47 protein-coding genes (2 of these 47 running past the window's edge) are annotated in these 57,671 nt (G+C 41.0%); 26 read left to right on the top strand and 21 right to left on the bottom strand.

The genetic code is table 11. The features are described from left to right. Together I1A42_RS17015 and I1A42_RS17010 are read left to right on the top strand one after the other, a co-directional pair. A protein-coding gene (locus I1A42_RS17015) for a pyridoxal phosphate-dependent aminotransferase (protein ID WP_196124156.1) crosses the window boundary here: on the top strand, nucleotides 1-393 show its end. The gene continues 786 nt to the left of window position 1, outside the view; the window shows 393 of its 1,179 coding nt (coding positions 787-1,179); its start codon lies off the left edge, out of view; it ends in the stop codon at nucleotides 391-393. Between the two features lie 35 nt (nucleotides 394-428). After that, entirely contained in the window at nucleotides 429-1,217 is a 789-nt protein-coding gene (locus I1A42_RS17010) for an SDR family oxidoreductase (protein WP_196124155.1), read from the top strand. A gap of 48 nt (nucleotides 1,218-1,265) precedes the next feature. On the opposite strand, the gene I1A42_RS17005 is transcribed toward I1A42_RS17010, so the two are convergent. Further along, a complete protein-coding gene (locus I1A42_RS17005) occupies nucleotides 1,266-2,057 on the bottom strand; it encodes a TSUP family transporter (RefSeq protein WP_196124154.1) in 792 nt (263 codons plus the stop codon). Nucleotides 2,058-2,099: 42 nt separating this feature from the next. Here I1A42_RS17005 and I1A42_RS17000 point away from each other — a divergent pair, with 42 nt between their 5' ends. After that, a complete protein-coding gene (locus tag I1A42_RS17000; protein ID WP_230389605.1) occupies nucleotides 2,100-3,068 on the top strand; it encodes a LysR family transcriptional regulator in 969 nt (322 codons plus the stop codon). A 555-nt stretch (nucleotides 3,069-3,623) separates the two neighbouring features. Beyond that, nucleotides 3,624-4,280, top strand: coding sequence for a PEP-CTERM sorting domain-containing protein (locus tag I1A42_RS16995; RefSeq protein ID WP_161158498.1), 657 nt, complete (start codon nucleotides 3,624-3,626; stop codon nucleotides 4,278-4,280). Between the two features lie 299 nt (nucleotides 4,281-4,579). On the opposite strand, the gene I1A42_RS16990 is transcribed toward I1A42_RS16995, so the two are convergent. The 6 genes from I1A42_RS16990 to I1A42_RS16965 are packed head-to-tail and all read right to left on the bottom strand — an operon-like array spanning nucleotide 4,580 to nucleotide 10,737. Continuing rightward, a complete protein-coding gene (locus I1A42_RS16990; RefSeq protein WP_161158497.1) occupies nucleotides 4,580-5,026 on the bottom strand; it encodes a low molecular weight protein-tyrosine-phosphatase in 447 nt (148 codons plus the stop codon). A 26-nt stretch (nucleotides 5,027-5,052) separates the two neighbouring features. Next, nucleotides 5,053-6,165 (bottom strand): XrtA/PEP-CTERM system-associated ATPase, encoded by a 1,113-nt coding sequence (locus I1A42_RS16985; RefSeq protein WP_161158496.1) that lies wholly within the window; start codon nucleotides 6,163-6,165, stop codon nucleotides 5,053-5,055. Between the two features lies 1 nt (nucleotide 6,166). Beyond that, complete coding sequence (locus I1A42_RS16980) at nucleotides 6,167-7,636, bottom strand: TIGR03016 family PEP-CTERM system-associated outer membrane protein (protein WP_196124153.1); 1,470 nt, start codon at nucleotides 7,634-7,636, stop codon at nucleotides 6,167-6,169. Next, a complete protein-coding gene (locus I1A42_RS16975) occupies nucleotides 7,599-8,522 on the bottom strand; it encodes an XrtA-associated tyrosine autokinase (RefSeq protein ID WP_161158494.1) in 924 nt (307 codons plus the stop codon). Before I1A42_RS16975 ends, I1A42_RS16980 begins: the two co-directional genes overlap by 38 nt. Nucleotides 8,523-8,536: 14 nt before the next feature. Next, nucleotides 8,537-10,069: an XrtA system polysaccharide chain length determinant gene (locus I1A42_RS16970; protein WP_161158493.1), complete on the bottom strand. Its 1,533-nt coding sequence runs from the start codon at nucleotides 10,067-10,069 to the stop codon at nucleotides 8,537-8,539. Between the two features lie 20 nt (nucleotides 10,070-10,089). Then, on the bottom strand, nucleotides 10,090-10,737 hold the full coding sequence (locus tag I1A42_RS16965; RefSeq protein WP_161158492.1) for an XrtA/PEP-CTERM system exopolysaccharide export protein: 648 nt from the start codon (nucleotides 10,735-10,737) through the stop codon (nucleotides 10,090-10,092). A gap of 635 nt (nucleotides 10,738-11,372) precedes the next feature. Here I1A42_RS16965 and I1A42_RS16960 point away from each other — a divergent pair. The 10 genes from I1A42_RS16960 to I1A42_RS16915 all read left to right on the top strand — a co-directional run bounded on the left by I1A42_RS16960 (nucleotide 11,373) and on the right by I1A42_RS16915 (nucleotide 23,633). Then, entirely contained in the window at nucleotides 11,373-12,767 is a 1,395-nt protein-coding gene (locus tag I1A42_RS16960; RefSeq protein ID WP_196124152.1) for a TIGR03013 family XrtA/PEP-CTERM system glycosyltransferase, read from the top strand. A gap of 70 nt (nucleotides 12,768-12,837) precedes the next feature. Further along, nucleotides 12,838-13,680: an XrtA system polysaccharide deacetylase gene (locus I1A42_RS16955; protein WP_161158033.1), complete on the top strand. Its 843-nt coding sequence runs from the start codon at nucleotides 12,838-12,840 to the stop codon at nucleotides 13,678-13,680. Beyond that, the gene (locus I1A42_RS16950; RefSeq protein WP_202436535.1) at nucleotides 13,658-14,728 is read left to right on the top strand and encodes a FemAB family XrtA/PEP-CTERM system-associated protein; all 1,071 of its coding nucleotides are present in this window, start codon (nucleotides 13,658-13,660) and stop codon (nucleotides 14,726-14,728) included. The genes I1A42_RS16955 and I1A42_RS16950 overlap by 23 nt, the downstream gene beginning before the upstream one ends. A 5-nt stretch (nucleotides 14,729-14,733) precedes the next feature. Continuing rightward, nucleotides 14,734-15,960: a TIGR03087 family PEP-CTERM/XrtA system glycosyltransferase gene (locus tag I1A42_RS16945; protein ID WP_161158034.1), complete on the top strand. Its 1,227-nt coding sequence runs from the start codon at nucleotides 14,734-14,736 to the stop codon at nucleotides 15,958-15,960. After that, nucleotides 15,947-17,392, top strand: coding sequence for an exosortase A (gene xrtA, locus I1A42_RS16940; protein ID WP_161158035.1), 1,446 nt, complete (start codon nucleotides 15,947-15,949; stop codon nucleotides 17,390-17,392). The genes I1A42_RS16945 and xrtA overlap by 14 nt, the downstream gene beginning before the upstream one ends. Before the next feature lie 12 nt (nucleotides 17,393-17,404). Next, a complete protein-coding gene (locus tag I1A42_RS16935; RefSeq protein ID WP_161158036.1) occupies nucleotides 17,405-18,535 on the top strand; it encodes an acyltransferase family protein in 1,131 nt (376 codons plus the stop codon). A gap of 2 nt (nucleotides 18,536-18,537) precedes the next feature. After that, a complete protein-coding gene (locus tag I1A42_RS16930; protein ID WP_161158037.1) occupies nucleotides 18,538-20,421 on the top strand; it encodes an XrtA/PEP-CTERM system amidotransferase in 1,884 nt (627 codons plus the stop codon). A 2-nt stretch (nucleotides 20,422-20,423) separates the two neighbouring features. Continuing rightward, nucleotides 20,424-21,644, top strand: coding sequence for a glycosyltransferase family 4 protein (locus I1A42_RS16925; RefSeq protein WP_161158038.1), 1,221 nt, complete (start codon nucleotides 20,424-20,426; stop codon nucleotides 21,642-21,644). After that, nucleotides 21,641-22,801 carry a glycosyltransferase family 4 protein gene (locus I1A42_RS16920; protein WP_196124151.1) on the top strand — a complete coding sequence of 387 codons (1,161 nt, stop codon included), beginning with the start codon at nucleotides 21,641-21,643 and terminating at the stop codon, nucleotides 22,799-22,801. Before I1A42_RS16925 ends, I1A42_RS16920 begins: the two co-directional genes overlap by 4 nt. Next, nucleotides 22,791-23,633 (top strand): polysaccharide pyruvyl transferase family protein, encoded by an 843-nt coding sequence (locus I1A42_RS16915; RefSeq protein WP_196124150.1) that lies wholly within the window; start codon nucleotides 22,791-22,793, stop codon nucleotides 23,631-23,633. The genes I1A42_RS16920 and I1A42_RS16915 overlap by 11 nt, the downstream gene beginning before the upstream one ends. Nucleotides 23,634-23,674: 41 nt before the next feature. On the opposite strand, the gene I1A42_RS16910 is transcribed toward I1A42_RS16915, so the two are convergent. From I1A42_RS16910 to I1A42_RS16900, 3 genes are all read right to left on the bottom strand, one after another. Further along, the gene (locus I1A42_RS16910; protein WP_196124149.1) at nucleotides 23,675-24,529 is read right to left on the bottom strand and encodes a glycosyltransferase family A protein; all 855 of its coding nucleotides are present in this window, start codon (nucleotides 24,527-24,529) and stop codon (nucleotides 23,675-23,677) included. A 9-nt stretch (nucleotides 24,530-24,538) separates the two neighbouring features. Further along, nucleotides 24,539-25,891, bottom strand: a complete 1,353-nt coding sequence (locus I1A42_RS16905) for a putative O-glycosylation ligase, exosortase A system-associated (protein ID WP_196124148.1) — start codon at nucleotides 25,889-25,891, stop codon at nucleotides 24,539-24,541. Between the two features lie 92 nt (nucleotides 25,892-25,983). Further along, entirely contained in the window at nucleotides 25,984-27,114 is a 1,131-nt protein-coding gene (locus I1A42_RS16900; protein ID WP_196124147.1) for a glycosyltransferase, read from the bottom strand. A gap of 133 nt (nucleotides 27,115-27,247) precedes the next feature. Between I1A42_RS16900 and I1A42_RS16895 the strand changes: the two genes are divergently transcribed. Both I1A42_RS16895 and I1A42_RS16890 read left to right on the top strand, forming a co-directional pair. Beyond that, complete coding sequence (locus tag I1A42_RS16895) at nucleotides 27,248-28,276, top strand: GHMP family kinase ATP-binding protein (RefSeq protein WP_196124146.1); 1,029 nt, start codon at nucleotides 27,248-27,250, stop codon at nucleotides 28,274-28,276. A 40-nt stretch (nucleotides 28,277-28,316) separates the two neighbouring features. After that, on the top strand, nucleotides 28,317-29,051 hold the full coding sequence (locus tag I1A42_RS16890; protein WP_196124145.1) for a nucleotidyltransferase family protein: 735 nt from the start codon (nucleotides 28,317-28,319) through the stop codon (nucleotides 29,049-29,051). On the opposite strand, the gene I1A42_RS16885 is transcribed toward I1A42_RS16890, so the two are convergent. The 9 genes from I1A42_RS16885 to I1A42_RS16845 all read right to left on the bottom strand — a co-directional run bounded on the left by I1A42_RS16885 (nucleotide 29,048) and on the right by I1A42_RS16845 (nucleotide 39,691). Further along, nucleotides 29,048-29,905: a polysaccharide pyruvyl transferase family protein gene (locus I1A42_RS16885; protein WP_196124144.1), complete on the bottom strand. Its 858-nt coding sequence runs from the start codon at nucleotides 29,903-29,905 to the stop codon at nucleotides 29,048-29,050. The genes I1A42_RS16890 and I1A42_RS16885 overlap by 4 nt on opposite strands. A gap of 25 nt (nucleotides 29,906-29,930) precedes the next feature. Further along, nucleotides 29,931-31,424 (bottom strand): oligosaccharide flippase family protein, encoded by a 1,494-nt coding sequence (locus I1A42_RS16880; RefSeq protein ID WP_196124143.1) that lies wholly within the window; start codon nucleotides 31,422-31,424, stop codon nucleotides 29,931-29,933. A gap of 8 nt (nucleotides 31,425-31,432) precedes the next feature. Then, nucleotides 31,433-32,338, bottom strand: a complete 906-nt coding sequence (locus I1A42_RS16875; protein ID WP_161158048.1) for a glycosyltransferase family 8 protein — start codon at nucleotides 32,336-32,338, stop codon at nucleotides 31,433-31,435. A 4-nt stretch (nucleotides 32,339-32,342) separates the two neighbouring features. Then, nucleotides 32,343-33,383 carry a glycosyltransferase family 2 protein gene (locus I1A42_RS16870; RefSeq protein WP_161158049.1) on the bottom strand — a complete coding sequence of 347 codons (1,041 nt, stop codon included), beginning with the start codon at nucleotides 33,381-33,383 and terminating at the stop codon, nucleotides 32,343-32,345. Then, nucleotides 33,380-34,279, bottom strand: a complete 900-nt coding sequence (locus I1A42_RS16865) for a polysaccharide pyruvyl transferase family protein (protein WP_161158050.1) — start codon at nucleotides 34,277-34,279, stop codon at nucleotides 33,380-33,382. The genes I1A42_RS16870 and I1A42_RS16865 overlap by 4 nt, the downstream gene beginning before the upstream one ends. Before the next feature lie 12 nt (nucleotides 34,280-34,291). Further along, the gene (locus I1A42_RS16860) at nucleotides 34,292-35,257 is read right to left on the bottom strand and encodes a polysaccharide deacetylase family protein (protein ID WP_161158051.1); all 966 of its coding nucleotides are present in this window, start codon (nucleotides 35,255-35,257) and stop codon (nucleotides 34,292-34,294) included. Beyond that, a complete protein-coding gene (locus tag I1A42_RS16855) occupies nucleotides 35,254-37,011 on the bottom strand; it encodes an arsenate reductase/protein-tyrosine-phosphatase family protein (RefSeq protein ID WP_161158052.1) in 1,758 nt (585 codons plus the stop codon). The genes I1A42_RS16860 and I1A42_RS16855 overlap by 4 nt, the downstream gene beginning before the upstream one ends. A 61-nt stretch (nucleotides 37,012-37,072) precedes the next feature. Further along, the gene (locus I1A42_RS16850) at nucleotides 37,073-38,566 is read right to left on the bottom strand and encodes an oligosaccharide flippase family protein (protein WP_161158053.1); all 1,494 of its coding nucleotides are present in this window, start codon (nucleotides 38,564-38,566) and stop codon (nucleotides 37,073-37,075) included. A gap of 18 nt (nucleotides 38,567-38,584) precedes the next feature. Next, on the bottom strand, nucleotides 38,585-39,691 hold the full coding sequence (locus tag I1A42_RS16845; protein WP_161158054.1) for a GNAT family N-acetyltransferase: 1,107 nt from the start codon (nucleotides 39,689-39,691) through the stop codon (nucleotides 38,585-38,587). 517 nt (nucleotides 39,692-40,208) lie between these two features. On the opposite strand from I1A42_RS16845, the gene prsT reads away from it, so the two are divergent. The 3 genes from prsT (at nucleotide 40,209) to I1A42_RS16830 (ending at nucleotide 44,366) form a co-directional block, all read left to right on the top strand. Next, entirely contained in the window at nucleotides 40,209-43,025 is a 2,817-nt protein-coding gene (gene prsT / locus I1A42_RS16840) for an XrtA/PEP-CTERM system TPR-repeat protein PrsT (protein ID WP_161158598.1), read from the top strand. Between the two features lie 145 nt (nucleotides 43,026-43,170). Then, complete coding sequence (locus I1A42_RS16835; protein WP_161158599.1) at nucleotides 43,171-43,938, top strand: S1 family peptidase; 768 nt, start codon at nucleotides 43,171-43,173, stop codon at nucleotides 43,936-43,938. Between the two features lie 23 nt (nucleotides 43,939-43,961). After that, on the top strand, nucleotides 43,962-44,366 hold the full coding sequence (locus I1A42_RS16830) for a VanZ family protein (protein WP_161158600.1): 405 nt from the start codon (nucleotides 43,962-43,964) through the stop codon (nucleotides 44,364-44,366). Between the two features lie 87 nt (nucleotides 44,367-44,453). Here the strand turns inward: I1A42_RS16830 and I1A42_RS16825 are convergent, their stop codons facing one another. Both I1A42_RS16825 and I1A42_RS16820 read right to left on the bottom strand, forming a co-directional pair. Continuing rightward, complete coding sequence (locus tag I1A42_RS16825) at nucleotides 44,454-45,347, bottom strand: ThiF family adenylyltransferase (protein WP_196124142.1); 894 nt, start codon at nucleotides 45,345-45,347, stop codon at nucleotides 44,454-44,456. A gap of 67 nt (nucleotides 45,348-45,414) precedes the next feature. Then, complete coding sequence (locus I1A42_RS16820) at nucleotides 45,415-46,329, bottom strand: N-acyl amino acid synthase FeeM domain-containing protein (protein WP_161158602.1); 915 nt, start codon at nucleotides 46,327-46,329, stop codon at nucleotides 45,415-45,417. 610 nt (nucleotides 46,330-46,939) lie between these two features. Between I1A42_RS16820 and I1A42_RS16815 the strand changes: the two genes are divergently transcribed. From I1A42_RS16815 to I1A42_RS16785, 7 genes are all read left to right on the top strand, one after another. Beyond that, on the top strand, nucleotides 46,940-47,836 hold the full coding sequence (locus I1A42_RS16815) for a PEP-CTERM sorting domain-containing protein (protein WP_161158025.1): 897 nt from the start codon (nucleotides 46,940-46,942) through the stop codon (nucleotides 47,834-47,836). A 459-nt stretch (nucleotides 47,837-48,295) separates the two neighbouring features. Further along, the gene (locus I1A42_RS16810; RefSeq protein WP_196124141.1) at nucleotides 48,296-49,213 is read left to right on the top strand and encodes a PEP-CTERM sorting domain-containing protein; all 918 of its coding nucleotides are present in this window, start codon (nucleotides 48,296-48,298) and stop codon (nucleotides 49,211-49,213) included. A 356-nt stretch (nucleotides 49,214-49,569) separates the two neighbouring features. Further along, the gene (gene prsK / locus I1A42_RS16805; protein ID WP_196124140.1) at nucleotides 49,570-51,615 is read left to right on the top strand and encodes an XrtA/PEP-CTERM system histidine kinase PrsK; all 2,046 of its coding nucleotides are present in this window, start codon (nucleotides 49,570-49,572) and stop codon (nucleotides 51,613-51,615) included. Between the two features lie 503 nt (nucleotides 51,616-52,118). After that, nucleotides 52,119-53,465, top strand: a complete 1,347-nt coding sequence (prsR, locus tag I1A42_RS16800) for a PEP-CTERM-box response regulator transcription factor (RefSeq protein ID WP_196124139.1) — start codon at nucleotides 52,119-52,121, stop codon at nucleotides 53,463-53,465. 60 nt (nucleotides 53,466-53,525) lie between these two features. Next, the gene (locus tag I1A42_RS16795; protein WP_230389603.1) at nucleotides 53,526-55,889 is read left to right on the top strand and encodes an efflux RND transporter permease subunit; all 2,364 of its coding nucleotides are present in this window, start codon (nucleotides 53,526-53,528) and stop codon (nucleotides 55,887-55,889) included. Nucleotides 55,890-55,981: 92 nt separating this feature from the next. Next, nucleotides 55,982-56,764, top strand: coding sequence for an outer membrane lipoprotein-sorting protein (locus tag I1A42_RS16790; RefSeq protein ID WP_196125592.1), 783 nt, complete (start codon nucleotides 55,982-55,984; stop codon nucleotides 56,762-56,764). Between the two features lie 5 nt (nucleotides 56,765-56,769). Then, nucleotides 56,770-57,671, top strand: partial view of a hypothetical protein gene (locus I1A42_RS16785; RefSeq protein WP_196125590.1) — the 5' portion only. It continues 310 nt past the right edge of the window; the window shows 902 of its 1,212 coding nt (coding positions 1-902); its start codon is at nucleotides 56,770-56,772; the stop codon falls past the right edge of the window.

Genomic DNA, 57,671 nt, shown 5'->3' with positions numbered 1-57,671 from the left:
CAAAACACCATCGCTTGTGCAAACACATTTGCACAATTTGGAGCTGCTGCTGCGCTAACCAGTTCACAGGCTTGTGCCGATGAGATGGTGGCAGAGTTTAACGAACGTAGGGATTATTTGATTGAAGCGCTAGGCACTATTAAAGGGATTAACATTGTACGCCCACAGGGCGCCTTTTATCTCTTTGCCGATATTTCAAGTTTTGGTATGACATCAGAACAATTTGCGACCTATTTGCTTGAAGAAGCTGAAGTTGCCGTTGTTCCAGGATCTGCGTTTGGTCAATGTGGCGAAGGGTGCATCAGAATGTCTTACGCCAACTCACTGCACAACTTAAAACGCGCCGTATCGCGCATCGCTAAGGCATTGGAATCACTTTCTATCTCTGCATAGTTCAGAGATAACGATATCGTAAACAAGGGATTATTATGGATTTAGGATTAAAGGGGAAAGGCGTTATTGTTTTGGCTTCAAGCGCTGGATTAGGAAAAGGTATCGCGTGTGAATTTGCTCGTGAGAAAGCTCAAGTCATGTTATTTAGCTCTAATGAAGAAAAATTGATTGCTGCGCAACAAGAAATTGAAGCAGAAACGGGCAATCGACCTTCATACATTGTCGGCGATATGACTAAAGCGGAAGACATCAAGCGAGTCGTCACAGTGGCAGCAGAAAAGTTTGGCAACATCTACGCTTTAGTCAACAACAGCGGCGGTCCAAAAGCGGGCAACTTTGATGCGTTCGACGATGACATCTGGCAACAAGCCTACGACTTAACGTTACTATCATACATTCGTGCCGTTCGAGAAGTATTACCTTATATGCGTAAAGCTGGGGTTGGTCGTATTGTATGTTCAACGTCATCTTCGGTGAAAACCGCACTCGACAATCTGATTCTTTCCAATACGTTTCGTTGTGGCGTTGTTGGCCTAGCCAAAAGCCTTTCACAAGAACTAGGTAAGGACAACATATTGGTTAATGTGATTGGCCCAGGCCGAATTCGCACCGAACGCATTGATGTTTTGGATCAATTCCGTGCTGAGAAAACCGGGAAAACCATTGAAGAAATGCAAGCTGCTCATCTGAAAAATATTCCACTGGGACGTTATGGCGATCCTGCAGAATACGGCAAACTCGCCGCATTTTTGTGTTCAGAAGCCAATACTTACATCACCGGCCAAACCATGCTGGCTGATGGTGGCCAAGTCAAAGCGATCTAATATCGTAGAGCCAAGGCGGCATTAGGCCGCTTTGGTTATTTAATGCTTTTATACCCACCAACCCGCAGGTAAATGCTCCCATAACAGTTTACTGGTCATAAGCAGTGTGACACAGATAAACACCGGACGAATGAATCGGGGCCCATGATGAAGAACCAATTGACTGCCTAGCACCGAACCGACAACCTGCCCAATGCCCATCACCAATCCCAAGCGATAATCGACCTGCCCGATATAAACAAACAATCCTAAAGATACGACGTTCCCCATTAAGTTAAGAGGCTTAGTGACCATAGTGGCTTGCTTAATGGTATAACCTAAGAAAATGACCAACGATAACATCCACAACGATCCGGTACCCGGTCCAAAAAATCCGTTGTAGAACCCCAATATCAGTCCCGCGAAAACCATAAAGGACACGGTTGCTACTTTGGCGGCAGAGCTTGATGTCGCTTTAAGCTTACTGGATGTCATAGAATAAAGTGTTATCGCCACCATCAGTACCGGTAACAATATCTCTAAGGTATGCTTGTCGAGCATACTCACCATCATAGAACCGAACACACTACCTATTACTGTAAACAGCAACCCGAGTTTTAACTGTTGCCAAGTCAACTGCCCACTACGCAAATACATAAAAGACGTGGTTAACTCACCAATAACCGCTTGAAAACGGTTAGTACCTAACACTGTGACCGGAGGCAGCCCAGCTATCATCAAACTTGGAACCGTAATTAAACCGCCACCACCAGCAATGGCATCAACCACCGCGGCAACCACAGCGATAACGAACAATAACAGCATCTCATTCACGCCACTGACAAACCAATCGTGCATCATGATGTTTAAACCTCTCATCTTTCCATAAAGAGAGTTGTAACATTGCGCTGTATAAAGTTAAATTTACTAAAACTAACTTCAATATTAAGTTCAAACCTAATGATAAATTCACAAGATTTAGAGTTTTTTACGATTATCGCAGGTAGTCGCTCTCTGGCCGCTGCGGCGCGTAAACTGAATGTCACACCGCCTAGCGTGTCACAACGTTTACAAAATATTGAAGTCAAATTGGGCGTAAAGTTGGTTGAGCGAAATGCACGAACCACTTCCCTTACCGATGCAGGACAGCGCCTTGCCCTCCACGGACAACACCTCCTTCAAGAGTTGCAGCAACTTACAGAAGATATTTCCGACAGTAAATTGGCCATCTCTGGTCAGCTGAAACTGGTCTCATCCCTCGGTTTTGGCGAAAAGCATATAGGTCCTCTAGCAGCAGAATTTCAAAATTTGTATCCCAACGTCACCATTGAATTGAATCTGTCTGATATTCCTAAATGGTCGCTACATAATAGCCCTGACATCATGTTCTATATTGGCTACCTACCCGATTCGTCTCTGAAAAGAACGGTATTAGCGAAGAACCGGAGGATGCTATTAGCCTCGCCTGATTATCTTCGTTCTTGCGCAAAACTAGAACACCCGAATGATCTTCAGCACCATCGCTGTATTGCACTCCGGGAAAATGATGAAGACGCCACCATGTGGCGTTTTACTCATAAGGCGACTCAGGAAACCGCCACTGTACGTATCGACCCCGTATTAGCAAGCAATGTCAGTCGAATTACTAAAAACTGGTGCCTTGACGGGCAAGGCCTTATTCAGCGCTCATCATGGGATGTAAAGCAAGAACTCGCTAGTGGATCGCTCGTGCACGTTTTACCAGACTATGAACTAGAAGAAGCCGACATCGTCGCCCTGCTCTCTTCCGACTCTGTAAATAGATCCAAAAAAGTCACGCTATTTCTGGAATTTGTACAGCAAAGATTGCCCGAACGCCTCAACCAAAATTAAGAATAAAAAAAACCCAAATCGATTCACGATTTGGGTCTGAACAGTATAATCAAAATGCCCAGAAGAACGCCTCCCCGCGTGCAACTGGGTAAGTTGCTACTCATTTAACAGCTTACAAGTTCGTACACTAACGTTCTTTTCTTAAGGTTTGCTTAAGATTATTGGCGGCGTTTCTAGCGTTACCAGACATTCCTTTTCTGACTTTACAATACTCGTTCATATGTGCAATCCAAGTCATACCAAGCATTATGCCTATTGAACAGATAGTTGTACTTTCTTATCTGTCAGATAATTTTACACACTACAAAAATTGTAACTATTTGATTTTAAATAATTTAAATTAAATTTAGAGAAACTGGTTCCATATTAAATTTCCATATGTGTCAAAGATATTTACAAGTCTGTTCAAGAAAAAAATCTTATAAATTAAACAGATAAAAAACACCATATTAAACAATATGTTACGGAATGGATCGTTATATGCTTAATGTAGTATTGGAAGGAGTAAATAATAAACTATTGAGATAATTAATCATTACCTAGGGATTGACACAAATGAAAAGAAAACTTTATCAGTGCTGCTTAGTCACTTTTTTACTTTTACTTTCTCAGACTGCATCAGCAGCAACAATTAACCTTAGTAGTACTACCGAATTAGTTGTTAGCAAAGGCCTGGAGTGGTTAGATTGGGAAAGTATCATCGGTAAGAGTGTTGATGATACATTAACGCTAGTACAACAGAATGATTACAGTTACTTATTAACAGATACTAGTGATATATCAGAACTTATTAGCTCTGGAATATCATTGCTAGAATCTAGGTATACTTGGTCGGGTGGCAGTTACGATGTAGAGCAATTTAATTTGGTGAAAAGTGCAGTGACAGAGCTATTATCCATATTAGGTATTTCATACGATGATGGGCTCGATGATGTTATCAAAAATGAGATTACCTATGCCTCTATCTCGAGTAGTAGTTATTTGCAAGCCCTTGCACAATCATGGCTGACCGATGTTGTCGAAGAATATAATGAGACAAGCAGTTTACAAGAAACTGTCTCTTATGCGGTGGCAACCGCAAGTGACTATATCGCAAGTCAAACACCTGTTCCCGAACCATCAACACTGTTGATTTTCCTTGTAGCTGCACTACTTCTTGTCAGTAATAGACGCCGTATTCGCTCATCTTTCTCGATTAGATATGCAATGTAGTTTCTATACCCAAATGACCTCAAGATGCAGGATTCAGAGTTTCATCAACGAGCCTAGGTCAAGCTCAATCACGGCAGGAAGGGTTATTCCCTTTCAACGTGATTGAGCGCAGAAATAGGTTTGTTGATGAACTCCCAAAGGGCGAGTTGTATTCGCTCCTAGGCTGTGTTGCTGATTTTCTACGTAGAATGACTATGTCTTCAAATCAGTGCCTTGCCTAAGAGCGAATACATTCTCGCTGAAACAGCATCTTGAGGTTACTTGGGTATAACTATAAAGGCTCAAATTCGTTTGAGCCTTTATTGCATCAACTTGTTTGACCATGACTTCACAGCATTATCGATCATGTTAAACGCTAAACGAAAAGCAAGTTGCCCTTTGTTAAAGGGGTCGTCTATGTTCACACCACCATTCCATAAACCAAACAAATACACCTTATAGTTCGCGTAGGGAAACAATTCGCAAAACAACTCTTGTTGCTCTCTCTCCATCACCAAAATAACATCATAAGCATCAACTAACGCCTCATTAAGCTGCATAGCTTTGTGCTGAGAAAGATCGATCCCCATCTCTTTTGCAACCTGAATCGCAACTTTGTCTGCCTTTTTCCCTTCAAGATGATGCTCAGTGACTTGTAATCCAGCAGACGTAATTGCGAGGTCAGGACATAATTCTCTTAGCCGATATTCAGCGTAGGGTGATCGGCATAAATTCCCCGTACAAACCACTAGAACGCTTTTATTCATGGCCTTTTCTCATACAAGGGCTCACCTTACAATTCACGCTCTTTAATTAATTGCTGTAGCCAACGTTTTTCAACAAGGCGATTGCTTTCTGATGGTTCATTTCTATTTGATAACAACTTGCGTTTTTCACGAATCAAACGATCTAAGTGCTTAATAGTCAGTGTTTTTCTCGACACCACATCATCTAATATATGATTAACTTCTGCCAATATCTGACAAAGATTATCTAGCTCCACAGAATCAACTGATGCAGCGTGGTCATAATGCATGGAGGAAACCGTATTGGCATTTACGGGAGCGCGAGTATGACTCGTCGATTGTAAACCGCCAGATAATTCACCTCCCATTTCATCAATCACACTTCTTACCGCTTGCTCATCTATCGTCTGGATATTTTCCATAAAGGCATATAGGAACAAACGATCCATAAAAATATTAATTTTTCTCGCGACGCCACCCGTGTATTGGCTAATCAACGCAAAAATCTTGTCATCTAGACGAGGGTTATTATCCCAACCAACCACCTTTAGTCGATGCAAAATGTATTCGCGGGTCTGTTCAATGTTGAAGGTTTCTAAATGACAAGACGCGATAATTCTCTGCCTGAATTGTTCCATTTCAGGCAGTTCAATAATGGGCTTTAATTCTTCTTGGCCGAGCAAAAAACTTTGAATCAACGGTTTATCATTGACTTGAAAATTGGATAGCATTCGCAACTCTTCAATCGTCTCTGAAGGCAGGTTCTGAGCTTCATCAATAACCAAAAGTGCCCGCTTCCCCTGTCGGTTGAGGTTGTTTAAGAATCCTTCAAGACGTTTCAACGTTTCCGATTTACCTAACCCTTCAACCTGCAAGCCAAAATTAGAGGCAATCATATTAATTAATGCATCGGGAGTAAGATGAGTTGTAACGAGTTGAATGGCAGTTATCGATTCATCGAGTGAGCTAAGCAAACTACGCGCGATCGTTGTTTTCCCCGTACCAACAGGGCCAGTGATCACAATAAAACCTTCACCAGATTCCAACCCATACCTCAGATACGAAATAGCTTTACTATGATGAGGGCTTCCATAAAAAAAATGTGGATCGGGACTCAACTTAAAGGGCTTTCCTGACAAACCAAAGTGCGATTCATACATATTAAAACTCTTTCCTTACATTAATACTGACTCTATTTTCCTTGTAAGCCGCGCTGTTCAGCGTAGACGAACGATCTTCATGTGACACATCGAAGGTCAACGAGAGCTCACGAGTTAATTTATGACTTAACTCTAGATCCCATTTGCGATAGTAGTCTTCTTGAGAGATCGCATCCTCATTATAAAATTTATAGTATTTCCACAAGAACCCAGGAGAAAGTATGGTGTGTCGTGTTAAGTTGTGATCAAGTGAAAGTTCTACGCCATAGGTTTCAACATCGGTATCACTTGAAACATTACTCATCGATTGTTTTTTATCAGACGTTATTTTTAAGTTTGCTGTTGAACGTTTAAATACCAGTTGGCTTTCCCAACTCAGGGTTTTCGTCAACGACAACTGATCTATCTTATTACCCTCTATATATAAACTACGATTGTAATTGGAGACAGACTCCGTATAACTGATGGTATTAGTTAAACGACGCTGAGTGTGAGTAAACGATAAAGAATAAGCATCACCGTAAAAACGTTGCTTATAATCAAGATCCAATGCCGTCCTAGGAGAAGGGGTCCAATGCGCTTTGGCACGCCAAGAGTTAGAATCGTCTGATTTCAATGTAAAATCATAGCCGACTTCAATATAAGAGCCATGCTCAACATAGTAGCGAACTCCAGGACCAATACTGGCGGAATCTTCACTATCACTACTAGATTGACCTTCATAATCTTCATAGTAGGAATGAATGAGTGGACTAAGACCACTCTCTGTTCGCCAGCCTATTTCATTTTCAGATTCAGTCGACTTAGTATCATTATCTGTGCTTGTACCTTGTGTTAATTCATAGCGATCAATACTCGACCAAAAAACCTTTTTTGCATCTTTACCCTGTTCAAAATCGACCTTGCTCGTAAACGAGTGATTATCTCCGATACCATCTTGGTTATTGGTAATGGTGGCATCAACACTGCCGTAAAAATCAAATAGCCCCGCAGGATTGCTTTGATAAGAGAGCCCGCCACCGGCAGTACGAGTTTCAATGGTGTTCCCGTTGCTCACATCATCATCAGCGTTACTTTCGATGTTACGTGACAAATTAGAAATAGCAGCCGAGAGGTTACCCCGAAGATTTGTTGTGGCAAAAAGTCCTTTATTGGCCTCAAATTTCAGTTTGTTAAACAACTCATTTTCACTACTATCATAGGAATACAGTAATTGCTGCAACTGGTAGTCCAAAGATAAATTGCCATCATTTCCCTTGGCATCAATGGCCAAACCACCTATCAAATAGGTAATAGCGCTACTCTGCTCGTTCGTTGCAACTGATTTTACGTTATCGGTATATTCCAGTTTGGTCTCAATACTTGGAGTCACAATAACGTCAGCAGCAACACTGTTCTTAATAATGAAGAGAAGAAAGCCGAGCGAGTAAATGCTATTTTTTGCTATCCTTCGAGCCGTAGCCATATCCATAGCCATATCCATACCCATGCCCTGCTTTATGCACTGCTTTATTAATGACGAACCCTGTATCAATCTCACTATTGAGTAACGAAACAGCTTGTTTAACATCATCGAGTTTCGTTTTGTTTTGTTCAACAACAACGACCGCTTGCCCGACTAAATTGGACAAAGTCACCGTCTCCACAACACCAAGAAGCGGTGGGCAATCAAGCAAAATAATTCGGTCACTATAGCGATTGGAAATTTCTTCCATTAATGCGGCCATTTTGCCACTCGACAAGAGTTCATAACTCATATTGTTTGAACTGCCCGCAGGCATCACGCGAAAATCAGGTACTGTTGTAGGATAAATAATATCGCTCAAATCCCCTACATTACCTAACAAGTAATCGGTTAATCCTGGCATTTCATTACCAAATCCAAGCGTTTCACCAATACTTGGGCTCAGCACATCAGCATCAATCAATAAGATGGTTTTATCTCTTTCTGATGCAATACTTAATGCTAAGTTTATAGAAACAAAAGTTTTCCCTTCATTACTATTTGCACTTGATACCATGATTAAGTTGCGATTATTCGCATTAGGTTTGTGCTCTTCCTCCGCGGAAAAGGCCTTTTTCAACAACTTATGTTTAATCAGCCGAAATTCATCTTTGATTTGTCGCTCTGATTCATTATTGCCGTTATTAATCATACCAAGGCTTTCTAATAGCGAATTATTAATTGGAATAATTCGACTACTGTCTTTAAACGGCTCCCTCTTAGGCTTAATGTTCCCAATCCTAGGCTCGACAGGAGCTTGCTGTGTATGACTATGGGACTCTTGAGTAACAGACGTCTCTTTAGGGGTTGGTGAATGATTTAATTCACCCATCGCTTTTTCAATTGTACTCACTGGATTCTCCCTTTTTAAACCAAGACATCTTGAGCAGAAGGAACAACACTAATTGCGACAATGACAGCAAAAAGCAATATCAATAGAACATTAGATAAAATGAACAACTTCGTTTTCCGCTTTTCCCATATCGAGATACCGGAAATGCCAGTCGCAGATACAACCCCATATGTATTAAAACCCGTGAGTTGCAATAGTTGATTTGTTGACGATACCACTGGAGAAATTTGGCTAATTAACAATGAAAGACAGACACCAGCCCCCAAGCCAACAAAGAGTACCCCTGTAAACCACAGAGGGCGTATTGGACCAGAAGGTTTATCCGGAACACGCGGTGGATCGATAATTCTAAATTTAATGTCATCGGCAGAATTACCCACACTTTGTGAAATACGAGCACTCTCTTTACGCGAGAGTAATTGTTCATATTTTTCTTTAGTGATGTTGTAATTACGAGTTAACGACGTCAGTTGGGCCTCAACACCAGGAACCTTATCAAGGTCTTTCTGTAATTCAGCTATTTTGTTTTGATAGTTATCGACACGTACTTTCAATGACGCAACATCATTTTCTGTTTCGCTATAATTACGCTTCAGGTCTTGGTAAACAGGGTCGTTTTCCAACGCATCTTCAACAGTATAAGACTGCAGCTGTTTCTCTTTCAATTTCTGCAAATCTGCCAACTGATTACGAGTTTCAATCACATCGGGATGTTTATCGGTATACCTGAACAGGAGATCATCGAGTCGTTGTTGCAGTGCATTAATCCGATCATCGTAATCTGTTTTACCACGCAAGATTTCATTATGAGCGTTCGCTTCCTCTTTCCTCATTTGAGAAGAAATAGACTTAAACTTCGTGGTTGCCTCATTAAGTGCTAATTGAGCATCTTCCAATGCCGCTTTGTTTTTTTCCAACTGAGAATAGTAACCAGAGTCACTACCAGGCAAAAATCCTTGATATTGGCGTTTAAACTCCGCCAATTTGGACTCATCGCTCTTCAAACGAGATTCATACTCAGAAATTTGCGTCGCAATAATTTGACTTGCATTATCCGTATCCAAACGCTGTTCAGATAACGTATTTTCAACAAATACATTGAGTGCGGCTTGCACGACATTTTTCGTATAAACCGCATTAGTACCGCTATAACTAATCGTGTATAAGTTTTCTCGACCACCAGAACGAATTACAATGTTATCTTCTAGGTTTTTTATAATTGCTTCATATTCTTCACTATTTTTGGCTCGCACATTGGCATCAACGTTACGGGCAATCGTTTCCAAGTTTGAACGACTCAGTAAAGTTTTTACCATCAAATGTAACTCTTTAGATGGATCGACCTCGACAGCCAAGCCTCGTAACAACGGTTTTAATATTGATCGAGTATCAGCATAAACTCGCGCTTCAGAGGTATACTGATCAGGCATTGTGGCAACAAACATCCAACCACAAATACAGACCAACCAGCTAATGATGACGATATAACGCTTTTTAAGCCAAACACCGCGCAAGTATTGGAGGATCTCTTCAAACATATCATGCATTATCTATTTCCCCCGACCGATTAAAACCATGACTCAGGGATAATGATGATGTCCCCAGGCAATAAATCGACGTTAGCTTTGATATTTCCATCTTCCAATAAATCATCTATCTTCAATCCATACTGTTTTTGCTTACCGTTAACGACTCGAATCAGGCTTGCATGATTACCGTTTGCATATTCAGTTAATCCCCCGACTTGAATCATGGCATCAAGTAGCGTCATATTCTTGGTGTAACTAATGGCTTTAGGTTGTGAGGCTTCCCCAATAACGCGAACTTGCTCACTAAAAGGACCAACAAACCCATCAACGATGACCGAAACGATCGGTTGTCGGATGTAATTTGCCAATTTTGCTTCAATCTCACGAGCCAGCTGAGTTGGTGTTTTACCTGACGCATGGATATCTTCAACCAATGAAGTAGTAATCATTCCATCAGGCCGCACTTTATAAGTGCCAGAAACTTCAGCGTTGCCCCATACAAAAACGTTAAGTGAATCTCCGGGGCCAATCAGATACGAATAGTCATTAATATTCTTAGTGAGAGATGGATGTACAGTCGCTGTTGGCAAGCCAGGAAGAGAACTTGAACAGGCAACAATAAATACAGAACAACTAATTGCAATTAAACGAGAGAACCTAAATATAAATTTACCAATTCCTTTCATGGTTACATCCACCGTATGTATAACGAAATTTCCTTTGTTACAAGTTTTAACTTCAATAAGATAGCTCAAATTATTCTAATCAAGTTAAATCGAGGCGATTATAATTTATAACTAATCCTTAGTTATTTACAGTTCATTATTTATTTATTTTTCATAATTTAACTATGCAAGTAACATTTATTGCATTTATCTCACATTTGAGACAGTGCGCATTTTATTACTATTATTTATTGCATACCAAACCATAAAATAGAACCTATTAAACCAAATCATAAGCAGAACAAATATATATTATGATGTTGACCCGTAGTTTAAAATAGAGCAAAGTGTTAGAGTCGCAAGAAAAATTTACTAACATTTATATTTTTACTTTTTTCCAAGAGTGTCTAAAATTCAAATCTATCAACAAAAAAGCTGGGGAGGCACAACGAAAAAAGAATGAATAAACACATGAAATTAAACGAAATTTTATAAGTAACTATTAAATAACGAAATTATAATTAATTCAGAAGATGCCAGAGCCAAGGGTTGTATATTAAACTGTTAATATCTGTTCATATATACAATGACTTTATAAGATTAAGTTACCGTACTTTATACTTAATCTAAATTCTCTGGCAGCAGGGATGACAATAATGAACAGTACACTTTTCAATGGCATAAAGCCAAGTAGTGTAATAGTGATATTTACTGACTTGATTGCTATATTTTGCACGTACTTTCTATGTAACTATCTATTAAGTCATTATTTATCACCGTACGCTGACATTGATCAAAAAAATCAATGGTTGCAAACGATAGTTTTCGCAATAACCATTTCCATCTTTATTCTTTCTGTTGGACTTTACAATGTAAAGTTGAGAGAAACGTTCACTGGAATTGTGATTCGTATCTTTGCCTGCGTTATTTTTTCCTATTTAATTGACAAATTAGTATATTGGGTTATCAACGCAAACCAGCCCCATTTATATGCCGAATATTTTTCAGCTATCGCCTTTATTGCTTTGGTTTTTACCCGTTACTTACTGAGCAAAACCTCTTATCAAAAATTAGGCGAAAAAAACGTTTTGGTATTGGGGGCGGGTGAGAGAGCCAAAATTATTGAGCAATACATGCGCCGCAAAACCGATCGTATCGGGCTGAACTTTGTCGGCTTTGTCGAGATGCTTGGAGACTCTCCAGATGGCATCAAATTTGAAAAAAAATTAGACCTCGATGAACCACTAGAAACATTCGCTATAAAAAATCACATTCGCGAGATAGTCGTCGCCTGTGATGAGCGCCGTAATGTTCTTCCCAATGAAAGCCTTGCCGCTTGCAAGCGTCTTGGAATCACAATTACCAACATTGTCGATTTTTTCGAGCATGAAACGGGTCAAGTGGCGGTCACACAAGTTTATCCTTCATGGATAATTTATGGACCAAGTCACTACTACAGTCATTTGCATAAGGCCTTAGACTGGACATTTAATACACTAATATCATTAGCAATTTTTAGCATTGTGTGGCCTTTCATGCTCGTTGCTATCATTGCCATCAAGTTGGAAGACGGTCTTACCGCTCCAGTTTTATACTCCCAGATTCGCGTTGGGCTGGATGGTAAACTTTTCTCCATTTATAAATTTCGTAGCATGAGTATCGACGCTGAAAAAGACGGCGCTAAATGGGCTCAAACTCAAGATCCGCGCATCACAAAAGTGGGACACGTGTTACGCAAATATCGCATTGATGAGCTTCCTCAGTTATTTAACGTGATTCGTGGTGATATGGGATTTGTTGGACCTCGACCTGAACGCCCACAATTTACTAAGGAATTTGAATTAGATATCCCCTATTACAACCAACGATATAGTGTCCGACCCGGCCTAACTGGGTGGGCTCAACTCAAATATCCTTATGGTAGTAGCAAGCAAGACGCCATTGAGAAGCTAAAATACGATTTGTATTACATCAAATATCGCGGATTCTTGTTCGATTTACTGATCTTACTAAGAACAACTGAAGTGATTCTATTTGGCAAAGGACGCTAAATCATCATTTCAACGATCACAATATCGATAATGTTTAAGATGTTCAGAATCTTTCAAGGAGTGAGGGCTTATGATTCAAACACGCAGTAATGCAATGACCGTGGATGTAGAAGACTACTTTCAAGTTGCAGCGTTTGAAAACCAAGTCAAATTTTCAGATTGGGGTAAAAAGTACGAAGTAAGAGTTGAACAGAATACGGATCGATTGTTAGCCCTGTTTGACGAGCACCAAACTAAAGCCACATTTTTTATGTTGGGTTGGGTTGCAGAACATTGCCCCCAACTAGTGAAACGTATTGTTGAGCAAGGCCATGAATTAGCCAGCCATGGCTATGCTCATCAACGGGCGAATACCCAATCACCAGAAATATTTCGTGAAGATGTTTATCGCGCTAAATCGTTTTTAGAAGATACGACGGGGATTGCAGTACATGGCTATAGAGCCCCAAGTTTCTCGGTTAACCCCGATAACGAGTGGGTATTTGAAATCTTAGCAGACGTAGGTTTTACTTTCAGTAGTAGTACCTATCCTGTTAAGCGCGATCTCTATGGTGCTCCGGATTGGCCGCGTTTAAAATATCGTCGCCCAGAAGGTATTGTAGAAATACCACTACCCACTAATACCAGTACCGGGTTTAAGCTGCCAATCGGTGGAGGCGGTTTTTTTCGCCTATACCCTTACAAAATGAGCCAATGGTTAATCAGTCAGTTTATGGAACAGACCAACCAACCATTTTGCTTTTATTTCCACCCATGGGAGATTGATGATAAGCAACCCCGCATGGCTGGTATCCCCCTTAAATCTCGCTTTCGCCATTATTTAAATCTGAATCGAATGGAGAGCAGACTCGAACAACTTCTCACTGACTTTAAGTGGGACACAGTCAGTCATGCTTACCAACTCAACGGCTAATATGATGAATCAAACAGTTACTATTCAACCTCTTACAGCAGCAGAGTATGAACGTTGGGACCAATATGTGGATAATCATCAAGATGGAAGCTTCTTTCATCTCTCGGGTTGGATCAGGGTTATTACCCAAGTTTTCCGCCACAAATCCCGCTATTTAATGGCAACACGGAACAGTGAAATTGTTGGTGTATTGCCGCTTGTCGAACAGAAAAGTTTTCTTTTTGGTCACGCGCTAATCTCAACACCATTTTGTGTATACGGCGGAGTTTTAGCTGATAACGATGATATTCGCCACCAGCTCGAAGCAAGTGCTTATGAATTAGGCTGCCAACTAAACGTAGATTATGTAGAACTGAGAGATCGTTATCTTCGGGAATCTAAATCGCCGTGGCAGGTCCATTGTCATCACTCAACCTTTTCTTGTGAGATAGAGGATACTCCCGAGCAAATACTAACTTCGATAAAACGCAAACAGAGAGCGGTTGTACGTCATTCACTAAAAAATGAGCTGAGCTGGGATAACCATGATGATCCCGATCTTTGTTACGACGTCTACGCCGAAAGCGTGCGTAATTTGGGAACACCAGTGTTTAATAAAAAGCTTTTTAGCACGCTAAAAGAGACATTTGGCGACCGATGTAAGACCCTGATTATCCGTGACAAAGATAATAACCCAGTATCTAGCGTATTAAGTTTTTACTATAAAGATGGTGTGTTGCCTTATTACGGCGGCGGCAAGTTTGAAGCACGAGCACTGAAAAGCTATGACTACATGTATTACCAATTAATGTGTCTTGCCCAAGAAAAAGGTAAAACCCACTTTGATTTTGGGCGCAGTAAAAATGACTCCGGCTCATACAATTATAAGAAAAACTGGGGGATGCAGGAGGAAGAGCTGCATTACAAAATTGCTCTAGTGAAAAGTGAATCTATGCCTAACCTATCGCCGAATAACCCCAAATATAAGCTGTTTATCGACTTATGGAAGCGAATGCCATTGAGTATTAGTCGGGCTATTGGTCCTAATCTGTCTAAGTATCTGGGGTAACGGTCATGAAAGAAAAACTATTGTATCTATGTCATCGCATTCCGTTCCCCGCTAACAAAGGGGATAAGATCACGACTTGCAACACCTTGAAGTTTCTCAGTGAACACTTTGATATTTACTTAGGTTGCTTTATTGATGACCCCTTTGATCACCAATACATCAAAGATGTGCAGCGTTATTGTAAAGAGTCGGTTTTTATTAACTTGAATAGCCAACTTGCCAAAGTACGTGGCCTGCAAGCCTTCATAACCGGTAAGCCCATCACTTTGCCTTACTACTACCACCCTAAAATGCAGCAATGGGTAACAAAGGTCTTAAATACACAAGATATCCATAAGGCATTTATTTACTCCGGCTGTATGGCGCAATATGTATTGGGGACATCAACACCTCCGTTACATAAAGTGATTCAGTTTGCGGATATTGACTCTGACAAGTGGCGCCAATACGCGGAAAAAACGCACGGCATTATGCGTTGGGTGTATCAAAGAGAACATCGCACACTAGAGAAATACGAAAAATATGTCGCGAATCAATTTGCCGTAAGTTGTTTTATTTCTGATAACGAAACGAACCTGTTTCGCGACATGATAGGCGATAAAAATGCCGCAGAGAGCCGGATTCAAACTCTGAGTAATGGTATCGACTGTGAATTTTTCTCTCCCAGCGCAAAACAGGCACTTAGTGAAGACTATCCACTCAGCGAACAGAACTACATTGTGTTTACGGGAGCCATGAATTATTGGGCCAATGCAGATGCTGTCGCATGGTTTGTACGCACTATCTGGCCCGAGGTTCAACAAGCGATCCCCGACAGTAAATTTTACATTGTTGGCTCATCGCCAACCAAAGAAGTTCTTGAATTACAGAATGTTCCTGGCGTCGTCGTCACCGGACGAGTAGAAGACGTACGCCCTTATTTATTGCATGCCAAAGCCTCTGTCGCACCAATGCAGATCGCTCGGGGTATTCAAAATAAAATTTTGGAAGCCATGGCTATGGAAAAGCCCGTGCTTACCACCGAGCTGGGGATTGAAGGGATTGAAAACTATCCTAAAGATGATGTGTATATTGCTGATTCTCCAAACGATATGACACATTGGGTGATCGAAAAGCTCTCTTTGGGACTTCATGCAGCGGTACCATCACGATCTTGGTTAGAAGCAACTTACAGTTGGCCAGCCAAATTGTCACCGCTTTTAAGTTACTTAGGCTCGAATGATGTTAAATAAGTGGGTATTACGCCTCAGTATTCCGCTCATCGTCTGGTTCGCCATCTATTACCAGTCACTGGGTAATATGATCAATGTGTGGAACAATTCCAACACCTATGAGCATTGTTATCTCATTATTCCTATTTGCTTATGGTTACTCTGGCAAAAGAAAGAGTATTTGGCCACTATTCCTTTATCAGCGGTGAAACTTCCCGCAGTTTTACTTATCTTCCCCTGCATACTTTGGGTTGTGGGCCAAGCAGCCAGCATTGCCTTCTTTGAGCATTTAGCAGCTGTCGTCTCTTTACAGCTGATCATTTGGGCGTTAATTGGCCACCAACAAGCAAAGAATAACCGGTTCATCATATGTTATTTAATTTTTCTCGTACCATTTGGTGAAGAACTGATTCCTTTCCTGCAACAGATTACTGCCGATATTTCTATTGTGCTGTTACGCCTCTTTGGTGTTCCGGTATTTAGGGAAGGACTATATATTTCAGTACCCCGAGGTCAATTCGAAGTGGCAGAAGCCTGTTCGGGGATCCGATTTCTTATTGCTAGTTTGGCGCTCGGTACACTGTTTGCGCATGTGTTCTTCCAAAAGCATTGGAAATTTTGGCTATTTATTGTGTTCTCGTTCGTATTTCCAATCATTGCCAATGGGTTGCGTGTCTTTGGCATTATCATGATTGGTAATTTTATCGACATGAAATACGCATCAGGCGTTGATCATTTAGTTTACGGTTGGTTCTTCTTTAGTTTGGTGACTATCTGCTCATTTTTTATTGCGTACTGGTTGTGCGACGACATCATCACAACGAACAACAACACCATCCATATGGAGCAAAAATCTAATACAGCCGTCTCTCTTTCCAGTGTGAACTCTATTATCGTTGCGATTGCTATTGTCTCATTCTCTTGGTCATACCTGATTTCGCAGCCCCTATCCGACACTACTGACAAGACTCCTATACCTGTACCGGACCATTATCAAACAATTACAGACTCAAACTGGACCATTCATTTCCCGCAGGCAAATCAAGCCCTACGTGCCAGAGCCAAAGATGGTACTAGCGAATACTACGTCGCTCAATATTTCCAACATTCCTCTGATGCCGAAATTATTAGTAGTCGCAATAAATTTTATAGTGAAGACAATTGGACCTTAAGTCATAAACGCACGATTCAACTGAATGACCACCAAGCCAATGAGATACAGTTGGTTAATCACCGCGGGACCTACTTCACTATCATTTATTGGTATCGGGTCAATAACCACTACGAAATTAACCCAATAAAAATTAAGTTGTTAGAACTGTACTACCGATTGAGTCGTCAACCTATCGTCTCTCAGTTGACCGCATTCTCTAGTACTAACCTCGACAGTAACAGCCTAATTCAAGCAATATCTCAACTCAGTTCCCCCCAACATTTAGCCTCGCAGCAATAAGGAGTCAAACCCATGAATGATTCTTTGACTCACACAATTCGCCGGCTGTTCTCATTGTACGAGGTACCTCATGGTCATCATCAAACCATTGCGCCACTAGAAGGTATTCGTGCCATCGCCGCCTTTATGGTATTTGTTGTTCACTATTGCGCCCAATTTACGCCATGGATCATTGAAGAGTCCACAACATCGGCATTAATTTCACATTATCGCCATATAGGCAGCAAAGGGGTCGAACTCTTTTTTATTATTAGTGGTTTTTTAATTTATGGCATGCTGATCAGTAAAGCTCGCCCTTTCACACCTTACATCAAAAGAAGAATCCAGCGCCTCTATCCTACATTTCTCGTCGTGTTGTTCCTCTATATCGGTCTTTCTTTTGCCTTTCCACATGAAAGCAAACTCCCAGCAGATTTGCTGCAGGGGATTATCTATGTGTTGGCCAATATTTTCATGCTTCCCGGTATGTTTCCAATCGAAGCGATAGTCACCGTGAGTTGGAGTTTAAGCTATGAGCTGTTCTTCTACCTTTTTATTCCCGTCATGATTGGTGTGTTACAGCTAAGGCAATGGTCACGGCTCCATCGTATATCCTTTCTATTAAGCGCCGCATGTTGTGGCTACCTACTTACATTATTAGGCTTTGATTCTCATAGTGAAATGTTGCTCTTTATCGCAGGCATGCTGACCTATGAAATATATCAATCAGGGAAAAATCATCACAGGATAACCAGTTCATGGTTCTTCCCAGTGACGATTGCGCTTCTAGTGCTATTTAAATTAATGAACGTATCGAAGTACTTTGATTTATTACTGCTTTTTGTCGGATTTTCATTGGCGTGTTTGTCATGTTTTGATACCCGGACTGTGTTATCAAAGTTGTGCTCTTCACCGCTGTTACGGTGTTATGGAAACATGAGCTATTCCTATTATTTAATTCATGGTTTAACACTAAAATTTTTCTTTTTTATTTTAGCGATGGTTATTCCTGCTCATCATCAATGGGATGTGGAAATTTATCTATTCGTTGTGCCTGTGTTTTTTCTGACTTGGATAAGCTCTACCCTCCTATTTATTGGGGTAGAAAAGCCACTGTCTTTAGCAAAAACACATAAGCCAACACCAGTCAAAATGGAGTATTAGACATGTGCGGGATTTCAGGGATCTTTAACCTTCACACTGCTCACCCGATTGATACTGAGCTGCTGCAAACCATTAACCGCTTACAGAGCCATCGGGGACCCGATGATGAAGGCTATTTTTTTGATCAGAATATCGGCTTAGCGCATCGGCGCCTCTCTATTATCGACTTATCCGGCGGTCACCAACCGGTCTTCAATGAAACTAAATCGGTATGCGTGGTTTTCAATGGTGAAATCTATAACTTCCAACCCTTAGTGACTGAGTTAGCCAACTGTGGCCACACCTTTTCTACCTTATCAGACACGGAAGTCATCGTGCACGCTTGGGAACAGTGGGGGGTTGAATGCTTACAGCGTTTTCAAGGCATGTTTTGTTTTGCCTTGTGGGATCAAAACACTCAACAGTTGTTTATTGCTCGTGATCGCTTAGGGAAAAAGCCGCTGTATTATTCTAAAACTCAGCGGGGGCAAATTGTCTTTGGCTCAGAGCTAAAAGTGTTACTCGGCCATCCTGACGTCGATAAAACCCTTCGTGACGAAATGGCAGAAGAGTTCTTGATGTTCGGGTATGTACCAGACCCTTACACAGCTTACCAACACATCTTTAAACTCGAACCGGCCCACTACCTTCTATTATCGCCTAATGCCAAAGTAACACCTCAAGCATACTGGGATTTACCTGCACCGCAGCACATCCAATCTTGGGATGAAACACAGCAAGCGATGATCGATCACTTAAAAGCGGCGGTTAATATTCGTATGTTAGCGGACGTACCTCTCGGTGCGTTTCTATCTGGAGGCGTCGATTCAAGCGCCGTTGTTGCCATGATGGCACATTATCAGGACGATCCGATTAACACGTGTGCAATTGGCTTTAATGAAAGTGATTTTGATGAGAGCGACTATGCAGATCAAATTGCCCAACGTTATCATACCAATCATACACTTAAGGTCATTTCGGCCGATGAGTATGATTTGATTGATAAACTTACAGATGTATACGATGAACCTTTCGCTGATAGCTCAGCGCTTCCTACCTATCGCGTCTGTGAATTAGCGCGTCAATCGGTCAAAGTTGCTTTAACGGGTGATGGCGGTGATGAGGTTTTTGCTGGTTATCGACGTTACCGTTTGCAAATGGCCGAACAGCAATTACGGGGAACATTACCTTATTCAGTACGCAAACCCATTTTTGGCATATTAGGGAAAGTTTACCCTAAAGCCGATTGGGCCCCACAATTCCTGCGAGCAAAAACGACTTTCCAGTCTTTAGCGATGGACCCGATTGAAGCGTATGGAAATACCATGTCCCGTTTACGTGCTGACCAGCGTCAGGCGTTATTTACACCGCAATATCAAAAACGGCTTAATGGTTATTCCGGACTAGAAGTTATCAAACATCACGCTAAGAACGCACCAACGGAAGACCCACTCAAACGTATTCAATATCTGGATATTAAAACTTGGCTGGCTGGCGACATTCTTACCAAAATAGACCGAGCTAGCATGGTTCATTCTCTCGAAACTCGAGCCCCTCTACTGGATCACAAGCTGATTGAATGGGCCTATTCTATTGATAATCAATCTAATATTCATGGTAATCAGGGCAAATATGCATTTAAGAAAGCACTTGAACCTTATGTAGACAGCAACATTTTATATCGCCCTAAAATGGGCTTTAGTATTCCGATTGCGCAGTGGTTTCGAGGTCCATTAAAAGAGAAATTGGCACATACCGTATTATCTGAACGTATGTTTGACTGTGGATATTTTCGCCCTGAGGCCTTGAAGCAACTTGTTCATCAGCATACGAGTGGGCGTAGTGATCATAGTGATGCACTTTGGTGTTTACTCATGTTCGGTCAATTCCTTAATCGCCAGGCATAACTATGAAAATCGTTACAATCACGACATTATTTCCCTTTGCCAACAATCCTAAAAATGGCATTTTTATCGAAACTCGATTGCGGCAATTACAACAATACTTCCCCGATGTGGAAGCCAAAGTGATTGCGCCAGTTCCTTACTTTCCGTTTAAAAATTCCTATTTCGGCACTTACGCTGAATTTGCTAAAGCGCCCTATCATGAAAAACGCTTTGGCTTAGACGTCTATCACCCACGTTATCTCGTCATACCTAAAATAGGAATGACACTGACACCACATACGTTAGCGTACTCTATTGCTCGCCAAGCGAAACAACTCATCGATAGTGGTTACGATTTTGATCTAATAGACGGTCACTATTTTTATCCCGACGGCGTTGCTATTGAACAGGTCGCCCAAAAACTCAACAAACCATTTACCGTCACAGCAAGGGGAACCGACATCAATTTGATCCCGCAATTTGCTAAACCAAAGCAGCAAATTCAGCAGGTATTACAGCGCGCTGACCATACAATGGCAGTGTGTGAAGCACTCCGCCAAAGTATGATCGAACTAGGCGCTGACCCAGAGAATGTCAGCACACTGCGCAATGGTGTTGATCTCAACCTATTTGCTTACCAAGACAAACCATCACAACCACAATTACGCGCCCGATTATCACTGCCCCAACAAGGATCGATTGTCATGTCGACAGGTCATCTCATTGAGCGCAAAGGGCACCATCTGGTTATTGAGGCCATTCAAGCGTTACCTGATATTACCTTACTCATTGCTGGAAGCGGCCCTGATGAGAAGAAACTGCATAAGTTAGTGCAAGAACTTGATTTGGCATCACGCGTTCTATTTCTCGGCAGTTTAAGCCAACAAGAATTGGCCCAATATTACGCGGCTGCCGATATTTCTGTATTAGCGTCAAGCCGAGAAGGCTGGGCCAATGTGCTACTCGAATCGATGGCGTGTGGCACGCCGGTAGTGGCGACCAATATTTGGGGCACTCCAGAAGTGGTCAAAAATCATCAAGCTGGCGTCTTGGTCGAACGTAATGTGAGCGACATTCAACGAGGTATAAGTCACCTACTGACTCATCTACCGAAACGATTCGATACTCGACAATATGCGGAGCAGTTTACGTGGCAATCGACGTCAGAAGCTCAATACAGCATTTTTAATGCCATTCTTAACCATCAGTATGATTCAGAAACTATTGCCGAGATTATCCAATGAAAATTCTCTATCACCATCGCATTGCATCAAAAGACGGTCAATATGTTCACGTCGAAGAGATCATTAATGCGTTAAAACGGCAAGGACACGACGTAATTCTTGTCGCACCAGATGTCGCACAACATTCGGATTTCGGCAGTGACGGCGGGTGGATGTCTACTCTTCGCTCAGCCTTACCTCAATTCATTGCGGAATTATTGGAATTTGGCTATGCATTTTTGGCCTTTTTTAAGCTTTGTATAGCGATAAAAAAACATCGTCCTGATGCGATGTATGAACGCTATAATTTATTCTTGCCCGCCGGAATATGGGCAAAATCTCTTTTCCGTTTACCCTTCGTTTTAGAGGTGAACTCGCCTCTTTATAAAGAACGCAAAAAATATGGAGGCTTAGCACTCGGTTGGTTAGCTAAGTGGAGTGAACACTACACATGGCGACATGCCGACCACGTTTTGCCGGTCACACAGGTGTTAGCCAATTATATTAAGCAAGCAGGTGTTCCCGATGAACGCATTACAGTGATCCCCAATGGAATTGATCCATCTCGATTTGGTACCGGTGCCCAACAACCTAGAGAACAGCGTTTTTTGGATAAAACGGTGGTTGGCTTTGTCGGATTTTGTCGTGAATGGCATCATTTGGATAAAGTACTCGATTTAATTGCAGAACAACACAACCCAAATTTAATGCTGCTGATCATTGGCGATGGCCCTGTTATTAACGATCTAAAATCTCAAGCGTTAAAACTTGGCATGGCAGAAAACTTTCACAGTACTGGATTGGTCGAACGTGACCAAATGCCATATTGGCTCGCGCAAATAGATATTGCGCTACAACCTGCCGTGACGCCATGGGCCTCCCCTCTAAAACTATTAGAATATATGGCGAGTGGTAAAGCCATCATTGCCCCTAACACCCCCAATATCGGTGAACTTTTAGAAGATGGGCAGAACGGTTTGTTGTTTGACGAAAAGACGCAGAATATAACGTTGTTACAGTGTGTAGAACGCCTAATTCAAGATCCTGAACTAACAGAGCGCTTGGGTAAGGCAGCACGAAAAACCGTTGTTCAACGGGAACTCACTTGGGATTCGAACGCAACGACCATCACTCATTTACTCTCAGCCCAAGGAGCGCGCTCGTCCTATGTTCAGTAAAATCGCTACCCGTTTAGTTCAGACAGCGCAAAGTGAAATACAACTACTCAAATACCATCGTCAACCAACGATCAATGTCCGTTATTTTAGTGATGTCGTGAATTGGGGCGATTTACTTAACGTAGATATCATTCAATATGTTTCACAAAAGAAAGTCGTGAATTGCCCACTGGGTCATCGTCGGCACCTTCTTGGAATCGGTAGCGTTTTAGCGGCATCGAATCACAACAGTGTCGTATGGGGATCTGGATTTATCTCAGAGCAACAAAGAATCACAGAAGCACCACGAAAAATTTGTTCAGTACGCGGCCCGTTAACAAGAGATCTTTTACTCAAACAAGACTTGAAATGCCCAGAAATTTTTGGTGATCCTGCGTTACTTCTACCAGAAATATATCCCCTCGTAGCGCCTGTAGAAAAGCCATATCAATTGGGTATCATTCCGCACTATGAACATCAAGATCACCCGTGGATCCAGAAAATGCGCCAAGATAGTCGTGTCTGTATTATCGATATCAGACAGTCAGATTCCGTACATTTTCTACAGCAATTACTCAATTGTGAATGTATCGCTTCATCTTCACTGCATGGCATCATTGCCTCTGACGCCTACCAAGTACCCAACTGCCGCCTAGTATTCAAAGAGATGCGCTCATTTAAATTTGAAGATTATTATAAAGGTGTTGGTATTGATTCATTCACATCAATAGATATGAAGCAAAGTGAGTCATTATCAATAGAAAACGTGATTGACTCATGCTCGATTAAGCCAATTCAGTTTGATGCTCAAGCGCTTAAACAAGCATTCCCATATCAATTGTTTCATGCTTGATGACTATCCCCAAATAACTTAACGCTTAAACAAGTCGTACACTAACTTCTAGAACGTTCTTGTCTGATCGACCACGCAGCAAGAAGATCAAAGATAACATTTGAGCTTAACCAGCGAATATGAAGCCGGTCGATTTGTGCGGCATATTCCGGCATTGCTTTTAAACCATAGCGCTTGAGTTGCGGCACAATATTACTCTGCTGCATATGACGTTTTGAATAACGCACCCGACGCCGTAGATAAAGTTTTATATCCTTGAGGCTGGTTGGGTTTAATGGTTCATAGTTAAAGACAGCATTAGTGCATACACCAATGTTGTCGATAGGGGTATCTATTCCGCTACAAAGATTCGTCGCAGATAGAAAACCAAGCATACTATCATCGCCTATCAAACCAGTGGGCAAATAGACTTTTTGTGCAATAATATTTTTCAAGAATTCAGGGGCTAATAGATAAAGATTACCTGTAAATTGGTGTTCTTTGAGTAAGGCTGCTCGCCACGCTTTTGCACTTCGACCTTTCAAACAAGGAAAGCTGGAAACCGCATGATAATGTTGATTTAACTGGAAGTAATCAACAATATTGGCAACTGCGTTTTGTTCAAACGTTAAATCACCATCAGCAAACACCGTGATGGAATAACCATCATAGTATTGGTGAACAAAAGTATTCCAAGCATTAGATTTATCCCCCAGTTGTATCTCTACTGGAATAATGCTGGAGTAGATTTGTGCCAATTTATTCACTTGTTGATAGGTGTGGTCCCTACAGCCATTAACCATCACATATATATCTGGGCGATATTGCCCACAACTATCAATCAGGCTTTTTAGCGATTGCTGAATTGTGTTTTCCAAATTGTAGGCAAAAACACACAGTTGGAAACTAGGATTCATCAGATACACCTATTCGTAACCATGGGCATTCATTTTATGTGCAGGCATTTTGCTTTTGTTTGATACTGTTTTTCTATCTTTGACCACACTGGCTTTCCTCACTTGGTCAAGACATACTACCATAGCCAACACCGCATAAAACATTTCCAAATACGCCAGTGAAAGTGCAGCACCAGAAACACAATACGCTAAGATGGAAATCTTTGTCATACCAGCCAAGCGGCATTGCCATGAGTCCTTACCATCATGCCGCAGATAATATCGTTCTATCACCCATAGCCGCACAAAGGTTAAGAAAATAAATAACAAAAACCAAAACAGCCCTAAGAACCCTTGGTCACCCAACACCTGAAAGTAAATACTATGCGCTGCCCAGCCTTTATCACCCGGAGGAGGGGTTTTAATAAAGTCGAATTTATCAATATCTACCGCTAATGCTCGCCACACATAACTCACCTGTGGCCCCTTAAAACCGCCGCCAACTAACGGCCGATCCAACGCCATCAAGGTATGGATTTTCCAGGAATTAACTCGAGTGGTGAATGATGAGTTATCCATGGCATCATCAATGGTTGCCATTCGGTTGTACCAGCTTTGCGGTAACAAGTTATAGGCAATAATAGCGGCAAAGAGCAACACAAAAAGACTGCGCATTTTATGCCGACTTTTGAGCCAGAAATACCCCAAAATAATGGTTAAACCAATTAATCCCCCACGGGAAAAGGTACCAAGAACCGCTAAGATATTCATGATCAGCATAAATCGTAACCCAAACTTGAGTAACTTTTCTTGCGTTTCACTGATCAAGTAAATGATAAATGGAATCGTCATACACATCGCAACTGCCATGTGGTTATTGTCTGAAAGTATGTTTCCCGATGGACCTTTGATCCGGTGCCCACCTGCAGAGGCAATAAACTTCAATCCCTCAACAAACCCCATAAAGCCAATGGAAAGCACGATAACCCAAAGGAATAAGCTAAAATGATGTTGTTTCCTTAAAATAAGGCATATAAAAACGAATAGCAGTATTGCTTTAAAGAAATCGGTTAACTCCATAGAAACAACAACTTTTGGCGCTAAAGCGAAAAAGCTGGTTAAGCAAGTATGTAAGAAAAATAAAATAACAACAATAAATGGCGCATTAGCTTTAAATGACGGCTTGTGTCGATAAATGAAATATCCAAGTATCGTACTTGCTGCAAATATACTGTTATAACTTATTGATGATGCAAAACCGTAAAGCCAATATACTGGCACAAATAATCCACTCCACAGCCATAAACTAACCGCAACGAATGGTCTACGAAATGAAAAAAATAACAGAACAAGAAACGCTAAAAAAAAGACCAGATCACGCATTTAATCACCCTGGTGCTTATTATCTACATCAACAGACTGCTTAACAATATAAATTAATACGGCAAGACAACCTAAAAATAGTATCCCTTCAATCACTGTCTGTCTCTCTCTTGATATATTTTTTCGTAGGCTTCAATCATACGATGTTGACTAAAATGTGCTTCAATACGTTTTCTCGCTTTAGAGCCCATATCACTACGCAATGTTGGCTCCCAAAACAAACGATACATATGTTCAACGAAGCCTTGTAAATCATCACTTTCGACTGATAATCCAGTTTCATTATCAATGATGACTTCTTTGATTCCCCCCACCCTTGTCACTAAATGAGGAATGGACATAGACATTGATTCAATTAAAGTCATCGGCACTCCCTCTGCTAAAGAGGACATCAAAAAAACATCAAAATTCTGATAGTAATTAATTACTTGTGTCTGAGAACCGACAAAGAAAACTCGTTCGTTAAGCAGCGGCTGCTGTAAAACAAAGTTCTCTAGTCGACTTCGATCCGGCCCATCCCCAACGATGACTAAAACACATTCATTATAAAAATCATTGTGTTGCTTACATGCATCCACAAAGGCTTGTATGAGAAATTGTTGGTTTTTAATGTGGTGTAATCGCGCAACATGGCCAAATACACATTTTCTTTGGCAAAAATCCAATGTGTGACCGTTGGTCAACGCATTGTGATAAAACTCAGTATCAACCCCATTAATAATCAGGCTTACTTTACGGCTAGGGATATGTACATCATTGATTAACCACTGTTTTAAATCTGCAGATACCGTTACCATATGATGAATAACAGAACTGGTAATACGCCTTAACCAACGATATTTTTTAACAGTGCCATCGGGATCATAACTATCTCGACCATGCTCAGCATGAACTCTCAAGGGCACTCCAGCCAGCCAAGCGACCCACTGATATTCAATGGTACCTAAATTGTAGGTATGCATCACATCTGGATGTAATTTTTTGAGTAATTTGTAAAGACGAAAATATAAAGAAATATCATTACCCGCCTCTTTATTTAGTGCAAAACTTTCCACTGGAGAATGTATTTCCGAATAAAAATCACCAATTGTAGTAAGTGAGATAATAATATGAGAAAAATTATCACTTTTGAGATTATTTATACAATTTACAATAATCCTTTCTAAACCACCGACATCGAAACTATATACTAGATGGCAGACACGTATTTTTGATTTAGCCATAGTTTAATTACAAATCCAACAGTAAATGCCTTTAGATAATAAGGCTAAGATAACAATACTGTATATCAATTATATCTATAGTAAAAATGAAATATGGTCATATTCTCATGGACAGTGAAAAAGGTTAATCATTATGATTGTTAGGGCTCGTTCTCCACTTCGTCTTGGTTTAGCTGGCGGAGGAACCGATATTTCGCCATATTGTGATACTTATGGTGGTTCCGTACTTAACGTCACCATTAACATGTATGCAAATTGTACTATCGAGTTGGTTAGCGAAGATGCAGGTATAACCATTATCGCTCAAGATATAAACCAACAGTATCACACCCCAATTTGTGCTCACATCGCCCTTGAGGGAGAACTCCTACTGCATAAAGCGGTTTATAACCGTATTGTTCGCGATTACAACCAAAACCAACCTATTCCAGTAAAAGTGTATACTTTTTCCGATGCTCCTCCTGGGTGTGGCTTAGGATCGTCCTCCACGATGGTGGTTACCATCTTAAGTGCCTATAAAGAATTACTCAAATTACCATTAAGCGATTACGATGTTGCTAAACTTGCTTACGAAATAGAACGTATCGATTGTCAGTTTTCTGGAGGGAAGCAAGATCAGTATGCAACTACCTTTGGTGGCTTTAACTACATGGAATTCTATGAAAATGACCGCGTTATTGTTAATCCACTGCGTATTCGCCATGCGATAATTAATGAACTAGAGAGTCAAATGATCCTCTATTTCACTGGTGTATCTCGTTCTTCAGCCAAAATTATTGATGAACAGATAAAAGGAACCAACGCACCACACAGCGCATCTCTTGACTCGATGCATGAAGTAAAACGACTGTCTTATGCGATGAAGGAGTGTTTACTTAAATCCGATATTGATGGAATGTCTGAGCTATTCAAACAAGCATGGATAGCTAAAAAAGGCATGTCCAGCTCAATTTCGACATCGAGTATTGATGAGCTAGAAGATCGTGTGTTATCTGCCGGGGCAAAATCAATGAAGATCACCGGTGCCGGTGGTGGTGGTTTCGTGATGCTGTTTGTTAACCCTGTAAATCGTCTAGATGTCGAAAGCACTTTAAAAGAATTAAACGGTCGAATTCAACCGTTCCACTTTACGCAGCAAGGCACTCAATCTTGGACCGTGTAGCGAGCTATATTGGTAGTATGTTCTGATGAAGGAATCTTTAATGAAGCAAAAACCCACCGTTACCGCCATTATTCTATGTGGTGGAATGGGGACGCGTTTGCGTTCAATTACACAAGATCAGACCTGTAAACCCATGGTTGATGTGGCTGGGAAACCCTTTTTAGAATATTTATTGGATTACTGTATCTCGCAAAATATTGCTCACGCGATATTAGCAGTGGGGCACCATCGTAATACCATAATGGAATATTTTGGCCACCAGCATAAGAACCTAACGATCAGTTATTCTATTGAAGAACATCCTCTTGGCACAGGCGGAGCGCTAAAGCAGGCGCTCAGTCAACCTTACGCTCAACAATCAGATCTTATTTTAGCGTTAAATGGTGACAGCTTTATCTCATTTTCTCTGACTGAGATGATTGAACAACTGAATAATCAGAATGCTGAGTTAATTATGGTTTTGCGTTCCCTAGATAATACAGGGCGCTATGGCCGTGTAACTGTGGATGAGCACAACAAACTCATCGCATTTGAAGAAAAAAAAGGCGGTCATCCCGGCAATATCAATAGTGGTGTATATTTAATGCGCCCGAACTTGAGCGACCAATTTCCTCGGCAAAATACGTTCTCATTCGAAACAGATTTTTTGGAAGCTGAAATTGGTCATGCCCCCTTTTATGGTGTTTATACCAATAATTACTTCATCGACATTGGTACCCCTGAAGATTATCAAATCGCTCAACGAGATTTTGCCCAGCAACAGCACATCTCCTAACCATCAAGCTCAGCAAAAAATTCGTCATAACAATCACTCACTCGCAATAAGTTGTCTTTAAAGATCGATTCCGAACTTAATTGCGGTTGAGCATGTTTGAGTAGCTTATTGAGTTGGCGAGTCACAAGCGTTTTCTTAATGCCATTGCTGACTTTTTTCGCAACGCTAGGGCTCGTTGTCGGCCACAAGCTCGTTAATGATACTGGCGAATACTCTATTCCTATCGTGCTACACCAATCATGCCATTTAAAGGTATTAATTTTTTCCGCACTGGCGACTGGTACCCACGGAATACGCAGCGCATCTGCGACAATTGCTCCATGCATTGCTTCAGCGATAACCCACTTACATGCCACCATGTCGCCCATCACTGAATCGAAATCTCTGCGCGGATCAATGTATTTTAGTCCCATATTTTCAATCACTTCTTGCCACAAAGAATTCGCAACCGCATGGTGGGGAATATAGCCAATATTATCAGCGCGTTCAGGTCTTGGATATACAGTATCGGCCAATAAAATTGCTGGATCGGTAATTGATTTACTGGCGGGTAGACCCAACTTTTTCGCCGTTAATGGGCCACGGACAAAACGCACATCCCAATCTTGATCAATCACAACGGGGTCTCCGTATCCAGTTCCGGCCCCCAAGACAATTTTATGCCCAGATTTTGGGGTTAAGTTATTAAGGATGGTCCCAATCGCCACAATAACTTGATCTTCCTGATTCACTTGATAATCACATTTTTGGCTTAAAAATACATTGCCATTAAAGTGCGCGCCTAACCGTTTCTCAATCAATATCTCATTAAGATCATCACCAAAATTACCTGGCGTCACACGGAAAATTTTCACTATACATGTCCTTATATTTGTTATTTTAGTGGCTAGATTGCGGCAGCAACCGACGTTTTAAGATATTCACGGATGGCCGGATAAATGTCTTGTACAAGAAGTCATATTCTTGGCTGATACGCTTTAAATAGAAAACGAATAACATCGTTGTTCCACCGTAGGCTAATGCACCAACTAGGATATAAACCAATAAGTTAAGTAGTGGTACGGCAGTGATAAACACCAACTGCATACCATAAACAACCACGAGCATAACCAATGATCCGACAATAAACGGAACCACTAACCTTGCAGTTTTGAGCATGGAAATTGAAATAATCCGATTCAAAGCAACGAACAGGGCTGCCAACATCAGATAAGCGACAAGAGTTCGGTATACGGCAAAATCATAAAGATTCGCCGATGACACAGCGAGGATAATAAGTAAAAACAGTACCGAGGTAAGCGCCTCATAAAAAAACTGCTTTTTAACCTCTCCTGTTAGCGTGAAGACATCCGTTAACACTCCCACGATCATGCGAGAAAACGTCATCACTAAAAATGCTTGAAAAAGAGGAGTCGCATCACGCCATTGTTCACCAAACACACTAGGCACGATGATATTTGCGAGATATACGCCACCGAACACCACCGGAATATAAATACAGCTCAATACAACAATGGATTTATATACTTTATCCAGTAAGCGCTGACTGTCATCGACGTAGTCTGATAAGCTCGGATAAAGCACTTTGTTGATTGGCGTAATGACAAATTGTAACGCGGTCACTGACGCTTCATTAGCAAAGTTGTACAACCCCAATTCACTGACCGAATAAAACTTGCCGACAATCACTTTATCAAAAGCAACTTTAATATAATTAATCACCCCTTTCAGTAGAATCCACTTAGAAAACTGCCACTGAACATTAATATTATCAATCACAAATTTAAGCTTTTGCCGCACGATAAATTGGCTCCCTAACGCATACAGACCGTTATAGAGCAACCCAGCAATCACAACGGCCCAGTATGTGTGAAACATCATCGCTATAACCACTGATGCCGTACTTGAAATTGATTTGGTTACAATTTCAAGCACTGAGAGCTTACTGTAATCAAGCTGTTTAATTTTGAGGTTAATCGCTGGGTTTTGCAGGCCGATAAACACAGCAGAAAGAGACATAACCTTAAGGACTAACCCCATTTCTGGTATCTGCATATATTGTGCGGCTGGCTCAGAGAGTAAATAGATAAGGAGTGCGACCATCACCCGCGATAAGAAATTGATCGTCCAGGCAGCATTAATATCATGTTCACTGATACTGCTTTTACGAATGAGGTATTGGCCACTTCCGACATTGGACAATACATTAAAAAAACCTTGTACGATAAAACATCCAGCGAGAATACCAAAATCATCGCGCGTTAAATTTCGGGCAAGAACAATGATACTCACCGCAGAGAGTAACCGCGAATACCAAGATACGCATAACAATATAAATGAGGCTTTTAGAATCTTGTTGGTTTTTCCATTCATAAGTGATTCTACATTCCCTTCACATCAGATATGTGTATAAAACTCTCTTTACCTAACAGAACACGTAACCGTTTTTTCATTAATGTATACAGAGACTTATCTTGCGGCTTAAACGTATGCCATGGTGTTAAACTTAAGTAATCAAAGTATTTATGTTGGTAAGGGTGGTTACAGGAATAGAGCCACGGACGAGCTCGACCATTAAAATGAATGATTTTGGCTTCGTTGCGCACCCGTGTCAGTTCATCGCTACCTAATTTCTGATAATCGTACCGACGGAAAAATGGCGTGATGACATTGTAGGTATAATCAAGGTTTAGTCTCTGGCGATAAAACACCCCATTTAGCGCATCTTGATCTGGATTGAGAGCAATGTCTTTATTTTCTATTAAAAACCTCAGCAGTTGCTCACGGCAATGCTCCGTACGCCAACGCTGCACATTAAACAACAGCACCCCGGAATTGAAATAGCCGAATTCTAGCGGCAAATGACACCGTTTGTGACTGTCAGCAAATGGTATGTCGACCGCGCCAATAATAAAATCGTGCTGATTAAATTGGAATAAGTCCTCAATTGAATCGACCACCAGCGTATCTGCATCCAAATAAAGAACGAAATCAACGCTTTCATCGACAAACTCATCCACCCAAAGGCGTAAGTAGATATTCTTTCGATAGCCACCAATTTGGGGGAAGGGTTCTAATTTTTCTCCCGGGAACTCAACAATATTCAGTTCACTGTGATCAGAAAGGGCCACACATTGCTGTAACTTATTTTTGCTCCCTTCACTTAACCCCATTCCTGCCACGGTGATACAAAAATGAGTATGCGGATTATTTTTTATGATGGAGACAATACAAACACCGCAGTGCTGAGCAAAATTTTCATCAGTGGTGAGTAAAATATGATTCATAATCCTACCTTTGTGTTTTGCCAACTGCGGCTATGCATGAGCGCAATACCGTATACCCAAACAGCAATGCCATCTTTGGTGATAACCGCCAACTAATCGCTTGCTTCGACATCTGTTTGGCTAACGCAAAATCCCTCTTTTCTAAGGCGAATTCAGCTAACCTTGCCGCCGCATAACTTGCGTGTATTCGTGCAAAGCGACTCAGTTGAGGACTGAGGCTTTCCAACGTCAGTTTGGTAAATATATATAGTCGTGATAGCTGTTTATGCTGCTGATTCATTGCAGTTGTGACATTATCTTGGTATTGCTGATCGGGAATATGGTGAAGACTGACGACTTGGTCATAATAGAGCAACAGGTTTGAGTGGCTTAATAATCGATGGAAAAGTTCAAAGTCTTCCTCGTAATCTAAAGCTTTACAAAATCCCCCCCATTGACTAATCAATTCATAGTTATATACGGTGATATTAAGATGAGGGAAACCTCCATGTTGGTAAAAGTAACTCGCTTCAACCTGATAAATATCGCCATCATCGAGCGGTACCGAAGAGTGAAGTAACGCATCATTATCAAACCAATGTTTCGCCTTAACAGTGCCGTTAGCCTGTATGGCTTTCTGGTCGGAAAAGAGAATATCAGGTTGATACTTTCGTAACGATTGAGCAATATTGGCTAAATATTCGGGATCAATCCACTCATCATCATCATCACAAAACGTCACGTATTTCCCTGTCACATAAGATAGGCCAACATTACGTGCAATCGAGGGACCGACTCCAATTGCCTGTGAGGTACACAAATCCACATACTCAATTTGCTCTGCTAACTCGGCGAATAATGTCTGATAGTGAGCCTGATTTTCAACACTTGAACCATTATTGACGACCACGATTTGCTTTTCTACCAAAGATTGCGCAACCACACTTTTAACCGCTCGATAAGCAAGTTCAGGACGATTACAGGTTGCAATAATGATAGAAATCCCCTCCACCCTCACTGTTTTATCTGGATTGGTTGCCGAAGATGAATCATAGGTACTATTCATTGTGATAACTTCACTGTGCTGTCAGAGGGTTGAGATGTAACGGGACTTTTATCTACCAAAGACTTTTCAAAAATAAGCGGTTTAACCTCATGTAATTTAGCAAGAATCTGTTCTTGTTTACTCACGAGTTCACGCGCGTTACTTAGGATAAAATGTCGAGAGTTTTGTATTTTCCTCAATTGATATTTGAGCTGTGTTTCTTTAACCGTATTGACTAATCGAGATTTAAACCCCGAATGGATTTCGCCCCAATAAGCAGGTAGGTGAGTTAAAGAAGCATTGATATTGAGAGAGCTAAACCAATCGTGCCATTTAAAAGGTAAGATTTCTGCCGAAGTGTTAACCGGGAACCAAGGAACGCGATAAGAATCAGCAATAATGGCGCCATGCATTGCTGATGTCACTAACTTACCACTAGCAACAATATCATTTAAAATAACCTCTTCCTCATCGGAGGGCGAAATGTAATGCCATCCCATCACATCTTCAATAAAAGCTTTATATCGCGGTGAGTCGATGCCGATATGAGGCATAAAAGAAATATCATATCGCTGCGAACACTCAATCACTCTTAAACGACTGATCAGAATGCCCGGATCTGAAATCGCTAACAAAGGATCTATCCCTAACGCTTTTGCGCTCAACTTGCCGCGCACAAAATGGATAGTCCAATGTTTAGAATCAATAACATCACTATCACTATAACCAACGCCACTCCCCAAAATATGCGTAACGTTAGCGTGAGGTAACTTCTCATTAAGTACTGTTCCAATACCTACCAGCAGCACATCATCGGAATATTGTTCTATGTTTTCTTCAAATATCTCATGCCAAAACCAACGATTAAATTCATCGCCGATATTTTTTGTTTGGCAAGGGTGAACGTAGACTTTCATTCTAATGAAACCTCATAGGCTAGATGACGCAGAAAGCATTGAAGGTAAAACGGTTTTACCTTGGTATTCCTGGGTAAAACAGCGTAGATAATTTTCTATTGTAGAGAGAAAATAGGCGACATCTTGATCCGTATGAGTGTATGGCGTTAACCCACTTTTCGTACTTGGCGAATGGAATGACATTATAAAATCGCGCTGACCGACTCGCAGTTGAGCTTGAGTCACTTGTTTCATCTGATGCGCAGTAAACCCTTCAGGAGAGAGGCGATAACGCTTAACTCGCATGATTTTTCCAACTAAATGACGCCATTTATTATTTTGAATCCAAGTGAACTTTTCCGGGTGGCGGTTTAAATAGTTACGAATAGGCGGAATGACCGATAAAATCGAACTAGTATGTGGAAGATAGGTAATCTCGCTATCCACGAATTTTTGGTTCGAATAATGACTAAAGTCTGGTCCTTGTTGATGACGAAAGTCGCAATAGGCGCTGATACTTAAATCGACTTCATAACCTAAAGACTTAAGAATATTTTGCGTATTAGCACCAATGCCGTAACGCCCTGCAAGATACGTTTTTGGGCGAAAGCCCGAGATACGCTCAATGGTTTCAGTCAGTACTTTTATTTTTTCAAATTCATACTCATAAGACAGATTGCCAGGATACGACAAATGGTTATCAACACTGTCATGTTCGTTTTCAAATGGGGGGTTAACCCAAGGATGTAAATGAGTTGCGAATTCGACATTAACACCATGCTGATGTCGGTAGTAATCCACCACCTTTTTGCCATCATCACTAGTGATAAATGGGTAATCCATAGCGAGCGTGATTTTACCGCCTAATTCAATAATTCGATCCATCACATGGATTAGGTTATCAGCATGCGAGACTTTCACTTTTGAGCGAAAAAAACCGCCGTCCCAATCGAACTCTTCTTCCGCATGAATGACTATTGCGAGTTGTGTCGCGCTCATTGAACCGCCTCTTTATATATGGTTAACAACCGAGTGACTGAATTAGAAATCTTGCGATAACACTCCTCGACCCCCTCTATGCCTCGTCCATAAGGATCGTCAATATCGGCTAATTTAGGGAATTGATTATCTAACAAGTCTGCCGCACAAAAAGCGTGATTTACCTGATAATAGGCGTGCAATTTGCTGTAATTTTGTCGGTCAAAGTAAATAACAATATCGGTTTCTCGAATATCCAATTGACTTAACCATTTCGATTGGTGACAAGTTAAATCTTCACCCAGTCTTTGTGCTGCTTGAAAAGCTGACTGAGGACATGAGCGCTGCTCGATTAAGTGGAAACCAAATGAATCCCAACTGAGTGAAATGTGTTGTTGTGCGGCTGAATCTTGGAAATACGCAGCGGCAAAAGGACTGCGCATAATATTTCCATAGCAAACAAAGAGAATTCGCCGCCTAGGATTACGCTTAAAAAGAAGGGCAAGCTGTCTTTGCGTTTTATAACGTCGATAGCGGATCAGAAGACGAGTTTTGCGTAATTTGGCGAGCACTAGAGTACGAAATAAAGCTGAGCACTCGGCTAAAAATGGCTTCATATCATGCCATTGCAGGCTATCAAGCGTCTCTTTAGGTGTTATAACGTTCCCTATCTGTAATAGCCTACCCAACAAATATTTTCGCGCGATACTAGTGCCCCTCGTCTCACTGAACAACTCAAACTCCCGTTTCATTTCATAAATATCGGCAGTTAAAGCGCGGGCAGTCACGCTTCTATATTGCAACACTTTGCTCTGTGGGGGCTGATTCGTCACCAAGTAATCGACGTACATTTTAGGAAAATCGACTCCAGCATAGACAGCTAACGGTAATGATCCCCAAAAGCGAGCGTTCACTTCGACCAGAATCCATTGTTCTGCCTCATTACGCCGAAATTCAAACATTGCCACACCAGTTAACTGAGTCTGCCGACACATCTGTTCTGCTGCCTCTAATAGAGCAGGATCCAAAGGAATACTTTTCCGGTATGAGCTCCCCCCGCCCGAATTTGGCTCAGCAACCCGGACATGAGCAAATGCAGCGTACACTTCACCTTGAATCGACAGCACAGACACCCCTTCGCCTTTACCAGCAAAGAAGGCTTCAATTAAATAAGTATGATGACTGTCGTTCGCATGTTGAAAAGCAGCAAAGTCCTCCGCTGAATGGATAATGACGACTTTTTGCCGTTGACTTAACTTATCTTCTTCAAATGATTGCAATGGCTTAACGACGAAAAGATCACCATAACGTTGCTGTAATTGATCATAGCTAGTTTCCACTATAGTGGTGATATGGCCTTCGGCAACTGGCACACCACATGTTTGAGCAACGCGTTTTGTTTTCCACTTATCAAATAAATGTTCGAGTGCTTGCGGATTCGCAATCGCGAGTTGCGTGTGACTAGGGAGACGTTCTTTTGCTGACCACAGAGGATAAAGTGCTCGTTCGTCACAGGGAATAATCACATCAAATTGATAACGCTGAACAAGCGCAATCACACTGTTAAGCCAATCTTGCGCAGTAAGAGCCTGATAGTTATAAAACTTTACCGTTGTAATGTATTTACTGGCTAATGCTGGGCTGGTTCTGTCGTAGCATACAACATGAACCTCATACCCCGCCTCTCCCAATGACCGAATAACGGATAGAAAACTGCGTGTATCTTCTCCTAATACTAGGACAGAGACCTTACTTCCTGTTACAGGTTGTTGCATGCATCCTCTCTCACGTAATCGCACTCCTCAGCAGTGGACAACATTTCCATAAACCCACTCATTACCTAGTCACTATTTTTCGCCGCAACATTGCAGCGACATGAATGATCAACTCATATAAGTATTGGTAGTCTGGAAGTAATTTTCTAAACGCTATAATCATAATAAGCATTAAAGGCGTAAAAATTGCCGCTCCCGCCACAATCGACAACGCTAAATTAATAACGGGAACAAAATGGATCATCAGCAATAACTGCTCAATCCCCCAATACATGACTAACGCGGGTAACATGGGTATCAATAGCGAAGTTAATAAGCGGATCACCGGAATACCCAATATCCACTTATAGGAAATAAGCAACATCATGATGAATACGATCACGAGTATCACGCGCAATAAGGTATAGGTGACTAACTCTTCAACGCCTTGTTGATAAAGTGCAACAAAACTGCCACCAATAGCTAAAATCATCACTACATCTATCCACACTAAGTACTTCACTTTCGATAAATGAGTTAGCACACTTTGCAAAGCGATGTTAAGTGGCATAGACAACATTAAAAGACTTAATAACCCAAGGACAGGCGCTGCAGGCATCCATTTTTCACCCATTACAACCCAGACAATTTGATCTTGCAGAACATAAATGCCAAACGCAGATGGCACAACGAGCAAGTATGCGATGGATTGATATCGAATCAACTGCTCGATTAACTCTTTCTTATCATTAGAGACTTTTGTCAAACTGGCATAAAAAGAGCGGGTAGCAGGGGCAATAACTTCAGAAAAAGGCAACCAAGCGAATTCCTGACTAACCCTGAACAACCCAACAGCGTTCGCTGGCAAAAACTTCCCTAATAGAAAAGCATCAATACGCGATCGCAAATAACCTGTTGTTGTCGAGATCACCATCCATTTGGAAAAGCTCCACTGCTTCCCCCATTGTTTCATCGACCATTTAGGCCGATAGGGATGAATGCGATAAGATCCGATGACACCGATTACTTCACTAACTAAAGTACCGACTAACAGAGCCCAATAGTTTTGTAACCATAACGCTAATCCTATGGTGATAGGAAAAACGGTCAATTTCACGGCCACAGATAGCTTAGTCAGTGGTCGATAATTCAAATCTCTTTCAAACTGAAGAATACCAATATTTTTAAACGCACCAATTATGGGGATCACGCTACATACTAATAATACATTTCTTAATATAGGCTCATGAATAAAATCAGCAATATACGGTGCAACACTCGCAATAATAATTCCACAAAAAAATTTAAGAGCAATATTGAGAGACCACGCACTATTGAGTAATTCATTGGTACATTCTTGAGATTTTATTACATATTTATCACTACCCACTTCCGATAACATCACAAATAATGCTAGAACGATATTAGCTAATGTTGCAATACCAAAATCATTAGGTGCCAAGATTCGAATTAGAATCAGCGTACTAATAATACCTATAAACCTTGTTATCCATTTAGATGCCAAGTTCCATAAATAACCAATAGCGACTTTTTTATTTAAATTATCAATTACCATTTAGGACGTTACCCAAAATCACAAGCGATGTTTTATTTCTCTAGCAAAATTTTCTACGCTTAAAAATGCACTCGGATGGCCGTAACGTGATACCACTAAACAGCCTTCTTGATTGGCAAAGGTGGATTTATAGCGAGCCTCTCCCCCCATAAAATCATAGACATTAACGCCATCTTTTATGGCTTTATTAATCAATAGGTAATGTGAAACTAACCCGGGTTTAAAATGAGGGCTAGAGTGGCAATAATTCATCGCACCTAAATAGAAATACACCACACCACGATAATGAAAATTGTAGATAATTCCGATGGTTTCATCGCCAGCTTGCACATGATGCAGTTCAATGTGTCCGCTGTTCATGCCTTTAGCAATTAGCTTTTCATGAAAAGCAACAAACTTAGGATTAACCATACCACTACCGTTTGAGCTATTACCCCAACGAGCTAAATGAAGCGGTTTTGCGGCTTCAAACAACGCGAGAGCTTCATGTACCGTCGTCATGGTTGTTACTGTCACTGCACCCACTTGCTGATACTCACGTAAACTACGTGAGATCTGATACCGAGAATTACGTGATAGAACCTGCAAAAGATCTTGTTTTTTTTCTCGTAAGCTGCTCAATTCTAAAAAATAATTTTTAGTTTCCCACACCGTTCTTTCAGCAACACCTAACGATGTCATCGGGGCAAATTTTTCAGGCAGGCTTGCACCCACAACAAAGGTATCATTAGGACCAATCCATGCTTGCATACTGGCGCACATAGCATCACGAATCTCATGAGCATCACTATTCGCGATTAAAAAGTCGTTATATTCAATCCAGATCTGGTCTTCATCATGGGATCCAGTACGATGAAGAAAATGTTGTTTACGCCACCAATTCGGTGCACACGCATGGCGCTTAGTGACAATGATACCGAGCCCAACGGTTTTAGAGTTTTGTGTGGCTTCAATCAAATGAAAATCCGTAACAAAACAGTCTAACCACGTACCTATCCATAGCCAGCTTAAGAAAAAATTGGCATTAGCTCTGTTTTCAAGATCACGCCAAGCGTTTGCTAGCCATTGTTTATCTGGATTTTTGTACCACTCAACTTGAACCCCCTGCCTATCCCTAAGGAGCATTATATTTCCTTTAATTTGAGTTCAGATCTAGATAACCTCAAGATGCTGGTTCAGCAAACACGTATCGCCCCTTGGGTATATATCTGAATTAACTAAATTCACAGTACTACTACTATATACCTAAATATTGAGATGATGACAGAGCTACTCATTTTAATATCATTAAAATTTCAGATTACATTATGATTATCAATCACTAATCCCCTATTTTATAAAAAACAGTAAAACAATAGGTTTATTTTCTCACAAATAAGACAATTTCCACCAAAACAGTCAAGCATGAGAAAGAATGTCACGTTATTATAGATAAATCATAAAGCTATATAGATAATTACCGTATTGTATTTCTTTTTACTCCATTAATTATTAACAATTAAACGTTTAAAAAGCCGAAGCATAATACCGTACCTATTTTGCTCTTATTTTTTGATTGCTCTATTTCTAAAAAAGCGCAAAACTGACTACTATAGCCAAAGTTGTTATGGATATTCACTTACATCAGGCATCAGGGAATAGTATGTTCCAGAATAAAAAAAGTGCACCTAGAGCTTTTTTACTCTCTAGCATTACGTCGTCAATGATATTGTTTTCCGGTTTAAGCTACGCCAATGACTACGTTAATAGCGCTCAAAAATACTTAAGTAAAAACGATATCAGTTCAGCTACCATTGAACTGAAAAATGCCATTCAATCATCGCCCAAAGATTCTGAGCCCAGATTACTATTAGGAAAAATTTACCTACAGAACGGTAACTTTCCAGCGGCAGAAAAAGAGCTTTCTCGTTCGCTTCATTTAGGTGCCGACAAATCCACTGTGGTGCCACTCATCGCGAAAACCTTAGTGGCGATGGGCCGTAATGATGATGCCATAGAACTCATTAGTGAGTCAGACATCAATCAACCTAAAGCAAGAGCAGACTTAGTCGGATTACAAGCGATTGCGGAATTCAATTTACGTAATAACGACAATGCAAAATCATTACTAACTAAGCTCACTTCAACGATTGATAAAGGCATCTTAGATAAGTCAGTGTATTTTAATTTGGCACAAACTCGTCTTAGTGCCATCGATAACGATAACTCTGCCGCGCTCTCTTTTGTCAATAAGGCGATACAAGCAGACGAAACCAATAGCGACTCATGGTTGTTGAAAGGTCACATTGAACTGGCTTTAAAAAACACTGACAAGGCAATCACCGATTACAAAAAAGCGTATAGCCTATCCCCAGCCGCTAGCTTTTATTCACTTTACGTCGCGCGTGCTTTAGTACTTGCACAAAAGTTTAAGGAAGCCTCCCCCTACGTTGATAAGATGCTTAGCGCAGTCCCTAATTACCCTATTGCTAACGAACTTAAAGCTGCCATCCTCTATGCCGATAAAAACTATACCGGCGCAAAGGACTCTGCGGATCGAGCCATCAATAATGGTTCAAAAAACACCTCTACAATGTTGATTTCTGCCGTATCAGCTTATCAATTGAAGCTTTATGAACAAGCAGACCGTCGTTTAAAACAAGTGTTACCACGTCTACCTGCTGATCATTTTGCCAATCGCCTCTACATAGTGACGTTGATGAAATTGGGTTACGTTGATGAAGCAATCGACAAAATGGAAAGTCTCGATACTGACAAAAAGGATAACAGTAGTTTCGTCTCTCAAATGAGCTTAACGTTATCTAAACTTGGCCGCGATGATGAAGCGCTTTCATTAGCCACAAAAGCGTATAACAGCAGTAAAAGTAATGATACTGAGATGATGCTTGGTATGGTTAAGCTCGCTGATAACGATGAAAGTGGTTTAAAGGAACTGCGTTCAGCCATTTCTCAGCAGCCAGATCAGCGTAAAGCCGAAATAGGCGTTGCGTACTACTACCTTAAATTAGGTAAACTCGACGATGCTAAAGACGTTGCAGATAAATGGCTGAAAAAAAATCCTAAGGATACTGATGCCTTGGCTTTAAAAGGCCAATATGAGTTACTGATCAAAGACTATAAAGGTGCCGAAGCAACTTACAAAGATCTGTTGAAGATAGTTCCTGATCAAGTAAAAGCTCAAGAATCATTGGCACGTGCATTACTGCTGCAAGATGATTATGACCAAGCCTACAAATACGCTTACCAAGCGAAGAAAAAAGACCCTAACAGTATCGCAGCAATCCAACTTTTATTTAGCAGTGCACAAAAAACTGGTCGAATGGATGACGTTATTGAGCTTATCGATCAGCAACTTAAGCAATCCCCTTCAGACCTATCACTGTTGCATCAAAAAGCATTTGCTCTCATTACTGAGCAGAAGACCCAGCCCGCACTCACTTTATTAGAAAATATTCCTGACGAAGAAAAAACTGGCGAAACATGGTCTCTCATCGGGAACCTCTATTTTATGAAAAAACTCTGGTTCGATGCCGACAGAGCCTATCAAAAATGGCGCAAGCTATCACCTAATAGTGTCAATGCTTATTTACGTTCTATTCAAGTTGATGAAGAATCGGATAATCTCTCTGCGGGGATCGCTCTCACGCAGAAAGCTCAACAACAATTTCCTAACGATATTCGTTTCCCCTTAATTAAAATCAACTTATTAATTAAGTCGAAACAAATCGCTGAAGCGCAAAAGCTGTTAAACAATTTGCCAGCAGAACCTAAAGGTTCCGTGTACGCTTTGAAGCTGCAAGAGAGAATTCATGTTGCTAACCGGGACTTTCCCAAAGCACTGCAACTTCAAGAACAAATTTACAAAAAAGCCCCTGGCTTAGTCGCTGCTCGGGAGTTAGCGTCTCTATACGAAGCATCTGGTGAACGTAAAAAAGCGATCGATTTTTTACAAAATGAAATAGAAACTAGGCCAGAAAAAGCTCGACCTCTGCAACTACTATTGGCCGATATTCAAAGCCGTTATAAACCAGAAGACGCGATTGAACAGTACCAAACGATTATCAAACGAGAGCCTAAAAACCTAATCGCACTAAATAACATTGCATGGTTATATATCAATAAGAACGATTATGATACTGCTTGTAACTATTCGGTAAAAGCGTATGACATGGCGAAAAATCAGCCTGTCATTATCGATACATACGGTTACTGTTTACTTAAACAAGGAAATAAAGAGAAAAATAAAGAGAAAGTAACTGAGGCTGTATCGTTGCTATCCCAAGCGTATAAAACGACTAAAGGATACAACAATGCAGAAATTGCCTTGCATTATGCTGAAAGTCTAATTTCCAATAAACAGTACGCACTGGCGAAAGATGTCTTAAATGATATCGATACCAACAATGCTAAGCTTACGGCAATGAAAAGTAATTTAGAAAACTTGCTCAAGAATATTTAACAAGCTATACGTTGCCTCACACTCTCGGTGTGAGGCAACGCTTTTCTAATCACGGACAGTGGATACTGCCCAACCATTAAATACCTTATAAAGAGCTAACGTTAAAACACAGCCAGTTACGTATTTAATTAACGGGAACCAATTCATGAACACCTTCATTCAGTTTCTCATTCGTTGCTTTGTTGTATCCGTTATTCTGTATCTGCCCAATGTTCACGCCATGTCGTTGCCAGATACTATTCAAGCCATTAGGCCATCCATTGTTGGTATTGGCACCTACAGCCGCCTTTCCGATCAACATTCTCGCTATTTAGGCACCGGATTTGTTATTAAAGATGGCAGTTATGTTGCAACCAATGCGCATGTCATTCCTGAAGTATTAAATGAAGAAGCAAAAGAACAAATCGCCGTTTATGTTGGTCGCGGCGCTCATCCTAAAATTCGGTTTGCAGATGTCGTTGCGATTGATCAAATCTATGATATCGCAATTCTTAAAATTCCAGGGGAGCCTCTAAAACCATTAACCTTGTCAGCACATCAAGTTCGCGAAGGGGAACAAATCGCATTTACGGGTTACCCTATTGGAGCAGTGTTAGGGCTTTATCCTGTGACTCATCGCGGTATCGTTTCCTGTATCACGCCAGTTGTCACCCCAGCACGAACATCACGAGAATTAACGGTTAATCAAATTAAGCGTCTTAGACATCCTTATATGGTGTATCAGTTAGACGCCACAGCTTACCCGGGGAATAGTGGCAGCCCAGTCTATGAGGTCGATACAGGAAATGTGGTTGCGATCGTCAACAAAGTACTGGTAAAAACGACCAAAGAAGCCATTTTGTCTGATCCAAGCGCGATCACATATGCAATACCAATCAAACACTTAATCGCTCTTGCCCGGAATGCTAAGTAACGCCGAATAAGGAATGTTGAATCATGTTGCAAAGTCTAAAAATACTCACCTTAATGGGCTATACCGTATTAATTGGCTACGTTTCTCTGGCAAGTGACTCCTCACCTGATGCGGTCGTCCCTGACTTAAACAGTTTTGGCGTGCCCGATCTCGATAAAATGGCACATATTAGCGCTTATCTTGTCTTTGCCATTTTATGCAGCGTACTGCTGCGATTAGACAAAATAAAAACCATATTTGGGGCAGCAATCGTGGTCATTTTCTACAGCGCTGCACTTGAATATTTACAGGTGTTTGTGCCTTTAAGAGAACCGTCTTGGCTGGATTTTCTGGCTAACTTTTGTGGCGTTGTGATTGGCTCACTATGTGTTATCTGGTGGCAAAAAAACGCCAAACATAAACCTCGTAAGGGTTTCGCAACCGACTAGACACCTGTTGGTCATTACGACTAACAATACAAAGCCCTCAATTCATATACATGAATTGAGGGCTTAGATTTAATCAATAATGATCCACTAGCACGGTTTATTGTTGAGTAACACTTCTCTTTGGTCAGCGAATTTTTTCGCAGCAAGTAACCGTTTTAGCCGCTGTAATGGACCTCGATTTCCCCAGTGCAGCTTACCCTTACGGTATAGACAGCGCATAGTGTCAAATTGCATGTAATTGGGGACGGCCATCGGTGCACGTTTATTCAATAAAATGATTAATACTTCTGACGTTAATAAACCAGTGGCGATATTACAGGCGCAAGCGAGAGATGGCCCAGAATGGTCGGAAGAGTCGACTTTACTGGTGTCCATATACTTCCAGTGAGTTCCCCATGGGGCGACACCAACAGTAAAAGCAATTAACTGCTCAAACAAATCCATATCATCGTTAATATCAAAATATTCGTCAAAGCTCAAACCATTAGGCACAAACACACTCATCGTGCCTGAGAACCCTAGCGGAGCAGCGAAAACCACAGGCTTCCCGCATTTACGCGCAGTTTTATGCAATAACCTTCTCGCGGGCATTGAAAAGAAATCTATTGCATCAACAATAATATCAGCATTGCTAACGAAATCAACCACATTGTCTTCTTGAATACCATTAGGGAACATTTTGATATCAACCGATGGGTGAATGTCTTTCGCCATTTCAGTCATCACTTCAACTTTCGGTCTATCTGCGGTAGAGGAGGTCGCGCCAATCTGACGATTGACATTTTTAATGCTAAATTCATCAAAGTCGGCCAGGTTAAAACGCCCAATCCCCATCCGAACTAAATCGATCAGCTCTCGCCCCCCTAAACCGCCACACCCCGCCACTGCAACCCGAGAATGCTTTAGTCGTGTTTGCTCTTCCTCAGTCACCAAACCAATATTACGAGTAACTGCCAATTTATAATATTCTTGACTATCCATTATGTTCACCTTGGCATCTGGATTATCCCAGAAATGATATCAATGTCTCGTTGTCCAAAACGCTAAACTAGAATGGGAAAGCTTGTCCAACCCGTTCATATTCATCACGTAGAAGTAACAAATCTTTCTCGTCAAGTGAGTGAATGTAATCCGTTCTTTCTGCTAAGAAATAGTGCAACAATTCATTCGATAATGGGCGTCCTTCCCCTTTCTTACGATTGTAGTTTTCAGTGAAAAAGAAACGGTGTAAATCTGCATCAAACTCTCGACCAGAATAAAACGCTTGCGCCTTTTCATTCGCCTTAGAAATATTAAGTCGATGCCCCTGAACCTTACGAATGTATGCTGCCGAGTAAGGCACGAGTTCCCCTAAAGGTTCAAATAAACATATTTTTTGATAAAAACGGCAATGGCGTTCAGCGACTGAACAGCACAAGTCGGTAACCCCTTTTAATTCAGCAAATTGAAATAACAGCTTGAACATATGCAGAAACACTTTGTACTTGGTGTACTCGGGGTTAAGAGCGAAGGCTGTCACTTCCGCTACCTTGCCACCTTCAGCACGAATTTTCTCAATTTGATCGCCACAAAACTCTTCCATGGGTAAGCCCATAGGGCTATCAAATACAATCGAAACCGTTCCAACAACTTTGTCCGAATCTCTAAAGTTCTGCGGTGTTTTCGCTTCTAATTCTTCGTGAAAATTGGCAATGAAAATACGAGTTTCAGGCAAAAAGTGATATTTGGTAAATCTGATGCCCTGATGATCGTCTTGCTGCAAACCTGCTTCCACATAGTTGTCCCAAACCAAAGTGAATGCACGTTCAATCTCTTCCTTTTTCACCGCTATTTTGTAGGTAACCGCTCGCGCGCTTTGCTCTCCATCGCCGCCATCTTTAGCGATACGCACTTCCTTACGTCTCTCCACAGGCACTGTTTTGCCATTTAATTCCGTGAGTGGTACCTTTTCCGTTATCGCCATGAGTTCACCTCCAAACTGACCAAAATCACAATGAATTGAGTTTGGTATACGATGTCATTACCCGAGTCTTAGCTTATTAAAAGCCACAGAAACCCATCCCTAAATAGTACGGTAGCGTATATTTGAGGATTAAGTTGCTCAAAATAGAAAAGAATAAAATTAATTTAGCAATGTTTTATTTTATAGAAATTTTACATTCCTACATTGCAGCATTCACTTTATTTAATTTCTCGAGTAATTACTACTAAACGTTTAGCGTATTTTCTTCCAATAAATTTTATTTCTATAAATAAATCATAGCGTAACTTCTATTTGTCTGTTTTTTTTACACACTATTAAAATGTGATAAAAAACAATAAAAATAGTAAAACATATTGTTTTAACTAACTATTAAAAGATAATTACACACTCATAATTACAATATTGTTAATTTAAATAGGTTACTTGTCAGTGTATTTTACAGGTTACTCAAATTAGCATGAATATATTCATCACTCCTAACGCAACCACCTGATTAATCTATTTAATTACGATTGGCATTATTCCTGCTAAATGATATCCGCAATAAAAAAACTAACACAATTCGGATGTCGATGTGGAGATTAATTACATGGCTATATTAAGCAAAATGATAAAAGGATTCTTGCTCTGTTTTGCACTCGCAAGTGCAAGCCAAGCATATGCAGGATCTTTTTCACTCGCTGGTTTAGATTGGGCTGTTGATATCGATGGAAATGGCGACACCTCTGACGGACTTGTCGATATCGATACGCTAGATTTTGCGGGTTATACTTTAGTTTCAGTTTCTGATACCGACTTTAGCGGAACATTGACTGATAATGATACCTTTACTGACTACAATTATCTTACCGCCGATGATCTCGCTGGTATCTACACGCTGAATACCATGACTGGGACATTGGATAATACTGTGACTTTTGGCAGCTTAACGTATTCGACGGCCTATTTCGATGGTTCGACGATGAGTTGGTATGATGCCTCTGATACCTCAATCCTAACCATTAGCGTAACCAGCGGTAGTTCATTATTGCTATTGGATGGTACTGATTTAACCATCGGTCAAATATCTCTAACGCTCAGCATTGATTCTGTCGTTGCCGACTATTTCTATGTTGATGTGAATGGGACTTGGGTCGATCTTGCAGACTTAGTCGCGAGTAAACCTTATGACGCTTACTACTTTAGTGTGCTGACTTATGCTGGGGTACCTGATGCAATCCTTGCGGCTTATGAGGCTGAGCTTAATGCTTATACCACAGTGGATACTAGCACTTATTTAACTGATTATGCAGGAATAGCCACTGTAGATTTAACAGATGCCTTTACTGGTTCTGGCTATACGTTTGTGGTCGTCAATGACGGTACGGTCGACCTCACTCGCCGAGTTCCTGAGCCAGGCATGCTTACTTTAATGGGACTCGCTTTTATTGGTTTAGCCGGACTACAGCGTCGCCGCAAATTCCAACTTAAACTAACGCATTGCTAAGCCATTTATCACTCTGACTTTATATCTAAATAATGATGTCACTGACACGAGAGAAATCTTTGGAAGTGGCATCTATTTTAATCCCTTCCCCCTTACTTATCTTTATTTAAATTTTTAATTTCAATAGGTTAAATTAATCCTACTTAACCAGTGTCAGGATAATTTACATTCATCTCGATATCAAAATAATTAAATATCGTTTTTATTCAATATCTTATTATGATAATAATCTCATAATAACAAGATAATAAGTACAACTTATTGAATATAAACTAATAGTCATATTTATATTTATATGCAACCATGTCAAACATCTATACAGTCTAACGTTCCCCTCCTCGTCCAATCTCACTAATTTTAATTTAACTTATTGAAAAATATATAATAAAAAATATGGCATCATTAATGCTTCGTATTAGAGCGGTAACAAAAACCTCATCATGGACAAAGGTAAATAATATGAAAGCATTACATAATATGGGAAAACTCATAATGCTCTGCTTGGTAGTACTCGTTTCTAGTCAAGCTTATGCTGGTTCCTTCTCTTTATCGAGTCTTAACTGGGCGATTGATTCTGATGGAGATGGTGTGATTGATGACGGTTCATTAACCGATATCGATACCCTAAATTTCTTTGGTTACAGTATCGTTCATCTTACAGACGCAGACAGTAATGGCACTCTCAGTGATGGTGATACTTTCACTGACTATACGTATTTAACAGCAACTGATACATCAGTAGATGGTATATATACAGTTAATACTTTAACCGGTTATTTAAACAACACGGTTTCATCAACTACAAGTTCAGGCGACACATATACGTACTCTACAGCATATTTTGATGGTTCAACAATGAATTGGTACAACTCTGATGGAGAGGTCATTCTGAGTTTAACTGTTGTGGACGGCAGTTCTTTGCTATCCCTAGATGCTGATGGCAATCTAACTGTCGGACAAATTTCGTTAACATTATCGATTTCCGACGTTGCTGAAGGCTACTTCTATGTCGAAGTCGACGGTGAATGGGTTGATTTAGCAGATCTTATTTCGTCTGTTGATTACGAAGCTTATTACTTTGATGTTATCACCACAGTTGGCTTCCCTAGTAGCGTCTATGATAGCTATGCCGAAGCTATTGAAAACTATTCAGGTGAAGACATTGATGACTATTTGAATGGTAACTCTGGTACGACCACATTAAAATTATCACAAGCAATAGCAGATGGTGGTTATGCTTACGGCGTTAGTAATACCGGCACTGTCGATTTGGCTAGTAGAGTACCAGAACCAGGTATGTTATCTCTAATGGGTCTCGCATTTATAGGCTTAGCTGGATTCCAACGTCGCAGTAACAAAAAGCAGATGGAACTATAACCATACACGCAGTTGGTTAGCGAATTAGGTTTTTGATTACCGCTATAAATCCCAGCGCCTTCTTTAGGAGCTGGGATTTTTTATTTATGACAAACAAATATGCTTAAACAATTCTAGGTACTGGTTCATCGAATATGCATCCAATCATAGTTAAGGCTCTAAATTGCAGAGCTCTTCATACCGAGTAGAAACCAATAAATGCAGGCTGATTTCCTCACAAATAACGCTTAACGCACATTGAGCAGCGAAGTCGTTTGGCTATTAGTGGCCAAAGCGTTAAAGTAAATCATCACAATCTAATCTAGACCTAAGTCATAGTTAGCGACTGGGTTGCATCGGATATTTAATAGGAAATTATGTCGGATTTATTATTGAATTCTGCAGGATATGGCATTGTTGCTTTGGGATTTTTCTTTTTGTTTATTCTGTTATTAACAACGAAACAAAAGACTCTGCAACGATCATTATTATTAATTTCCTCATTATTAAGTGCAATATGGTCACTGACCGCCGCTTTAGCAATATATCCCAGTGCAGGTAAACTGCTATTGCCTATCGAGACACTGCGTAATGCCGGTTGGTTATTACTCATTATCGGCACTCTAAGTGATCAAAAAACATTGCGAGAATTTCTTAGCAAAGATCATTTTGTAAGACGAACTCTGCCTGTATTCGTTTTACTCATCATCGTAGAAATCAGCACTGTCACTACCTACTGGCTACCTAACCGTTATCTTTTGTTGATTCACCTTGCGCAATCAGCGGTTGGACTATGGTTTATCGAACAACTCTATCGCCGCACAGACAAGCAAGACCGCTGGGCAATCAAACCTATCACCTTGGGTTTAGGAATGACTTTCGCCTACGACTTTGCATTGTATGCAAATGGCGCTCTTACAAATCGTGTCGATAGCCTATTCTTTTTGGCTCGCGGTTGGGTCGCTATTGTCACTATTCCATTAATTACTATGACAGCACGACGAGTCAAAAACTGGTCAACTCGAATTTACGTCTCTCGGGAAGTGGTATACAGCAGTACACTACTCACCATTGCTGGTATTTATTTACTGGTCATGGCAATCGCGGGATATTACATCCGCTACCTTGGCGAAAACTGGGGAAGTGTTGCTCAGAACGTATTCTTTGCCCTCAGTGTACTGCTTCTCGCCAGTCTATTTACGTCAGAATCTCTCAGGCGAAAACTGAAGGTTTTTATTACCAAGCACTTTTACGCAAACAAATATGAATACCGTGAAGAATGGATGAAGTTCGCTGCTATTTTGGAGCAAAACGTCAATGAACCCTTTCAAATTGCACTCAGCGCCATAATTCAGCCTTTCGATTGCGATGCAGGCTTATTAGCGACGGTCGCAAACGATAAATTGAGCAATAAAACACTCTATAATCTAAAACAGGGGTACCCTGAAGCGGATGACCTTTTAGTGCCTTTGGCCAAGGCATCGATTGAACATGCATGGATAATTGATATCAAACAACTCGCGAATGGTCACAGCCAAGATCCATTCAGCTACGATGAAACCCTCGCCGAACAAATTGAAACCTTCGATTATGTCGTTCCTATCATTAATCACAATGGCAATAGTCACGTCTGTTTTATTTCTCATCCAAATACAACCCACTCGCTCAATTGGGAAGATCGCGACCTCATGTTTGCGATTAGTAAACAGTTATCTGTTTATTTGAATTTGTATCTAACCAATCAAATTTTGGCCGAGAATCAGCAATTCGACACATTTAACCGAATGTCTGCCTTTCTCGCTCATGATTTAAAAAACATTCTGGCTCAATTACAGTTACTTTCGCAAAATGCTCAACGTCATAGAGACAATCCTGAGTTTATTGATGATGCCTTTGATACCGTTGATTCCGCGGTGGAACGTCTCAGTAAAGTGGTTGAGCACCTTCGTAAAAAAGAAACCTCTACCCAAGTGGATAAAACGTTCTCCGTCGAAGATGTTATACAAGATTGCTGTGTGGAATGTCAGACGTCGCAACCCCAACCTATTTACCATTCAGACACTACGCAGTCCTTTACTCTCAATACCGATCAAGAGCGATTTCGCAATATGTTGATCCATTTAATACAAAATGCACAAGAGGCGACTAAGTCCGACGGTTTCGTTCAGGTGACAACCGCTCTAGAGAACAACCACTATTTGATTAAAATTGCAGATAACGGCTCGGGAATGAGTGAAGAGTTTATCGAGAAACGTTTGTTTAAGCCTTTCGATACGACAAAAGGCAATTCAGGTATGGGCATTGGCGCTTACGATGCCAAAAAATTTATTGAACAACTTGGTGGGTATATTCAGGTTGATTCAACCCTAGGTGAAGGATCACAGTTTGTTTTACACATTCCATTTACCGTACAAACGATGTAAAGCAAAAAGAAACACCATACTCAATGAACCGCTGCGCTTGGTGTCTTAACTTTAAGAATATACCGTGAATTAGGCAGGAAATTTTTCCGTTCTCTTCTATTTTTAATAAGGACGATATAGCCTATTCAATATAATTAAATTAGTAACTTAGCATTTAGACAAAATTATACATATGCGTGATTGATACCGTTATATATAAATTGGGTAGCAACTCATCCGATTTAACATTTTTCTCATTTCTGCTCTCAATCAACGCATTAAAACCTTAATCATAGGCATATAATTAATACTGTAATAACGGATAACATCATTCGGTAATCACAAGAGTTACCTTATTAAAATTTATTTTATCAATAGAACTTTAACAAGGTAGCCCTTTTTGTCGGGCATACATGATCACAAGAAATACACAGCCAGAAGCGTTTGTGTATCCCTAGCGAGTTGTTAGCGAATGCATAACAAGTACCGTTTGTAACCGTTCAAAGGAAAAGGCGCTATACGTAATGGAAAGGGAAACACTACTGATTATTGAAGATGATCGTGGCATTCAAAAACAATTAAAATGGGCGTTCCCCGAGTATGACATCGTCACTGTTGGGGATAGAGCAACAGCGATTAATGCGTTACGTCGTCACGAACCTAAGGTGATCACCCTAGATCTAGGATTACCTCCTGATGCCGATAATGCCAGTGAAGGCTTTGCAACTTTAAAAGAGATCCTAGCGTTAGCGCCTAAAGCCAAAATCATAGTCATTACCGGTAACGATCAAAAAGATCACGCCCTACGAGCTGTTGATATGGGAGCTCATGATTTCTATCAAAAACCCATTGATCACCAAATTCTCTCTGTGATGCTCAGTCGTGCCTTTGTCATGGCGAATCTTGAACTAGAAAATGAACATTTAAAAAAGCATTCGCTTAACCACAATGGTTTCATCGGCCACAGCCCTGAAGTACAGCGTGTTTGTGAACTAATCGAACGCATTGCCCCTACCGATGTGAGCACTTTATTGCTTGGGGAAAGTGGGACAGGCAAAGAAGTGCTTGCCCATGCCATTCACGATTCAAGTCAGCGCAAAGATCACCCATTTGTCGCCATTAACTGTGCATCGATTCCTGAAACTTTGCTTGAAAGTGAACTGTTTGGCTATGAACGTGGCGCCTTCACTGGCGCAGTTAAAACCACGAAAGGGAAAGTTGAGTGCGCCCAAGGTGGCACGTTATTTTTGGATGAAATTGGTGATATGCCTTATCCCTTACAAGCCAAAATACTCCGTTTCTTACAAGAAAAAGTGGTGACACGTATCGGTGGTAGACAAGATATTCCAGTGGATGTACGCATCGTTTGTGCTACCCATCAAAACCTTCAAGAAATGGTGGCTGAAAAAGCATTTCGTGAAGATCTTTTTTACCGTATTAGCGAAATGACCATTAATATACCACCCTTAAAAGAGCGTGGTGAAGACATTATTCTTATTGCTCGTTCCGTACTACAAACCAACTGTCAACAAATCGGTAAACAGATCAATGGATTTACCGAAGAAGCAATTCAAGCTCTGATTCAGTATCCATGGCCAGGAAATGTTCGTGAGTTACAAAACCGCGTCAAAAGCGCTTGTATTATGGCCGATGGCAAAAACATCACCGTGCAAGATCTAGCACTACCTGTCGATGAAGAATCTGCTGCGCTGGAAATCAACTTAAAACACGTTCGCGAAGTTGCTGAAAAACAAGCGGTGACGCGAGCGTTGTCAATCAGTGACGGCAATATGTCTAATACCGCTGGGCTACTAGGTATTACTCGCCCTACTTTGTATGCACTGATGGAGAAGTTTTCTTTGCGTAAATAGCTATGATCGTAGTGAGTTGACCATTGTTATTGAGTCTGGAGGACGAATTACTAGAGGTTAATGATGAATCAAAATGAGAAAAGCCGGTTATCACAACCTGATATATGGTTACGCCATATTGTGCATGCACCTATTACTTCTCTTTGCATCGTTTTGGTTTTCATCGTTATTGCCTCTATTGGCATTAAAGATCTGCAGTTTAGAGGGGATTACAATATCTTTTTCGATAAAGGTAACGCACAGTTAAAAGCCTTTGATCGAATCCAAGCAGAATTTGCAAAAACTGATAATCTGGCCATTCTTATTGCGCCTAAAAACGGCGATGTGTTTACCCCTGAAACACTCACCTTAATTAAAAATATTACTGACGACGCATGGCAGACTCCCTACTCGAGCCGAGTTGATTCCATCACGAATTATCAACACACTGAGGCGGATGGCGACGATTTAGCGGTGCGAGATTTAGTGCCCAACGATCTTGTATTAACCGCCCAAGCCATAACTAAAATACGGCAAGTGGCCCTTAATACCCCAGAAACACGCAACGCGATAGTCTCTAAGAAAGGGGACTTAGCCGTAGTTAACATCACAGTGCAATTACCAGAAAAAGACAAAACCGTTGAAATTGCAGAAACATACGATTACGTAACGAAAATGCTCAGCAAATATGAGCAAGACAACCCCGATGTGCATTTCTATAAAGCCGGATTGGTGGCGATGAATTATGCGCTGATGCAATCAGCACAGCAGGATATTACGCACCTAGTTCCGGGGATGTTTTTGGTCATTTTGGCGGTACTGATTATTTTATTGCGTTCGACGCTAAGCGTGTTCGCTACATTAATTGTCATCATTACCGCTGTCCTATCGACAGTAGGTCTCTCTGGCTGGCTTGGACTTTCAATCAACGTTGCTACCGTTAATATACCTACCTTGATCCTAACCTTATCTGTTGCCGATTGTGTCCATATTATTGCTACGATGCGCCACCAAATGCAGCAGGGAGAGAGTAAATCCGCGGCCATCATTCACAGTTTAAAAATGGATGTTATGCCCGTTATCATCACTTCGGTGACAACAGCGGTCGGCTTCTTCATGATGAACATGTCTGACTCTCCAGTGCTCAGAACATTTGGTAACTTGGCGGCTATCGGCGTCATGATTGCGTGCTTACTGTCACTTGTACTACTACCGATATTATTGCAATTACTGCCCATTAAAATTCCAGCGAAACCGACCCAGCAAAGTACCGCTATCATAGATTCAATTGCAGATGCCATCATTAAATACCGTCACTTTCTACTGATTTCTTCTACGTTAGTCATCATCGCTGGTGCGGCCTTAATTCCACTCAATACCATTAATGATGATTCGGTAAAATACTTTAATAAAGGCAGTGACTTCCGCACTGTTGCTGATTACATGCAAGAACATATTAGCGGGATGGGAACGATCAGTGTCGTGATCGACTCAGGAGAAGACCAAGGCATTGTTGATCCTCAATACCTTAAAACAGTAGAAAACTTCACTCATTGGTTACGAGAACAACCTGAGGTAGACCATGTCGCGTCACTCACCGACATTCTCAAACGGTTAAACCAGAACATGCATGCGGATAATCAAACTTATTATCGCCTCCCCACCAATCGCCAGCTTTCCGCGCAATATTTATTGATGTATGAGATGTCGTTACCCTATGGGTTAGATCTCAATAATCAGATTAATATTGCTAAATCCGCTTTAAAAGTTCAGATCACAACTGAAAACTTAGGCAGTCACAAATTTATTGCGCTGGAAAGCCGGATTAACCATTGGTTTGAAGATCATAACCTTGGCGGAAAAGTGAAAAGTATTACTCAGTCCAGCCCATCACTGATGTTCGCTCATATCGGATCCAAAAACATGCGTAGTATGCTGATATCCTTACCCATCAGTCTAATCATGATTTCAGGATTACTGGTGCTGGCGTTACGGTCTTTCAAACTTGGTCTTTACAGTATCATTCCCAATATGGCACCGGCCGTGATTGGGTTTGGTATATGGGCTTTGCTGTCCGGAGAAATAAACCTAGCACTCTCTGTAGTGGCATCTCTAACTCTAGGTATTGTGGTTGACGACTGTGTACACTTTTTAACGAAATACCAAGTTGCTCGTAAGCAAGGCATGTCTGCACAAGATGCTGTGCGTTATTCCTTCCATAATGTCGGGCGAGCATTATGGGTCACCAGTGTGGTCTTAATTGCGGGATTCTGCGTGTTAACTTTGTCGACATTCCGCCTAAATTCAGACATGGGCAAACTCAGTAGCATGATTATTTTCATCGCGTTAGTTATTGATTTCGTCTTTTTACCAAGCTGCCTCATGTTCTTTGATAAAAAAGAGCAGTCGGAGCCCATGATCAATCAAGATCAACTGCAAGAATAAGCTCCTCTCTTTTTTGCATAGAGAATCTGTCATTTAAGGAGTCTGCAATGAAACGATTTATCTCTTCAGGGATTTGGGTAAAACCAAAATCCATGGTTGCCGCCATAATATGTACTATCGCACTCATTCAGTTTGGCTTTAGTACTGCTTATGCTGCGGATCAAGATAAGGGGCTCACGATTGCCAAAGAGCGCAAAGCTCGAGATAAAGGATGGCAAGACACCACCGCAGATGTACAAATGATTCTAAAAAACGCTCAGGGCGATCAAAGTAGCCGAGTTATGCGCATGAAAACCCTCGAAGTCGCAAACGATGGTGATAAAGGGTTAACCATATTTGATGAACCTCTTGATGTGAAAGGAACCGTCTTTCTTTCTTACTCACATATTCAAGGCGATGATGATCAGTGGCTATATTTGCCTGCCTTAAAGCGGGTTAAACGTATCTCTTCGAGAAATAAATCAGGCCCATTTATGGGCAGTGAGTTTTCTTATGAAGACTTGAGCTCCTTTGAAGTAGATAAATATCATTTTCGATACCTACGAGACGAATCAGTGGATGGGCTGCCCTGCTTCGTCGTGGAACAGGTCCCTATCGATAAAATGTCCGGTTACACCAAGATCATTGTATGGATAGACAAAGCAGAATATCGCCCCATTAAAACGGAATATTACGATCGTAAAAAAGCGCTGTTAAAAACGCTGACCCTGACTGACTATAAACAGTATCTAAATCATTACTGGCGTGCGCTGACCTTGGAGATGGTCAACCACCAAACGGGAAAAAGTACTGTCTTAAAAACCAGTAATATCGATTTTAAAACTGGCCTTTCAGAACGAGATTTTAACAAAAATATTATGACACGGATGCGATAGTGATGATGAGTGAGACGCTGAAAAAAGCAATACCACATTCCCTATTCCATCTGCTACTTGGCGGCTTGATAGTAACGCCAAGCGTGTTTGCGGCCTCGGCATTAAAACCGGATATCAGTGGGCAAATTAATCTAGAGTACCGTCAATTTTTTCAAGCTGGAGAAGATGGTCAAGACAACGGCCAGCCCTCAATCGTATTACAACCAGAGCTCTATTGGGATTTTGAAGATCAGCATTCGAGCATCACGTTTACCCCATTTTATCGCTACGATAAGATGGATAGCGAACGGTCACACTTCGATATCCGTGAATTGTTTTATCTTAACTATTGGGGAGACTATGAGCTAAGGGCGGGCATCAACAAAGTGTTTTGGGGCGTGACTGAGGCAGAACATTTAGTAAATGTCATTAACCAAATTGACTACGTTGAGGCCATTGATGGTGAAGATAAACTGGGTCAACCTATGATCCAATTAACGGCGATAAAAGACTGGGGAGTCGGGGAATTTTATCTTTTACCCTATTTTCGTGAACGTACTTTTGCAGGGGAGGATGGTCGGCTTAGAACCATTGTTCCTATCGATACGGACCACCCCCAATACGAATCATCAGCAGAGCAACATCATATTGATTTCGCCACCCGTTATACTAAAACCCTTGGTGACTGGGATTTGGGGTTAAGTTATCTGCAAGGTACGGATCGAGAACCCTATTTAAATGCCGTCGGTTCAACCATCATTCCATATTACGCACAAATGAAACATGTCGGACTTAGCTTACAAGGCACCAAAGGCAGTTGGCTATGGAAGTTAGAAGCCAGTTATAAAGATAGCTATCAAACCTATACCTCAACCGATAGTGGCTTTGAATATACCGTCGTCGGAGTGGGCGATAGCGTTTACGACTT

The organism is Vibrio nitrifigilis, from assembly GCF_015686695.1.
Taxonomy (GTDB): Bacteria; Pseudomonadota; Gammaproteobacteria; order Enterobacterales; family Vibrionaceae; genus Vibrio; species Vibrio nitrifigilis.
This window is presented reverse-complemented; position numbering and strand designations above follow the sequence as displayed.

Coding starts and splice junctions, on each gene's coding strand:
- I1A42_RS17010 (WP_196124155.1), top strand. CDS start 429: ATGGATTTAGGATTAAAGGGGAAAGGCGTTATTGTTTTGGCTTCAAGC.
- I1A42_RS17005 (WP_196124154.1), bottom strand. CDS start 2,057: ATGATGCACGATTGGTTTGTCAGTGGCGTGAATGAGATGCTGTTATTG.
- I1A42_RS16995 (WP_161158498.1), top strand. CDS start 3,624: ATGAAAAGAAAACTTTATCAGTGCTGCTTAGTCACTTTTTTACTTTTA.
- I1A42_RS16990 (WP_161158497.1), bottom strand. CDS start 5,026: ATGAATAAAAGCGTTCTAGTGGTTTGTACGGGGAATTTATGCCGATCA.
- I1A42_RS16985 (WP_161158496.1), bottom strand. CDS start 6,165: ATGTATGAATCGCACTTTGGTTTGTCAGGAAAGCCCTTTAAGTTGAGT.
- I1A42_RS16980 (WP_196124153.1), bottom strand. CDS start 7,636: ATGGATATGGCTACGGCTCGAAGGATAGCAAAAAATAGCATTTACTCG.
- I1A42_RS16970 (WP_161158493.1), bottom strand. CDS start 10,069: ATGCATGATATGTTTGAAGAGATCCTCCAATACTTGCGCGGTGTTTGG.
- I1A42_RS16965 (WP_161158492.1), bottom strand. CDS start 10,737: ATGAAAGGAATTGGTAAATTTATATTTAGGTTCTCTCGTTTAATTGCA.
- I1A42_RS16960 (WP_196124152.1), top strand. CDS start 11,373: ATGAACAGTACACTTTTCAATGGCATAAAGCCAAGTAGTGTAATAGTG.
- I1A42_RS16955 (WP_161158033.1), top strand. CDS start 12,838: ATGATTCAAACACGCAGTAATGCAATGACCGTGGATGTAGAAGACTAC.
- I1A42_RS16950 (WP_202436535.1), top strand. CDS start 13,658: ATGCTTACCAACTCAACGGCTAATATGATGAATCAAACAGTTACTATT.
- I1A42_RS16945 (WP_161158034.1), top strand. CDS start 14,734: ATGAAAGAAAAACTATTGTATCTATGTCATCGCATTCCGTTCCCCGCT.
- xrtA (WP_161158035.1), top strand. CDS start 15,947: ATGATGTTAAATAAGTGGGTATTACGCCTCAGTATTCCGCTCATCGTC.
- I1A42_RS16935 (WP_161158036.1), top strand. CDS start 17,405: ATGAATGATTCTTTGACTCACACAATTCGCCGGCTGTTCTCATTGTAC.
- I1A42_RS16930 (WP_161158037.1), top strand. CDS start 18,538: ATGTGCGGGATTTCAGGGATCTTTAACCTTCACACTGCTCACCCGATT.
- I1A42_RS16925 (WP_161158038.1), top strand. CDS start 20,424: ATGAAAATCGTTACAATCACGACATTATTTCCCTTTGCCAACAATCCT.
- I1A42_RS16920 (WP_196124151.1), top strand. CDS start 21,641: ATGAAAATTCTCTATCACCATCGCATTGCATCAAAAGACGGTCAATAT.
- I1A42_RS16915 (WP_196124150.1), top strand. CDS start 22,791: ATGTTCAGTAAAATCGCTACCCGTTTAGTTCAGACAGCGCAAAGTGAA.
- I1A42_RS16910 (WP_196124149.1), bottom strand. CDS start 24,529: ATGAATCCTAGTTTCCAACTGTGTGTTTTTGCCTACAATTTGGAAAAC.
- I1A42_RS16905 (WP_196124148.1), bottom strand. CDS start 25,891: ATGCGTGATCTGGTCTTTTTTTTAGCGTTTCTTGTTCTGTTATTTTTT.
- I1A42_RS16900 (WP_196124147.1), bottom strand. CDS start 27,114: ATGGCTAAATCAAAAATACGTGTCTGCCATCTAGTATATAGTTTCGAT.
- I1A42_RS16895 (WP_196124146.1), top strand. CDS start 27,248: ATGATTGTTAGGGCTCGTTCTCCACTTCGTCTTGGTTTAGCTGGCGGA.
- I1A42_RS16890 (WP_196124145.1), top strand. CDS start 28,317: ATGAAGCAAAAACCCACCGTTACCGCCATTATTCTATGTGGTGGAATG.
- I1A42_RS16880 (WP_196124143.1), bottom strand. CDS start 31,424: ATGAATGGAAAAACCAACAAGATTCTAAAAGCCTCATTTATATTGTTA.
- I1A42_RS16875 (WP_161158048.1), bottom strand. CDS start 32,338: ATGAATCATATTTTACTCACCACTGATGAAAATTTTGCTCAGCACTGC.
- I1A42_RS16870 (WP_161158049.1), bottom strand. CDS start 33,383: ATGAATAGTACCTATGATTCATCTTCGGCAACCAATCCAGATAAAACA.
- I1A42_RS16865 (WP_161158050.1), bottom strand. CDS start 34,279: ATGAAAGTCTACGTTCACCCTTGCCAAACAAAAAATATCGGCGATGAA.
- I1A42_RS16860 (WP_161158051.1), bottom strand. CDS start 35,257: ATGAGCGCGACACAACTCGCAATAGTCATTCATGCGGAAGAAGAGTTC.
- I1A42_RS16855 (WP_161158052.1), bottom strand. CDS start 37,011: ATGCAACAACCTGTAACAGGAAGTAAGGTCTCTGTCCTAGTATTAGGA.
- I1A42_RS16850 (WP_161158053.1), bottom strand. CDS start 38,566: ATGGTAATTGATAATTTAAATAAAAAAGTCGCTATTGGTTATTTATGG.
- I1A42_RS16845 (WP_161158054.1), bottom strand. CDS start 39,691: ATGCTCCTTAGGGATAGGCAGGGGGTTCAAGTTGAGTGGTACAAAAAT.
- prsT (WP_161158598.1), top strand. CDS start 40,209: ATGTTCCAGAATAAAAAAAGTGCACCTAGAGCTTTTTTACTCTCTAGC.
- I1A42_RS16835 (WP_161158599.1), top strand. CDS start 43,171: ATGAACACCTTCATTCAGTTTCTCATTCGTTGCTTTGTTGTATCCGTT.
- I1A42_RS16830 (WP_161158600.1), top strand. CDS start 43,962: ATGTTGCAAAGTCTAAAAATACTCACCTTAATGGGCTATACCGTATTA.
- I1A42_RS16825 (WP_196124142.1), bottom strand. CDS start 45,347: ATGGATAGTCAAGAATATTATAAATTGGCAGTTACTCGTAATATTGGT.
- I1A42_RS16820 (WP_161158602.1), bottom strand. CDS start 46,329: ATGGCGATAACGGAAAAGGTACCACTCACGGAATTAAATGGCAAAACA.
- I1A42_RS16815 (WP_161158025.1), top strand. CDS start 46,940: ATGGCTATATTAAGCAAAATGATAAAAGGATTCTTGCTCTGTTTTGCA.
- I1A42_RS16810 (WP_196124141.1), top strand. CDS start 48,296: ATGAAAGCATTACATAATATGGGAAAACTCATAATGCTCTGCTTGGTA.
- prsK (WP_196124140.1), top strand. CDS start 49,570: ATGTCGGATTTATTATTGAATTCTGCAGGATATGGCATTGTTGCTTTG.
- prsR (WP_196124139.1), top strand. CDS start 52,119: ATGGAAAGGGAAACACTACTGATTATTGAAGATGATCGTGGCATTCAA.
- I1A42_RS16795 (WP_230389603.1), top strand. CDS start 53,526: ATGATGAATCAAAATGAGAAAAGCCGGTTATCACAACCTGATATATGG.
- I1A42_RS16790 (WP_196125592.1), top strand. CDS start 55,982: ATGGTTGCCGCCATAATATGTACTATCGCACTCATTCAGTTTGGCTTT.